The 57,671-nt window shown below is 36.2% G+C and carries 52 protein-coding genes, 1 tRNA gene, 1 pseudogene, 1 riboswitch and 1 other annotated feature (2 of these 56 cut by a window edge); of the genes and pseudogenes, 14 read left to right on the top strand and 40 right to left on the bottom strand.

From position 1 onward, the window contains the following. Both IEU51_RS01250 and brnQ (IEU51_RS01245) read left to right on the top strand, forming a co-directional pair. Positions 1-12, top strand: the 3' end of a protein-coding gene (locus IEU51_RS01250; protein ID WP_186088006.1) for a DUF6501 family protein. The gene continues 189 nt to the left of window position 1, outside the view; 12 of the gene's 201 nt are visible here — the last part of the coding sequence; its start codon lies beyond the left edge, outside the window; its stop codon occupies positions 10-12. Positions 13-121: 109 nt separating this feature from the next. Beyond that, positions 122-1,444 carry a branched-chain amino acid transport system II carrier protein gene (gene brnQ / locus IEU51_RS01245; RefSeq protein WP_186088008.1) on the top strand — a complete coding sequence of 441 codons (1,323 nt, stop codon included), beginning with the start codon at positions 122-124 and terminating at the stop codon, positions 1,442-1,444. A 27-nt stretch (positions 1,445-1,471) separates the two neighbouring features. Here the strand turns inward: brnQ (IEU51_RS01245) and IEU51_RS01240 are convergent, their stop codons facing one another. Both IEU51_RS01240 and IEU51_RS01235 read right to left on the bottom strand, forming a co-directional pair. Next, entirely contained in the window at positions 1,472-2,665 is a 1,194-nt protein-coding gene (locus IEU51_RS01240) for a toxic anion resistance protein (RefSeq protein WP_186088010.1), read from the bottom strand. Beyond that, positions 2,640-3,347 (bottom strand): 5-bromo-4-chloroindolyl phosphate hydrolysis family protein, encoded by a 708-nt coding sequence (locus tag IEU51_RS01235; protein WP_186088012.1) that lies wholly within the window; start codon positions 3,345-3,347, stop codon positions 2,640-2,642. The genes IEU51_RS01240 and IEU51_RS01235 overlap by 26 nt, the downstream gene beginning before the upstream one ends. A 111-nt stretch (positions 3,348-3,458) precedes the next feature. Here IEU51_RS01235 and IEU51_RS01230 point away from each other — a divergent pair, with 111 nt between their 5' ends. Continuing rightward, positions 3,459-3,779, top strand: coding sequence for a DUF1033 family protein (locus tag IEU51_RS01230; RefSeq protein WP_186088013.1), 321 nt, complete (start codon positions 3,459-3,461; stop codon positions 3,777-3,779). A gap of 81 nt (positions 3,780-3,860) precedes the next feature. Continuing rightward, positions 3,861-4,061 (top strand): cold-shock protein, encoded by a 201-nt coding sequence (locus IEU51_RS01225; RefSeq protein ID WP_186088015.1) that lies wholly within the window; start codon positions 3,861-3,863, stop codon positions 4,059-4,061. Between the two features lie 88 nt (positions 4,062-4,149). On the opposite strand, the gene IEU51_RS01220 is transcribed toward IEU51_RS01225, so the two are convergent. Beyond that, on the bottom strand, positions 4,150-5,133 hold the full coding sequence (locus tag IEU51_RS01220) for an aspartate-semialdehyde dehydrogenase (RefSeq protein ID WP_186088024.1): 984 nt from the start codon (positions 5,131-5,133) through the stop codon (positions 4,150-4,152). A 75-nt stretch (positions 5,134-5,208) separates the two neighbouring features. Next, entirely contained in the window at positions 5,209-6,813 is a 1,605-nt protein-coding gene (locus IEU51_RS01215) for an ABC-F family ATP-binding cassette domain-containing protein (RefSeq protein ID WP_186088032.1), read from the bottom strand. A gap of 89 nt (positions 6,814-6,902) precedes the next feature. Here IEU51_RS01215 and IEU51_RS01210 point away from each other — a divergent pair, with 89 nt between their 5' ends. Next, positions 6,903-7,796, top strand: coding sequence for a CvfB family protein (locus tag IEU51_RS01210; RefSeq protein WP_186088034.1), 894 nt, complete (start codon positions 6,903-6,905; stop codon positions 7,794-7,796). Positions 7,797-7,809: 13 nt separating this feature from the next. On the opposite strand, the gene IEU51_RS01205 is transcribed toward IEU51_RS01210, so the two are convergent. After that, a complete protein-coding gene (locus IEU51_RS01205; RefSeq protein ID WP_186088036.1) occupies positions 7,810-8,751 on the bottom strand; it encodes a MarR family winged helix-turn-helix transcriptional regulator in 942 nt (313 codons plus the stop codon). 152 nt (positions 8,752-8,903) lie between these two features. Between IEU51_RS01205 and IEU51_RS09250 the strand changes: the two are divergent. Beyond that, positions 8,904-9,118, top strand: a pseudogene (locus IEU51_RS09250) (ABC transporter ATP-binding protein); the annotation flags it as partial. Positions 9,119-9,174: 56 nt separating this feature from the next. Here the strand turns inward: IEU51_RS09250 and IEU51_RS01200 are convergent. After that, positions 9,175-9,618 carry an SACOL1771 family peroxiredoxin gene (locus IEU51_RS01200; RefSeq protein WP_186088038.1) on the bottom strand — a complete coding sequence of 148 codons (444 nt, stop codon included), beginning with the start codon at positions 9,616-9,618 and terminating at the stop codon, positions 9,175-9,177. Between the two features lie 50 nt (positions 9,619-9,668). Next, the gene (pepF, locus tag IEU51_RS01195) at positions 9,669-11,471 is read right to left on the bottom strand and encodes an oligoendopeptidase F (RefSeq protein ID WP_186088040.1); all 1,803 of its coding nucleotides are present in this window, start codon (positions 11,469-11,471) and stop codon (positions 9,669-9,671) included. Between the two features lie 122 nt (positions 11,472-11,593). On the opposite strand from pepF, the gene IEU51_RS01190 reads away from it, so the two are divergent. The 3 genes from IEU51_RS01190 (at position 11,594) to rarD (ending at position 13,334) form a co-directional block, all read left to right on the top strand. Continuing rightward, positions 11,594-12,145 carry a DNA-3-methyladenine glycosylase I gene (locus IEU51_RS01190; protein ID WP_186088042.1) on the top strand — a complete coding sequence of 184 codons (552 nt, stop codon included), beginning with the start codon at positions 11,594-11,596 and terminating at the stop codon, positions 12,143-12,145. Between the two features lie 44 nt (positions 12,146-12,189). After that, a complete protein-coding gene (locus IEU51_RS01185) occupies positions 12,190-12,366 on the top strand; it encodes a hypothetical protein (protein ID WP_186088044.1) in 177 nt (58 codons plus the stop codon). Positions 12,367-12,431: 65 nt separating this feature from the next. After that, entirely contained in the window at positions 12,432-13,334 is a 903-nt protein-coding gene (gene rarD / locus IEU51_RS01180) for an EamA family transporter RarD (protein WP_186088045.1), read from the top strand. A gap of 145 nt (positions 13,335-13,479) precedes the next feature. On the opposite strand, the gene trpB is transcribed toward rarD, so the two are convergent. From trpB to IEU51_RS01145, 7 genes are all read right to left on the bottom strand, one after another. Further along, positions 13,480-14,706, bottom strand: coding sequence for a tryptophan synthase subunit beta (trpB, locus tag IEU51_RS01175; protein WP_186088047.1), 1,227 nt, complete (start codon positions 14,704-14,706; stop codon positions 13,480-13,482). Positions 14,707-15,277: 571 nt separating this feature from the next. Continuing rightward, positions 15,278-15,661 carry a MarR family winged helix-turn-helix transcriptional regulator gene (locus IEU51_RS01170; RefSeq protein ID WP_268234184.1) on the bottom strand — a complete coding sequence of 128 codons (384 nt, stop codon included), beginning with the start codon at positions 15,659-15,661 and terminating at the stop codon, positions 15,278-15,280. Between the two features lie 129 nt (positions 15,662-15,790). Further along, positions 15,791-16,525 carry an SDR family NAD(P)-dependent oxidoreductase gene (locus IEU51_RS01165; RefSeq protein WP_186088051.1) on the bottom strand — a complete coding sequence of 245 codons (735 nt, stop codon included), beginning with the start codon at positions 16,523-16,525 and terminating at the stop codon, positions 15,791-15,793. Positions 16,526-16,828: 303 nt separating this feature from the next. Next, on the bottom strand, positions 16,829-18,076 hold the full coding sequence (locus tag IEU51_RS01160) for a peptidoglycan bridge formation glycyltransferase FemA/FemB family protein (RefSeq protein WP_186088053.1): 1,248 nt from the start codon (positions 18,074-18,076) through the stop codon (positions 16,829-16,831). 58 nt (positions 18,077-18,134) lie between these two features. After that, positions 18,135-19,412 carry a peptidoglycan bridge formation glycyltransferase FemA/FemB family protein gene (locus tag IEU51_RS01155; protein WP_186088055.1) on the bottom strand — a complete coding sequence of 426 codons (1,278 nt, stop codon included), beginning with the start codon at positions 19,410-19,412 and terminating at the stop codon, positions 18,135-18,137. 15 nt (positions 19,413-19,427) lie between these two features. Next, positions 19,428-20,666, bottom strand: a complete 1,239-nt coding sequence (locus tag IEU51_RS01150) for an aminoacyltransferase (protein ID WP_186088057.1) — start codon at positions 20,664-20,666, stop codon at positions 19,428-19,430. A gap of 121 nt (positions 20,667-20,787) precedes the next feature. After that, positions 20,788-22,050, bottom strand: a complete 1,263-nt coding sequence (locus IEU51_RS01145; protein ID WP_186088059.1) for a Y-family DNA polymerase — start codon at positions 22,048-22,050, stop codon at positions 20,788-20,790. A gap of 146 nt (positions 22,051-22,196) precedes the next feature. On the opposite strand from IEU51_RS01145, the gene IEU51_RS01140 reads away from it, so the two are divergent. Continuing rightward, the gene (locus tag IEU51_RS01140; RefSeq protein WP_186088061.1) at positions 22,197-23,174 is read left to right on the top strand and encodes a DUF1002 domain-containing protein; all 978 of its coding nucleotides are present in this window, start codon (positions 22,197-22,199) and stop codon (positions 23,172-23,174) included. 44 nt (positions 23,175-23,218) lie between these two features. On the opposite strand, the gene brnQ (IEU51_RS01135) is transcribed toward IEU51_RS01140, so the two are convergent. From brnQ (IEU51_RS01135) to parE, 4 genes are all read right to left on the bottom strand, one after another. Then, positions 23,219-24,538 (bottom strand): branched-chain amino acid transport system II carrier protein, encoded by a 1,320-nt coding sequence (gene brnQ, locus IEU51_RS01135; protein ID WP_186088063.1) that lies wholly within the window; start codon positions 24,536-24,538, stop codon positions 23,219-23,221. Between the two features lie 470 nt (positions 24,539-25,008). Further along, on the bottom strand, positions 25,009-25,920 hold the full coding sequence (locus IEU51_RS01130) for an alanine:cation symporter family protein (protein ID WP_268234182.1): 912 nt from the start codon (positions 25,918-25,920) through the stop codon (positions 25,009-25,011). A gap of 14 nt (positions 25,921-25,934) precedes the next feature. Beyond that, a complete protein-coding gene (gene parC / locus IEU51_RS01125; RefSeq protein WP_186088394.1) occupies positions 25,935-28,349 on the bottom strand; it encodes a DNA topoisomerase IV subunit A in 2,415 nt (804 codons plus the stop codon). Further along, positions 28,342-30,324: a DNA topoisomerase IV subunit B gene (parE, locus tag IEU51_RS01120; RefSeq protein ID WP_229713779.1), complete on the bottom strand. Its 1,983-nt coding sequence runs from the start codon at positions 30,322-30,324 to the stop codon at positions 28,342-28,344. Before parE ends, parC begins: the two co-directional genes overlap by 8 nt. Positions 30,325-30,519: 195 nt before the next feature. Here parE and plsY point away from each other — a divergent pair, with 195 nt between their 5' ends. Then, entirely contained in the window at positions 30,520-31,128 is a 609-nt protein-coding gene (plsY, locus tag IEU51_RS01115) for a glycerol-3-phosphate 1-O-acyltransferase PlsY (RefSeq protein ID WP_229713777.1), read from the top strand. 199 nt (positions 31,129-31,327) lie between these two features. Here plsY and IEU51_RS01110 read toward each other — a convergent pair whose 3' ends face one another. Beyond that, positions 31,328-32,314 carry a nuclease-related domain-containing protein gene (locus IEU51_RS01110; RefSeq protein ID WP_188349254.1) on the bottom strand — a complete coding sequence of 329 codons (987 nt, stop codon included), beginning with the start codon at positions 32,312-32,314 and terminating at the stop codon, positions 31,328-31,330. Between the two features lie 115 nt (positions 32,315-32,429). Further along, on the bottom strand, positions 32,430-35,123 hold the full coding sequence (gene acnA / locus IEU51_RS01105; protein WP_186088072.1) for an aconitate hydratase AcnA: 2,694 nt from the start codon (positions 35,121-35,123) through the stop codon (positions 32,430-32,432). Positions 35,124-35,346: 223 nt separating this feature from the next. Here acnA and mscL point away from each other — a divergent pair, with 223 nt between their 5' ends. Next, on the top strand, positions 35,347-35,724 hold the full coding sequence (gene mscL, locus IEU51_RS01100) for a large conductance mechanosensitive channel protein MscL (RefSeq protein WP_186088074.1): 378 nt from the start codon (positions 35,347-35,349) through the stop codon (positions 35,722-35,724). A gap of 36 nt (positions 35,725-35,760) precedes the next feature. Here the strand turns inward: mscL and IEU51_RS01095 are convergent, their stop codons facing one another. The 13 genes from IEU51_RS01095 to IEU51_RS01035 all read right to left on the bottom strand — a co-directional run bounded on the left by IEU51_RS01095 (position 35,761) and on the right by IEU51_RS01035 (position 51,593). Next, positions 35,761-37,026 (bottom strand): bifunctional folylpolyglutamate synthase/dihydrofolate synthase, encoded by a 1,266-nt coding sequence (locus IEU51_RS01095; RefSeq protein ID WP_186088076.1) that lies wholly within the window; start codon positions 37,024-37,026, stop codon positions 35,761-35,763. Beyond that, positions 37,027-39,657, bottom strand: coding sequence for a valine--tRNA ligase (locus IEU51_RS01090; protein ID WP_229713775.1), 2,631 nt, complete (start codon positions 39,655-39,657; stop codon positions 37,027-37,029). It lies immediately after the preceding gene. A gap of 44 nt (positions 39,658-39,701) precedes the next feature. Then, positions 39,702-39,916 (bottom strand) — a binding site (T-box leader). A gap of 33 nt (positions 39,917-39,949) precedes the next feature. After that, on the bottom strand, positions 39,950-41,005 hold the full coding sequence (locus IEU51_RS01085) for an AbrB family transcriptional regulator (RefSeq protein ID WP_186088078.1): 1,056 nt from the start codon (positions 41,003-41,005) through the stop codon (positions 39,950-39,952). Between the two features lie 225 nt (positions 41,006-41,230). After that, on the bottom strand, positions 41,231-42,520 hold the full coding sequence (hemL, locus tag IEU51_RS01080) for a glutamate-1-semialdehyde 2,1-aminomutase (RefSeq protein WP_186088080.1): 1,290 nt from the start codon (positions 42,518-42,520) through the stop codon (positions 41,231-41,233). Beyond that, the gene (hemB, locus tag IEU51_RS01075) at positions 42,520-43,500 is read right to left on the bottom strand and encodes a porphobilinogen synthase (protein ID WP_186088082.1); all 981 of its coding nucleotides are present in this window, start codon (positions 43,498-43,500) and stop codon (positions 42,520-42,522) included. Before hemB ends, hemL begins: the two co-directional genes overlap by 1 nt. Then, positions 43,497-44,192 carry a uroporphyrinogen-III synthase gene (locus tag IEU51_RS01070; RefSeq protein ID WP_186088084.1) on the bottom strand — a complete coding sequence of 232 codons (696 nt, stop codon included), beginning with the start codon at positions 44,190-44,192 and terminating at the stop codon, positions 43,497-43,499. The genes hemB and IEU51_RS01070 overlap by 4 nt, the downstream gene beginning before the upstream one ends. Beyond that, positions 44,170-45,102, bottom strand: a complete 933-nt coding sequence (hemC, locus tag IEU51_RS01065) for a hydroxymethylbilane synthase (protein ID WP_186088086.1) — start codon at positions 45,100-45,102, stop codon at positions 44,170-44,172. The genes IEU51_RS01070 and hemC overlap by 23 nt, the downstream gene beginning before the upstream one ends. Positions 45,103-45,162: 60 nt before the next feature. After that, complete coding sequence (gene hemA / locus IEU51_RS01060; RefSeq protein WP_186088088.1) at positions 45,163-46,506, bottom strand: glutamyl-tRNA reductase; 1,344 nt, start codon at positions 46,504-46,506, stop codon at positions 45,163-45,165. A 91-nt stretch (positions 46,507-46,597) separates the two neighbouring features. Next, positions 46,598-47,185 carry a ribosome biogenesis GTP-binding protein YihA/YsxC gene (gene yihA, locus IEU51_RS01055; protein WP_186088090.1) on the bottom strand — a complete coding sequence of 196 codons (588 nt, stop codon included), beginning with the start codon at positions 47,183-47,185 and terminating at the stop codon, positions 46,598-46,600. A gap of 52 nt (positions 47,186-47,237) precedes the next feature. Then, positions 47,238-48,494, bottom strand: a complete 1,257-nt coding sequence (clpX, locus tag IEU51_RS01050) for an ATP-dependent Clp protease ATP-binding subunit ClpX (RefSeq protein WP_186088092.1) — start codon at positions 48,492-48,494, stop codon at positions 47,238-47,240. A gap of 129 nt (positions 48,495-48,623) precedes the next feature. Further along, on the bottom strand, positions 48,624-49,913 hold the full coding sequence (tig, locus tag IEU51_RS01045; RefSeq protein ID WP_186088094.1) for a trigger factor: 1,290 nt from the start codon (positions 49,911-49,913) through the stop codon (positions 48,624-48,626). Between the two features lie 89 nt (positions 49,914-50,002). Next, the gene (locus IEU51_RS01040; RefSeq protein WP_188349253.1) at positions 50,003-50,989 is read right to left on the bottom strand and encodes a hypothetical protein; all 987 of its coding nucleotides are present in this window, start codon (positions 50,987-50,989) and stop codon (positions 50,003-50,005) included. Beyond that, complete coding sequence (locus IEU51_RS01035) at positions 50,982-51,593, bottom strand: NUDIX domain-containing protein (protein ID WP_186088098.1); 612 nt, start codon at positions 51,591-51,593, stop codon at positions 50,982-50,984. Before IEU51_RS01035 ends, IEU51_RS01040 begins: the two co-directional genes overlap by 8 nt. Before the next feature lie 113 nt (positions 51,594-51,706). After that, positions 51,707-51,751: riboswitch (PreQ1 riboswitch) on the top strand. Between the two features lie 6 nt (positions 51,752-51,757). Here IEU51_RS01035 and IEU51_RS01030 point away from each other — a divergent pair. Continuing rightward, a complete protein-coding gene (locus IEU51_RS01030; protein ID WP_229713773.1) occupies positions 51,758-52,228 on the top strand; it encodes a QueT transporter family protein in 471 nt (156 codons plus the stop codon). A 46-nt stretch (positions 52,229-52,274) separates the two neighbouring features. Here the strand turns inward: IEU51_RS01030 and IEU51_RS01025 are convergent, their stop codons facing one another. From IEU51_RS01025 to IEU51_RS01015, 3 genes are all read right to left on the bottom strand, one after another. Next, a complete protein-coding gene (locus IEU51_RS01025) occupies positions 52,275-53,054 on the bottom strand; it encodes a hypothetical protein (RefSeq protein WP_186088099.1) in 780 nt (259 codons plus the stop codon). Continuing rightward, entirely contained in the window at positions 53,055-53,921 is an 867-nt protein-coding gene (locus IEU51_RS01020) for an ABC transporter ATP-binding protein (protein WP_186088101.1), read from the bottom strand. 114 nt (positions 53,922-54,035) lie between these two features. Continuing rightward, positions 54,036-54,287: a hypothetical protein gene (locus IEU51_RS01015; protein ID WP_186088103.1), complete on the bottom strand. Its 252-nt coding sequence runs from the start codon at positions 54,285-54,287 to the stop codon at positions 54,036-54,038. Between the two features lie 137 nt (positions 54,288-54,424). Between IEU51_RS01015 and merA the strand changes: the two genes are divergently transcribed. After that, the gene (gene merA / locus IEU51_RS01010; RefSeq protein ID WP_186088105.1) at positions 54,425-55,753 is read left to right on the top strand and encodes a hypothiocyanous acid reductase MerA; all 1,329 of its coding nucleotides are present in this window, start codon (positions 54,425-54,427) and stop codon (positions 55,751-55,753) included. A 320-nt stretch (positions 55,754-56,073) separates the two neighbouring features. Here merA and IEU51_RS01005 read toward each other — a convergent pair. The 4 genes from IEU51_RS01005 to rdgB form a co-directional block, all read right to left on the bottom strand. After that, a tRNA-Arg gene (locus IEU51_RS01005) sits at positions 56,074-56,147 on the bottom strand. 102 nt (positions 56,148-56,249) lie between these two features. Further along, positions 56,250-56,804: a GNAT family N-acetyltransferase gene (locus IEU51_RS01000; protein WP_186088107.1), complete on the bottom strand. Its 555-nt coding sequence runs from the start codon at positions 56,802-56,804 to the stop codon at positions 56,250-56,252. After that, entirely contained in the window at positions 56,804-57,286 is a 483-nt protein-coding gene (locus tag IEU51_RS00995) for a YfcE family phosphodiesterase (RefSeq protein WP_186088109.1), read from the bottom strand. The genes IEU51_RS01000 and IEU51_RS00995 overlap by 1 nt, the downstream gene beginning before the upstream one ends. 8 nt (positions 57,287-57,294) lie before the next feature. Then, positions 57,295-57,671, bottom strand: partial view of an RdgB/HAM1 family non-canonical purine NTP pyrophosphatase gene (gene rdgB, locus IEU51_RS00990; protein ID WP_186088111.1) — the 3' portion only. 214 nt of this gene lie beyond the right edge of the window; 377 of the gene's 591 nt are visible here — the last part of the coding sequence; its start codon lies beyond the right edge, outside the window; it ends in the stop codon at positions 57,295-57,297.

The following is a 57,671-nucleotide window of genomic DNA, read 5'->3' as shown; positions in this document are numbered from 1 at the left end:
GAAAAAATATAGATTATCTGTGTTTTCTGATAATTTTAAAAATTGAGTAGACTATTGGTTCCATTTCGTGTATTATATTGAATATGTTTAATTTATAATACATACATATGGAGGAGTCTTTATGAAAACGAAGCATATATTTGTGGTAGGATTCATGCTATTTGCAATGTTCTTTGGGGCTGGTAACCTAATTTTTCCACCAGCACTTGGATTCGCATCAGGTGAATACTTTCCACTCGCAATAATTGGATTTGTAATTACAGGGGTTGGCCTTCCGTTAATTGGAGTGATTACCGGAGCGATTTCTAAAGATGGGTATAGTGAATCACTAAAAAATATCAGTCCATGGTTTTCTGTAGTTTTTTTAGTAGCTATTTTCTTAACGATTGGACCGTTTTTTGCGATTCCAAGAACCGCTACGACAGCTTATGAAATGGGAGTTATACCTTTCATTAATGGACCAAGTACAATTTCTTTACTTATATTTAGTGTTGTATATTTTGTAATTGTATTTTTCTTAAGCATTAGACCAGGTAAAATTATTGATAGTGTAGGTAAAATTTTAACACCGATATTACTTATTACTATGTTACTTCTAATTTTTGTTGGTATTATCGCTTACTTCAGTAATCCAATCAATCCAGTTGCAGATACCTTTAATAATGTAGCGCCATTTTCAACAGGATTCACTGAAGGATATCTCACAATGGATGCGATCGCTGCGATTGTATTCAGTGTCGTTGTATTAAATGCTATCCGTGGTCTTGGTATTACGAATAGACGTGAGTTGCTATTTGGTACAATTAAGTCAGCCGGTCTAGCAGCAGCTTTACTTGCAGTAATCTATGTTGCACTTGGTATCTTAGGTAATAGAGTAGACCTTGGCGGTCAATCATTTGGAGATCAAAACCCGGGAGCATTCTTACTGACATTTATCGCAAATGATACACTCGGAGGATTCGGCGGATACTTACTTGGAATCATCGTATTCTTAGCATGTCTGACAACAGGTGTAGGTCTTATAGTTGCTGTTTCTGAACACTTTTCAAAACTTATTCCTAAAGTAAATTACGGTGTATGGGCATTTATTTTTACATTCGTATCGTTCATTCTTGCTAACCAAGGATTAAGTACAATTATCAAAGGTTCAGTACCCGTACTCTTAATTCTTTACCCGATTGCAATGACAGTTCTTGTATTACTCATCGTTACTTACTTTGTAAAGAGTCCAAGACTTTCGTTACAAATTCCAGTGTATGTAGTAGCTGTCATTTCTATTCTTACAGTTATTGAACGTAATGGATATATTGGAAGCAGTGCATTATCATTCTTACAAAATCTGCCACTATATTCGGCACAATTTGAATGGATTCCGATTATGATTATCGGATATGCACTCGGATATATTATCGGCCTTAAAGGTGAAAAAATATCATACACATAAAAAAGAAGACTCCTATGAGTCTTCTTTTTATTTGTTATATCTGGCTTTTAAGTTAAGTAATTTATCTTTAAGTTCTGCTTCCATTGTAATAAGCTCAGCTTCCGCTTGTTTACGTTTAGTAGACCCTTCTGCTTGAATTCTAAGCGTCTCTTCAATCGTTAGCACTAAATTCTCTTGCGTGAGTTTTAAAGTTTCAATATCAACAATACCACGTTCGTTTTCTTCAGCTGTACGTAAAGAGTTTTGTTTTAGCATCTCACTGTTTTTTGTGAGTAACTCATTCGTTGTGTTTGTTACCGCTTGTTGTGCTTTAGATGCAGATTCTTGACGGAGTAGGGTAAGTGCAATTGCCATTTGGTTCTTCCATAATGGTATCGATGTTAAAATCGAGCTTTGAATCTTTTCTGCTAATGTCTGGTTGATGCTCTGAATCATTCTAATCTGCGGTGCTGATTGTAGCGTGATTTGTCTAGAAAGTTTTAAATCATGGATGCGTTTCTCTAGACGATTCACATATTGCATCATATCGTTAACGTCTTGAGTCGCCATTTGATTGTTGCTGTTTTCAGCTGTTTTTCTTAAATCTGGAAGGACAACATTTTCTATTTCTTCTTTTTTCATTTCAGCTGCTGCGATATAGATATTCAAAGCTTCGAAGTAGTCTTTGTTTTCATCATATAGACCGTCTAAAAGCCTCACATCTCTTACGAGTACTTCTTTCGCATGCTCGAGTTGTATACTGATTCTATCGACCTGAGAAGCCACTCCTTGGTGTTTGGCAACGAGTTCATTCACTGAACGCTGAACTTTCCCAAATAATCTTGAGAATACATTCTTGTTTTGTTTTGTAAGTTCGTCAGGGTCAATCTCTTTAAGCTTCTTCATGAGCGATGTTAAAGTGTCTCCAATTGGACCAACATCTTTTGACTGTACTTCATTAAGCATTTGATGTGAAAACTTAGATAATGCAAGCTGAGCGTTAGATCCATAGGCAATTAACGCATCATTATCTAAAGGCTTAATTTGTTCTTTGATTGAACGGATTTTTTCTAAATCTTCGTCATTAAATTCATTTTCATAAGTTGATAATACAGATTCTGTTTTTGCTGATGGTATACGTTGTAATTCTTGTTCTGGTTCTGATTCATTAATTTCTTTAAAAGGATCACTAAGTAGTTGATCTTTAATATTATTTTTATCTGTCAATAGTCTCACCTTCATGTTCTTTTACTTTAATTCGACCGATCTTTTCAGATTCCGTTTTATTATCAAGTCTCATCGTTCTCTTACGTCTTTCTACGGTCTCTTTTAAGACTTTTCCTTCAAATCTAAGATTGTCATAATCTCTCTTATTGATTTCTGACAAGTCTAACTCAAGACTACGCTTTAAATCAACGAGTCTCAGTCGAGTCGTGTGGAGTTCAATCTTTTCTTCTTTTGACTTACCAGGTAGTTTGAATAAATGCAGATACATCTCTGTCATATTAACTGCAGAATCAAGATTTGAATGGAAAAACTGTAATCCTTGATAGAATAATTTCGGTTCGTTTTCTACACGTTTTATGATTGCTTTAATGACTCTATTAATTTCAAATAACAGCTTGATATCGCTAAATGAACGAATATTTTTGTAACTGTTAATTAATCTTTTCTGCTTCTCTCTGGCCGCTTTTAATTCACTGCTTATATACTTATGCTCACTTCTAGAAATACCATATTTGTTTAATATCGATTGGTACGAGATTTGCTGAGTTGGGATATAAGAAATAAAGAATGCAATTACTGCCGCACCAATAGAAAGTAAAGTTGTTAAATCGAAGACTCCCATAGAAACAATCCATGTTATGATACTTACAGGACCTGCAATTAATGTACCGTATAAATGGGATATTTTATCTTTCATAAGAATGCTCCATTCTAATTTCATTATCTTTATTATAAATCTTTATACTTGATATTAAAAGCAATGCGAGTCTATAATAATTCCAATAGTAACAGGGAATGGGGCTTTTAAATGTATAAAGTGGTCTTATTAACTGCTGACTACGAAGGTTGGTGGTTCTTTTCAGATTGGCGAGATCATGTAGTAGAAAGCATTGATTGCGAATCATATGAAGAGATGGAACAACGATATATAGAAATGTGTAAAATGTTAGATAAAAAATATAAGCTAAATCAAACGGGAAAATACGGTATTACGTGTTTTTATAACACATGTGATATTAGATACTGTGATGACTGTGACGATGATGTTCAGATTTATCACACACCCTTAATGCTTATAAATGATAAATTATGTGAAGAACATGTAAAGTATTTAAATTTTCTAAAATAATTTTGCAAAACCGTTTTCATTGTTTTATAATAAGGATATCAATAAGTTTTATTGAATTATAGATTTTTGGAGGATTCACTAATGAAACAAGGTACAGTTAAATGGTTTAACGCAGAAAAAGGGTTTGGATTTATTGAAATCGAAGGTGAAAATGACGTATTCGTACACTTTTCAGCAATCAATCAAGAAGGTTACAAATCTCTTGAAGAAGGTCAAGAAGTAGAGTTCGAAATTGTTGAAGGCGACCGTGGCCCACAAGCTACAAACGTTGTTAAACTATAATTTAAAAATGTAAATTAAGATTTAACTATATATGTTAAACCAAAAAAGCAGATCATACGATCTGCTTTTTTGATTTTTATTTTATTTATTATTTATTCATTTCTTGTAACTGTTTTAAAATCTGCACTGAATTCTGTGCTGCACCTTTTAGTAGGTTGTCTGATACACACCAAATATGGAATGTGTTTACAAGCGTTTCGTCTTTTCTGATACGTCCTACGAATACTTCACTTTTTCCACTTGCATCTAATGGAGTAGGGTAGACTAAATTTTTAACGTCATCCATTAAAACGATATGATCGTGCCCTCTTAAAGATGCTCTAATTTCATCAACTGTTGTCTCATTTTTTAATGTCACATTCATTTCTACACTATGTGAGTTTTCTACAGGAACTCTGACACATGTCGCTGTAACCTTAATTTCATCGTCATTTAAAATCTTCTTCGTTTCATCGACCATTTTTTGTTCTTCTCTTGTAAAGCCATTATCTAAAAAGTCATCAATATGTGGTAATACGTTGTTATAGATTGGATATGGATAGTTTGTAGGTTCTAATCCTTTTTCTCCATTTTTTAAATCATCAATTCCAGCGACACCACTACCTGAAACCGCTTGATATGTTACATAAGCAACACGGTCGATACCAAAATCGTCATACAGTGGTTTTAAAGCTACAACAGCTTGTGTCGTTGAACAGTTTGGATTCGCAATAATTTTGCGGTTAAGGGTCGGTGTATTAATTTCTGGGATGATTAAATCAATATCTTCGTGCATTCTAAAATGACTCGAGTTATCTACAACTATAGATCCTGCCGCTTCAAAGAGTGGGGCATATATACTTGCTAATTTACCACCTGCAGCCATAATCACATAATCATATTTTTCATCTGAAGCATTTTCTGTCAGTTCTTTTATAGTGATTTCTTCACCATTTACAGTTACTTTTTTACCGGCAGATCGTGCTGACGCATATAGATCAATCTCATCATATTCGATATTATATTTTTCAATCATCTTAATGATTGTCTCACCAACCATTCCAGATGCACCAATTACTGCTAATTTACTCATCCTGCTTCCTCCTTAAAATAAAAAAGCCTGAAAAATATTCAGACTTTTTAGATTTTATACACATTATACAAGGTCTTATGCTTTAAGTACACCTTTATCGATCAGGTATTCTTCATATGAAATTTCTTTTGTCATTGCACCAGTCTCACGGAGTTCTAATACTCTGTTCGCAATTGTGTTGATAAACTCAAAGTCGTGTGAAGTAAAGATAATTGAACCTTTAAACTTCTTTAGACCATCGTTTACTGACTGGATACTTTCTAAGTCTAGGTGGTTCGTTGGTTCGTCTAAGAGTAATACGTTAGATTTAGATAACATCATCTTAGAAAGCATCGCACGTACTTTTTCTCCCCCCGAGAGGACGTTTGCGTGTTTCTTAGCTTCTTCTCCACTAAATAGCATTCTACCTAAGAATCCTCGTAAGAATGTCTCTGTCTGCTCTTCTGGTGGGGCATATTGACGTAACCACTCAACAAGTGAGAGTTCTACGCCATCAAAGAATTCAGAGTTGTCTTTCGGCATATACGTTTGGCTTGTAGTTACTCCCCATCTCACTTCACCTTCATCTGGTTCAATCTCACCAGCTAAGATGCGTAGTAGAGTCGTCTTTTGAATCTCACTTTCACCAACAACAACCGTTTTATCGTTAGGATTTAATGTGAAGTTTACATTGTCTAATACTTTTTCACCATCGATAGAATGTGTAAGACCCACGACTTGTAATAATTCATTTCCGATTTCACGTTCTGGACTGAATCCAACGAATGGATAACGACGTGAAGATGGTTGTATATCATCTAACTCAATCTTATCTAACATCTTCTTACGTGATGTTGCTTGTTTAGATTTAGATGCGTTTGCTGAGAAGCGCGCAATAAAGTCTTTAAGCTCTTTAATACGTTCTTCCTTCTTCTTGTTCTGCTCACCCGCAAGCTGTAATGCAAGTTGACTTGATTGATACCAGAAGTCGTAGTTACCCACGTAGATTTTAATCTTACCAAAGTCTAAGTCTGCAATATGCGTACATACGTTGTTTAAGAAGTGTCTATCGTGTGATACAACGATTACTGTGTTCTCAAAGTTGATTAAGAACTCTTCTAACCATTGAATGGCTTCAATATCTAAACCGTTCGTAGGCTCATCTAGTAATAATACGTCTGGAGAACCAAAAAGACTTTGTGCGAGTAATACTTTAACTTTCTGAGTGTTTTCTAACTCGCTCATTTGTTTGTGGAGTAGGTCACTACCAATACCAAGTCCGCTGAGTAAGTTCTCTGCGTCTAGTTCTGAAGTATAACCGCCCATTTCACCGAATAATGCTTCTAATTCAGCAGCTTTAATACCATCTTCGTCACTGAAGTCCGGTTTCATATAAATTTCAGTTTTCTCTTTATTGATATTCCATAGTTCTTCATGTCCCATCAAAACAACATCGAGTACTGTTTCATCTTCATATTGGAAGTGGTCCTGTTTAAGGATAGCTAAGCGCTCATCTTTCCCCATAGATACGTGGCCTGATTGCGCATCTAGTTCACCTGATAAAATCTTTAAGAATGTAGATTTCCCCGCACCGTTAGCGCCAATTAAACCGTAACAGTTACCTGGTGTAAATTTTATATTAACATCTTCAAAAAGTTTACGATCACCAAAACGTAAACTCACGTCACTTACTTGTAACATGGTCATTTCTCCTCTAATTATATTCTTATCGATTATACCATTTTTTATGGTACTATTAACATAGAAACAAGATGGACTAAGGTGAAAATATGAATAATATATCAGGATCTACACAGTTCCTAACATTAAAAGAAATGGAAGGTTCAACATATATCTTCCAAACAGACGAAGGCGACATAATTAGAATGAACCGTTCCGTAGCTGACGACGAATATAAAGTAGGGACAGAAATCCCAGCATTTATATATCCAAACGTGCGTGGTGAACTATTTGCTACACCAATTATCCCACCAATTAACAGAGATAAATTTGGTTTTGCATTAGTTAGTGACGTAAATAGAGACGGTGCATATATCGATATTGGTGCACCCCGTGAATTCTTAATTCCATGGATTGATTTACCAAAATTAAAATCTGTATGGCCAAAAGTAGGGGATAAAGTATATGCGACTCTACGTGCAGAAAGTGATAACCAATTATTTGGTAAATTAGTTTCTGAAACAGAAGTAGAATCATTCACGGAAAAAGTAGATGAGGACACGTTTAAAAAGATTCGTAATACATGGCTCGTAGGTAGACCATACCGTTTACTTAAAGTAGGGACATTCTTACTCACTGAAGAAGGCTACAAAGTCTTTGTTCATGAATCAGAACGTACAGAAGAGCCCAGACTTGGTCAAGAAGTAAAATTCCGTGTGATTGGATTTAATGACAAAGGTGAGTTAAACGGGAGTTTCATTGAGAAGTCATATAAGAAACGTGGCGACGATGCTGACGAAATTTATGAGTATCTTTTATTAAACGGTGGAACAATGACATTCAATGATAAGTCATCCGCAGATGATATCCGTGAGACATTCAATATGTCTAAAGCATCATTTAAACGTGCTTTAGGTGGTTTAATGAAAAAAGGTTTAGTCACACAAGATAATAACGGAACGTATATCATAGAGAAGAAAGAAAAAGAAAGCACAGAAAATTAATTCTGTGCTTTCTTTATGCTTTTAAGTTTGTTTCATATCTCTTAATTGTTGAGCCTGTTTCTTTCCACTTTTTACTAAATTGTTCACTAGTGAGTGCAAAATTGTGTTCTACTAATAATGACTCTAGTTCCGGTGATTCAATGAGTAGAGTAGTGAAGATATGCTTTACATCGTTTTCTTCACAGTAGTTTAATGCGTGTTTTAATAGCATTCCTTTATTCTCTTTTGTATCAAATTCATCTTTTACAATAAACCAGCCAAGTTGAGCATTGTTGTATGAGTCAACAACTATAATTATTGAACCTATGCGCTTTTCTCCAGACATAAGTATAAATAGATCTGAGTTAAATCTACCTTTATTAAATTCCGAAATTTCTTCTAACAGACGGGATACAAATGAATCGTTAAAATCGTGTACATTTTGATAGTAATCACTGTGTGTTGTAAGTACAAACCCAGCATCTCCAGTTGTACCTTCACGTACGTATATTGTGTTATCTTCTATCTCTGTAACAGCATTATCTAAATCTGAATCCTCTACTTGGTTACCATTATATATATCCATGACTTGTTCTAACTTAGTGGATATTCTTTCCAGAGTATCATCGTTTATATGCGTATACTTCTCTTCCATATACTTGAGAAGTTCTCTTTCAATTTCTACTAATTTGGTTTTTCCATTCTTCGTAAGCTTGATATGATAGATACGCTTATCTTTTTTATCTTGAATTCGATCAATGAGCTTCTCTTGGCCTAGACGATTTAAGATTCTACTTAAGTAGCCTCGGTCAACTTTTAAATAAGACTCAATTTTACGAGCAATCAGTGACTCATGCTGATCGAGTAGTAGAAGAACATCAGTTTCTGCTTCAGTTAAAGACAACCCGCTCATATCTAGTGACAATTCTTCCTTATAAAATACATCAAATGCTAACAACGATTGTAACTTGTTCATATAATCACCTTTCTAAATGATTGACTAGCTCAATTATATATGTTTATGGTTGTTTTTATCAACTAATTCATTTAATAAAATGCAACTGATACGGAGAAATACTTTGACGGTGGAGCTTCATTTAACCATGTAGATTTTGTTTATGATGAATCAAAACAAAAATACTCATACAACGCGCGATGGATAAATTAATGGAAGGTCGTACGATCTTTGTGTTTGCTCATAGATGATCTACAATTAGAAACGCTGATGTGATACTAGTTATGGATAAAGGAGACATCGTAGAGCAGGGGGCACACGAGGAACTCATAGCATTAAACGGTTTCAATATGACCTATATAATAGTCAATTTGAAGAAGCAAGTTAATAAATTATAATAAGAGAAAAGCACTGACTCCTATATTTAGGAATCAGTGCTTTTCATTATTTCACGATAATCTCTGCATTAATTTCTATCTCAACATTTCCTCTTATCGCGTTTGAGATCATGCAATTACCATCTGCTATCTCTGTGATTCTATCCATTTGTTTCTCTAACTTTTCATATTCCGCTTCATTTACTGTAATTTTAGGGTGATGCGTAATCTTCACCATCTTAAATTTACCTGCATCTAGACTTGCTGTCCCAACGCTTTCTTGCTCAATCACAACGTCAGTGAAGCGTGAACGTTCTAGTGCTGCCGCTAAACTAATGATATAGCACCCACTTGCTGCGGATACAAGAAGCTCATCTGGATTTGAGGCATTTCCTATACCACCAAGCTCACTTGGAATTGAAATTTCACCCTTAAGGTGATCCGCTTCAAATGTTCCTTTTTCATTACGGCCACCTGACCAATGTGTTTTCACTTTAAAATCGTGTTCCATCTCATCCTCCTAAAAAACTCTGAAGTAAGTAGAGTAGCGATGAATTATTTTTATCCATCAATTTCTTCAGTTAATTTTTCTAAATCATCAACAAGAGAACCGATGTAGCTAATTGTGTCTTTTAATGGTTTGTCTGTAGTGATATCGATGCCTGCCATCTTAGATAATCCAACTGCATCACGCTTACCACCTTCACGAAGCACTTCTAACCAATCTTCTACTGCTGGTTGTCCTTCTTCTAATACACGGTTTGCCATTTGTGTCGCTATCGTTAAACCCGCACTATATGTGTAAGGATAAAGACCCATGTAGTAGTGTGGCTGTCTCATCCAAGTGAGTTCTGCACCTTCCGTAATTTCTACGTCATCTCCCCAGAACTCTTCAATCACTTTGCGTTTAAGTCTATTTAAATCGCTCGCTGTTACTGTTTCATAGTTATCTACCATTTTGTATACTTCACGTTGATACGCTGCTTCCAATAAGTGAGTCACAAAGTTGTGGTAGTACGTTCTTGAAATAATTGAGCTGATGACCCAACGCTTGAACTTAGGGTCTTCAGAGTTCTTAAGTAAATGATTCGCCATTAACATTTCGTTCATTGTTGATGGAGCTTCAATGAAGTACATTGATGGTCTTGTATCAAAAATATTGTTATTGGCATTCGCATTATAGAAGTGACCTGCATGTCCAAGTTCATGAGCAAGTACAAATACTTCTTCCATTAAGCTTGACCATGTAATTAAGATGTACGGATGGTCTCCATAAGGACTAGAACAGAATGCACCTGTTGATTTACCTTTGTTAGATACAAAGTCGATCCAACGCTCATCATATGCACGATTAATCATATCTACATAATCATCGCCTAAGATAGATAGTGCATCAACAATGTACTTTCTGGATTCTTCTACAGTGATTTCAGGTTCACTTGAAGGATCTAAAGGTATCTTTAAATCTTCATATTTCATTGTATCCAAGCCGTTCGCTTTTTGTAATAGTTTTGCGTAACGTCTCATGTGTGGTGCTAAGTCTTTCATGATTGTATCAATTTGGCGATCGTATAACTCACGACTCACATCTTGTTTATGAAGAAGATAATCAATCACTGAATCGAATCCTCTTAGGTCAGATTCCGTTTTCTCTTGTTTTAATTGAATATCATACGTCCCTGCAGTTGTGTTCTCATATTTTTTCAGTGTATCGTAGAACTGTCTGAATGCTTTACGTCTAATTTCAGTATTTGGATTAGACTCTAATCCACCTTCAAACGCCAGGTATGAAACAGGAATTTCTTCACCATCTACTTCAATTGAACCAAAGTCTAAGTCGAGTAGTTTTGTGATGTTATAAAGGCTATATGGTGCACTAAATACGTTGCTGAAGTTTGCCAATACTTTTTCAACTTTAGGATCTAATTGGTATGGCTTATTTCTAAGTAATTCATCAATATATCCTTTATATTCTGGCGCTTTATTTTTAACTTCATTTAAGAATGAATCCTCTTTTTCTAATAATTCACCTTCAAAAAAGCTTACGTTAGACGCATAGTTCGTTCTCGTGTTTCCAAGCACTGCAGATAACTTCTGTGCCTCTGGTTCACTTTGGTCACTAGATAATCTTAAGCTTGCATATGTACTAATAAGCACGAGCTCTTCTGATAATTTCTTTAGTCCGTTAATTCCTTCTATTGCAACTTCTGGTGTATCTAATTTACCTTCAAATGCTTCATTAAATTTAACAGCATCTTTAGTTAATTGCTCAGCACGCTGAACTGCATCCTGATCGTCACTTGCTAGACTTGTTAAGTCCCAAGTATAATTTACATCTACATCTTTTCTTGATAATAAAGCCATTTATGTCTCTCCCTTTCGGTTTCCGAAGTATATCGCTATTATACACTATATTCTGAAAACTTTATATCAAAAAAGCAAAACAGTATTTTTTCTGTATATAATAGTAGAAGGAGGCATCTATTATGATAAAACCAACATGGGCAAAGAGTCATCCATTACTTGAAGAATACTATGATAAAGAGTGGGGGAAGCCATCTAAAGATGATACACACCTATTTGAGATGCTTATTTTAGAAGGCTTTCAAGCTGGTTTATCTTGGCTAACGATTTTAAAAAAACGTGATGCATTTAAAGAAGCATTCGTAGATTTTGATAGTAAGAAGGTCGCTAATTTTGATGAATCTGATATAGAACGTATTTTGACTATTGATGACATGATTAAAAATAAGCTCAAAATTTCGTGTGCGATTAAAAATGCGATTCAGTTTAAACGTGTACAAGAAGAGTTCGGCAGTTTTTCTAATTATCTATGGTCATTTGTCGGTCATGAGCCTATTGTTACAAAATATGACTATGAAACAGATATTCCAGTAAAAAATAGTCTTTCTGTTTTAATCAGTAATGATTTAAAGAAACGTGGATTTAAATTTGTTGGACCAGTAATTATTTATTCGTATTTACAGGCAGTAGGTGTATTAGATGATCGTATTAGGTATGAGCAAAATAAAGTATAGTTTCAAAATTTTGTGATATAACTATGTGTGAAAGGATGATGAACATGTTACAGTATACACTTATTAATATTAAACCAAATATGAAACAGAATTCTTTAACACAACAAGTGATCGAAGCAATCAATAAAGAAGAACAAAAAGGGCGTTCATTTGTTCAAGTGGTTAAATTAACAGAACAAGAAACACCGCAAATTTTAATTATTTCTAAAACAAATTCATAAACGACTTTTCAAAAGACAAGCGTGTTAGAATAGAAATAATTATTAATTGAATATAGGTGTTCATTATGCAAGAAAACAAGACAAAAGAGGGCATACTATTCGCACTTGGATGTTACATCATATGGGGTATTTCACCACTTTATTGGGCGCTAGTTGATGACATTGGTGCCTTTGAGATACTCGCATACCGTATGATTTTTTCGTTAATCTTTATGGCCATGTTAGTACCTATTTTAAAGAACAAGGAAGCTCTCCGAAGAGACTGGTACTATATTAAATCGGACAGAAATCGACTATTTATGGTTCTTGCTTGTAGTGTGCTCATTACTATAAATTGGGGTACATTTATTTGGGGCGTAAACAATGGATATGTATTACAATCGAGTCTTGGATACTATATCATGCCACTCGTTAGTATTATTCTCGCATTGGTATTTGAAAAAGAAACGTTCAATAAAATGGAATGGACTGCAATTCTTATGTCATTTATTGGGATTCTTTTTATGATTGTAAGAATTGGAGAGGTACCAGTGATTTCACTGTTACTTGCATTTTCATTTGGGTTTTATGGACTCATAAAGAAACACCTCATTATTGACGCAACAAGTAGTATTTCGTTTGAAACAATAATAATTGCTCCGTTTGCAATCATTTATGCAATCTATTTGTTTATAGCCGGTCAGTCAGATGTTGGTCTGAATATATCATCATTTTGGTTATTATTTGCAGGTGCAATTACTGCAATACCACTGATACTATTCTCAAAAGGGGCAAAGTATATACCTGTATCATTGATGGGGTTTTTAATCTATATCAATCCAACCATTCAATTTTTACTCGGTGTATTTGTGTTTAAAGAACCATTTGATAGTACACAAGTTATTACTTTCATGTTTATTTGGATCGGAGTTATATTATATAGTACATCAAAATACAGAGATGCACAGAAGAGAAGAGCGAGTGTCTAGCTCTCTTCTTCTATATACATAACTTCCTATAATATATGTTATGTAAACTAATTAATAGAAAATATATCAATATATAATAACACATGCTTATATGAGCAAATAATAAACCACAAGACTAAGTATATTTAGTCTTGTGGTTCTTAAATTATTTTTTATTTAATAGATCCATAACTTGCTCCATATCTTTGTCACCACGACCTGATACGGTTACGACTAGAATTTCGTCTTTATTCATTTCTTTAGCAAGTTTTTCTACGTATGCAATTGCATGTGAACTTTCTAACGCAGGAATGATTCCTTCTGTTCTTGATAGTAATTGTAAAGCATCTAGTGCTTCTTCATCTGTTGCATATCCATATTTAACTCGTCCAATATCATGATAATAGCAATGCTCCGGACCTGCACCTGGATAATCCAGTCCTGCTGATATACTGTGTGCAACATCCACATTTCCATCTTCATCACTTAATACATACATCTGAGTACCATGTAAAACTTGAAGGTTTCCTTTGTTGATCGCCATCGAGTGTTCATTACTGTCGAAACCTTTTCCTGCAGCTTCTACACCGTACAGTTTTACATCTTCATCTAGGATAAACTCATGCATTGTACCAATTGCGTTAGATCCACCACCGATACAAGCAACAACGGCGTCTGGAAGTCTATTTTCTTTCTCTAAGATTTGTGCTTTAATCTCCTTACCAATGACGCTTTGGAAATCTCTCACAATTGTTGGGAATGGATCTGGTCCAAGCGCACTGCCAAGTAAGTAATGTGTGTCACCGACGTTCTCGATGTAATATTCGAGTGCTTTGTTCACAGCTTCTGTTAAAGTCTGTTTCCCCTCTTCAACACTGACTACTTTTGCACCAAGTAATTCCATTCTAAATACATTTAATTTTTGACGTCTCACATCTTCTGCACCCATAAACACGATGAGTTCCATTCCAAACATTGCTGCAACTGTTGCGCTTGCAACACCGTGTTGCCCTGCCCCAGTTTCAGCTACGAGTTTTTTCTTACCCATACGTTTAGCCAATAGTGCTTGCCCAATTGCATTATTGATTTTATGTGCACCGGTATGATTTAAGTCTTCTCTTTTTAAATAAATTTTAGGTCCACCAAGATGTTTTGTTAAGTTTTCTGCGAATGTTAACGGTGTTGTACGTCCACTATATTCTTTTAAATAATACGCAAGTTCTTCTTGGAATTTAGGATCATTTTTAGCTTCTATATACGTTTCCTTTAATTCATTCATTGCTGCTTTCAGTTCTTCAGGTATAAATGCACCCCCATGATTTCCAAAGAATCCTTGTTCATCAGCTTCTGTTTGAATTGTCGTTTTTGTATTTGTGTTAATTGTAAATGTCATTTAAATCTTCTCCCTTGATTTGTTTGTTTTTAATACGTGTAAAATAATGAATCGACTGCATAGATACAGTGACGCCATCGTTTCACAAGGGAAGTTAATTTATTTGTTTGTACATTCATAGCAATCACTCCTATATAAAAAAGCGCGTCTAAAATCCTTAATAAAAAAAGGACGCTAGACGCGCGGTACCACCTATATTAACAACAATCGTTGTTCACTCTAAATATTAAATTAATAGAGAAATAATCCCACTTCGTAACTGAATTGTGTTAGTTTTCATCAACCACTAACTTTCTGCTTTTACAAATTCAGTCACTACTACCATTATCTCTAGATAAAAAACACCACAATATAATCATCGTAAGGACGATTATACCGTGGTGCCACCTTAATTGCTTCTCAAAAAATATAAAATTTTAACGACAACTCAGATGCCCAATTCAAACTAACGATGTGCATGTTTTCATCACCCACATGCTTTCTATTTGCTACACAAGTTAGTTTTACTCTTTCATCAAGTTATATAACATCTTATATCCTATAAATTAAATTGTCAACATTTTTTAAAAGATTATTCAGAATTGTTTAATTTTCGGTATAAGCGTAAGAGTTCATCTCTCTCTTTCTCGTTAAGTTTCATGAACATTTCGCGCCGTAAAACTTGTCCAGATTCGTTCGCACGTTTTAATATTTCTCTACCAGAGTCTGTTATTTTTATATGGATGATTCTGCGATCGGTATCATCATAGAGGCGTTCTACAAAACCTTTTTTAACAAGTTTTTCAGTTAGAGTCGTCACTGTAGGTGGCTTTAAACCGAGTACATTTGCTATTTCAGAAGGTCTAGCATATTTAGTTTTACTCAAATAACCCAATGTGAGAACATGAGAGATGCCCAATCCTTCATTAAAATCTTTATTCCATTTTATAATTAACTGATTAGTGAATTTATCCATGTTATGTAATATTTGAAAGATAGTTTGTTCAGACTGATTATGTGTCATTTTTTATCTCTCCTAAAAAGTGTTAAAACAAAAAGTGTGTAGTATCTATTATAAGATACTACACATCATTATACTAACTATTTATTGTGCAGAGAATCCACCATCAATTATAATTTCCGCACCAGTAATATAGCTTGAATCATCTGATGCTAAGAATAATGCTGCTTTCGCGATATCTTCAGGTAAACCTAATCGTTGTAATGGAGTTGCTTTAATAAGTTGTTCAAGTAAAGCTTTGGAATCACTCAATGCTTCTGTCATAGGTGTTTGAATAACCCCAGGGAAGAGTGCATTTACACGGACACCATCTTTACCAAATTGTGTTGCCGCTGCTTTAGACAATGATCTTACAGCACCTTTAGAAGCTGTATAATGGTTAAATCCCTGACCAATTTGAGCAGTGTAAGATGAGATATTAACGATTGAACCGCTACCTTGTTCTGCCATGATAGGTGCAACGTGCTTCATACCAGCAAAAGCACCAAACCCATTGATTTTCATCATAAATTCCCAGTCATTTAAGTCGATATCTTTGTATCTTTTTTCAGAAGAGACGCCTGCATTATTTATAAGTACGTCAATTTTACCAAACTTCTCTTTTACTTCTTCAACAAGTGCTGTCCAAGCGTCGTCAGATGAAACATCTAGTTTCATTCCATACACATTTTCTTTTTCACTTGCAATTTTAAGCGCATCTTCATTGATATCTGCTGCAATAACTTTTGCTCCTTCTTCTACAAATACTTCAACCATTCCTGCACCAATACCTGATGCACCGCCAGTAATTATAACTACTTTGCCATCCATTTTACCCATTTGTAATCCTCCTATATAAATAATTATTTATCTTAATTTAATTGAACCACCATACTGTTCAATGACAACATCTACAATTTCCTGAACATTTTCTTCTATCGATATATCCTTAATGAATAAAATTCCTTTACTAAATAGCGTCAATCCCTTTATTAGTTAATTTATAATTAGATATCTAACTATATATGTATAAATATATCATCTTTTAAATGTAATCGCTAACTTTTAGTTTTTTATAATTTCTTATTAAAAATGATAAAAAAATGCAGTAGTTAAATTTAACTACTGCATATAATCTCTTTTTTATACTCTATTCAACAACTTACCAAGTTTATAAACAACCGGATGATATACTTTACTGAACGTACCTGGTAACTCTTCAATTTCCGCTCCAAATCCACGTTTAAATTGGAATACACCGTAGTCTGCAGCATCACTTTCAAAGTTTCCTGTAATCCCATACATGTTAAAGCGTTTAAGTCCTTTTTTCTGTGCATCTTCGATCATTTTAATCGTCACAAAGTTTGTTGCTAAAAACTTGCTGTGTTCTCTTAAGCTACCGCTATATAGATAAACCATTTCATTGTTGTTAAAATAATACATTGCCGAAGAAAGTGGAATTACCGTACCATATTTTTCAATGCGTTCTTCTGCATCCTTAATCTGGTTTTTAGTCTGTTCAATTTTAATTTCAGTATCTTTATGAACATTTCTCACTTTGCGTGATGCTTTTTCTAAATCATGTTCTTCTAAAAGTTTTTTATTTTGATCTTCTAGTTGTGACTTTTCTTTTTCTAACGTTTCTATGACCTCTTCTAAATTCAGTTCTGCTAGGACAACATAGATTTTTTTATCTAGAATTCTAAGTTGGTCTAGTATTCGTTCACTCGGTACTTTATCGAAGCCGAGTCGTTCTTCAGTATCCTTATAAATGTGTAAGAATTCGTCATATTCATCAGGCGTTAAATGTCTGATTTTAATCGGTTGTTTTAACGCACGTCTCGTATCAGAACGCGTTTTTGTCTCCATTCTCTTGAAAACATCTTCCATCGTGCCAGTGATATCGACGACTGACTGGAATCTGAGATGCTCACTAAATACAAGTTGTGTTGTAAAACCATGGTGCTTGAATCCAAGTTTCTCAAATACACCCATGATTTCTCTATTGTTTCTCTCGTCATCTTCGATCACATTTCCATCTCTATCTCTCACTTGATAGATTTGGTTAGGCGCAATCGTTACTTCTAGACCGTTATGCGCTTTAATAAACGCATCGATTTCTTTTAAGAAAAACTCAAAGTCTTCGTTATTAAACTCTGTTAATAACGGTCCAAAGTGTGTTGAGAACCCCCTGTATTTACGCATCATTGGGTAAGCACTTAAAAATGCAACACCTACAATTTTATCATCTTTAAAAAGACCTAATAAGAATGTTTCAAGTACAGTTTTCACATGGTCATAATAAATTTCATCGTGGATAAAGTGATAGAGACCATCATAGTGTTTCATGTAATCATAAAATTCTTGTTCTGTTATTTGTTTGACTAACACGTCTATACCTCCTGTGAAAAAAGGATCTAACTCTTTTAGAGCTAGATCCTAACTTCAATTATCTTTTTCCCAGCTTTTCTTCTACTTTAACTTTCACTTTAAACACGTTGTGTACAAATGGATTGATGACTTTCACAAAGTCTCCTACGAGTTCTTCAATTTCAGCATTAAATCCACGCTTGAATCTAAATACACCGTAATCTTCACCCTCTGGAGTAAAGTCTCCAGATACACCGTAGAAGTTGTATCGTGCTATATCATGTTCCATCGCATATTTCATCATTTCTAAGTGCATGATATATGGACCAACGAACATGTTGAACTCCTCAGATGATGCACCTGAGTTGTACACGAGTTCGTACGGTGTTTCGAAGTAAACTCCTGCGCCAAGATTTAACACATTACCATGTTTCTCTCTAAATGTTTTCGCATGGTTTAAATCCTCTTCTGTACCTTGAATATTTCTCTTGAGTTCAGCAATTTTGTTGATTGTTTTTTGGTTTTGATTTTCTTTACTTTCTTGCTGTTCAAGTTGTTTATTTAGTTTTTCAAGTTCTTTTTTTGTAGATGAAATAAATGGATCTAGTTCAACATACGCTAACGGTACAAGTACTTTATCTCCATATGTTTCTTTAAAATCTTTAAAGTATTGATGTGGATTCACCGTTATAAAGAAGTTCTGTCTTTCGGCAGTTTCTAAGAATAAATCAACAAAAATATCCATTTCATCGCTTTCTAAGAAACGAACCTTAACGCCAAACTTCTGTGCTTTTTTGATGTTTCTGCGGCGTAAGCTATCAAATGATTTTACAAGATCTTTTTCATCTTTAAATTTACTCACGTCTAATACACTCATCCAACGTGCTTGTGATGTTTTTGAATACCCTCTAGTAAACCCTTGGTGCACATACCCCATAGATTCTAATAAATCAATGACTTCTTGTCTTGGTTCGTAATCTGTATATTCTTCAACATCTTTGTTATATTTTTTGTAAATCCAGTTTGGATCCACTTTAACATAAGAACAGTTGTTTTCTTTTAAATATTCTGTAAGACCACTGAAATATGCACGAACAAGCTCGATGTCGTCATAATTGATTACAGGACCTCTGTTACTGTAGTAAAAATATTTACCTAGAACTGTCGGTTGTTTTGTAAATAATCCAGCCGCTCTTACTGTTCCATCATTTTCTTTTAAACCGAGTAGAACAACTTCCCACTCACCATGTAGTTCTCTATTTTTCTTGTTTCCGATCATTTGGAAGAAGGCACTTTCTTCTCCACTTGTCTCTATAAATTGTTGATATTCAGAATCCGTTAATTCTGTAAACTTCATAGTTTCCATCACTCTCTATTTCTTTAGTAATTGGTATGCTTTAAATGCGAGTTTATTCACCGGTTTTACAAAGTCACCAATATATTCGTTAACTGTTGCATTAAAGCCTTTCTTAAATTGAATGACGCCGTAATCTTCAGCATCTTCAGTGAACTTACCACTAATTCCGTAGAAGTTATAGATGTCCACGCCTTGTTCTAAAGCGTATTTAATCATTTCCCACTGAATCGCATAACTACCTGCAAAGTGTCTGAATTCATTTGCTGTTCCCCCTGCAAGGTACGCAACTTCATGATTTGTATTGATGTAATAGCTTGCTGCAACGGGCAACTCTTTACCGTGTTCAGCATTCAGTGCTTTACCTTCTTCATACTTCTTCGTAATGTTTTCTAATTGAACAGATAAGTTTTCAATCTTATTTTTTGTTTTTTGGTTTTCACTGTCACGCTCTAACTGTTTCTTTGCTTTTTCGATATCACGTTCGAGCTTGTTTTTATCTTTTTCAATCGCTTCTACGTACGCTTCAAGATCCACATATGCAAGTGGAATCATGACTTTGTCTTTGAAGTATTCTTTTCTTGATTTGTAGAATGGTGCACCACGGTCGAAGAATTCTTTCATTTCACTTGTGTCTTCCATGAAGTCTGTGAAAATACCGATATCTTCTAAATCAAGATATTTTACTTTGATTCCATCTTTTTCAGCACGTTTGATGTTTCTCTTTCTCAAGCTATCAAACGATTTAAAAATCTCGTCTTTTGTTTTATCTTTTAAATCTAGCGTAGAGTGCCATCTAATTTGAGTATCTGGGCTAAATCCTGTTGTATATCCATCATGAATATACCCTAATTCTTGGAACTTATCGATTAAGACCTTGTTACCTGTTTCTTCGATAATGTTGCCATCATGATCTCTCACGTTCAATACTTCATAAGGATCTACTCTAATGTATAATACTTTCTTTCCTTTTAGGAAATACTCTAACCCTTTAAAGAATGCTTGTACGACTGCTTCATCATTGTAATCCATTACTGGACCACGATTGGTATAAGCAACTTTAAAGACACGCATCACACGTCCGAGTGTAAGTAAGCACGCTGCTTTAACTTCCGCGTTATCTTTTACACCAACTAAATAGACCTCAGTTCCTTCATCCACTTTTAACCTATAGTTTTCAAGGGTCTGAGTAAAATGACTAAAATGTTCGTGTGTATAGTCGTAAAACTCTTCTTCAGTAAGTTGTACAAACTCCATTCAGGTCTCAATCCTTTTCTATTCACTGATTAGTTATTGACGGGTATGCATTATCTACCCATTATACAATTCCATTATCACATTATATCATTTTTTATATCAGCTTTCACTCTTCTGCCCGTTATCTTTTATGACCGGCAATTAAACCTTCACGAAGTTTCAGTGTTGAAGCTTCTGTCATGCTGAGTGCACGCATCACACTGAGCATGCCATATTTCACTTTTAAGTGATCAATGGTACGCATCAATGACTCTTCTTTTTCCAGTTTCTCATAATCATCAAAGAGTGAGTATTGATGTAATGTATCTGGGATAAAATTCGTGAGTCCCACACTGATTGTTCTATACAATTCATTTGGATCAGCAATTTCAACGAACCTTGTCCAAATTCCTTCCATCACTATGTTTTCGTTATGCGTGCCTGTATCGATTGTAAATTGTTTACGATACGTGTGACCATCTTTCGTACTGATCGAAAATTGGACGGTACGTGCGCGCTTATTCATCATACGGAGTCTATGAACAACCTCATCGACGTGTTCTAATATCACAACATAAATTTCTTTAAACGTGTAGTCTCTCATTAATATTTGGCTCTTACCGATAGACGGGCTCTGCACGTAATGTCTATCTCGAATCTTGCTGAAGTCAATACCGTTTGCGTGAAGATGCCAATCAATACCAATCACGCCAAAATCTCGTCTCAAATACTCTACTGGATAATGTGCGAGGTCACCGATTGTAAATATACCGCGCTGATTTAATTTTTTCTCACTTCTTTTATTAATACCCCAAAATTTGCTAAGAGGTGCGATATTCCACATTTTTTTCGGTACATCGTGATAGCGCCACTCTGAGATACCTTTTGGCATTTTTTTGGCTTCAATATCTAAAGACAGCTTACTTAAGAGCATATTATCCCCAATGCCAATCGTACACTCAATCTGCGTCTCTCTATAGATTTCCATTTTAACGATTTCCGCAAGTTCATACGGCGTACTTGCATGTAGATGATAGCTTTCTGTCACATCCATAAAAAATTCATCAATCGAATACTGATGAAAATCCTCAGGTGCCACATACTTTAATGCGATTTCTGATATTCGCTTAGAGTACGTCAAGTAAGTCTTCATAGTCGGATTAATGATCTTTATATCTGGTCTTTTAGGTATTTCAAAAAGTCTAGACCCTGTCTTAATGCCGAGCTTTTTTAATTCCGGTGTTGCAGCTAACACAACCGAACCTTTAGAATCAACGTCCCCTACTACAGCAAGCAATGTAGTTTTTGGATCCCAATGATTCAATATGCAAGACACACTCGCAAAAAAACTTTTTTGGTCCACACAAAAAATATCACGCTGTGGACAAAGGTGATAGTTATACATATTCATCCTCCTAAACACGAACATTTGTTCGTGTTTATCGTATCATAAATTCCTGTGATTTTCTATCTAGTCATTCCCTTTTCTTTTGTAAAGAAAAATTTTATGTAGTAAGCTAATGACACATAAGAGAGAAAGGAAAAACGCTTATGAAAAAATTATTATATGTGCTGATGGCTGTATTTACACTATCGTTATTTACGAATAATAAAACAGAAGCAGCAGCTGTATGGGACGAAGCCGTAACAATTTACGGTGCCGGACTAGAATACGATGAAGAAACAAGAAATTCAGTAGCAAAACTTTTAAACGCTACAGATAAAGACAAGACAGATTATGTATATGGACAAGATACAGAACGATATATCGGTGTGAGATACGATGACACCATCCTGTTCTCAAGTATTAGAATCATCGAGAAAACAAGTGGTGGTTTAAATATCAATATCAATGAAACTCAAGGAGAAATTACACAAATCTCTAAAGAAACATATCAAAACGCACTGCTTACTGCAGGAATCACAGATGCAGACGTAACTATTGCAGCACCACATGACGTTACTGGAGAATCCGCATTAACAGGTATTTATAAAGCATATGAAGTTCAAGGTGAGCCGATCCCTGAAGATAGAACACGAAATGCTCAAGATGAACTTCACACAATCACAGATATTACTGATGAGAACGCAAATAAAGAAGGATATTCGCAAGAACAGTTAAACAAAGCAATCACAGAAATTAAAATTACTGTCATCAACATCATAAACGAAGGTACAGACATCACTGAAGATGATGTACGCAAAATTGTCGATGAAAAACTTGCAGAAAACGGTCTTGAAGATGTTGTAACTGAAGACCAAAAGAATAGAATCATTATTCTGATCATGAACATTAAAGACTCTGGTGTATTCACAGGAGAAACTGCAGAAAAGATTTTAGATAGCGGTAAATCATTCATTGGAGACATCACTTCAAGCGATGCATATAAAGACGCGAAAGAAAAAGCAAAAGAACTTGGTAAAGATATCAAAGACTATGCTAACTCTGAAGAAGGACAAGGAATTTGGAACTCAATCAAATCATTCTTCCAAAAAATTGTGGATGCGATTGTAGGTTTGTTTAAATAAAATAATCCCGGTAGTGCACAAGTGCACTCCGGGATTTTTTATATTTATGGATTCTCCTCTATGTCATCAATTGGCTTGTTCTTAAGTATATCTATTCCATAACCAATCAAAGCGGCAAGAAAAGCGGGAAGCACCCAGCCGAGTCCTTGTTCGAAGAAAGGAGTGATATCGAGTAGACTGGTGAAGAATTCCAGTTCTAACCCGATGCTAGAGAGTGCCTCATACAGTGCATAAAAAGCGGTCACAGCTACCGCCAACTGGAACATTGTTTTGCTTTTTCTAGTCACATGCTCTAACAAACTAAGTACAATCAGAACAATCGCAATGGGATATATGAAACTCAATAAAGGCACTGCTACAAGCAGGATCATATTTAAACCTAAGTTAGATACGAGTAATCCGATGATGACAAAAATAGTAACATAGTTTGAATAAGACAACTTTGGATAAATTTCGTTAAAAAAACTTGAGCAGGCATTAATGAGTCCGACGCATGTCGTGAGACATGCGAGCATGACGATAAGACCAAACAAAATATTGCCGCTCGTAACGAATAAGATATCTGATGCATATGTTAATATTTCAGCTCCGTTTTTAAAGTTAGTCTCCCCTGGGATCACACGACCAATCCAACCTAATGAAAAATAAACCGCAACGAGACCTGTACCGGCTACAAGAGCAGAGACAAGTGTGCCCTTGACAAGCTCGCTTTTGGATACTGCATCTTTATCTTTCAATGCATTGATGATAACAATTCCGAATGCCAAGGCCGCGACCGCGTCCATTGTGAAATATCCTTCCAGGATTCCGGTAAAGAAAGGCGATGAGGCGTACTTTTCAGAAACTGGTGAAGAAACGTTCTCAAACGACAGAAATGATTGGATGACAAGCACAGCTAAAACAAGCAGTAAAAGAGGCGTCAGATATTGACCAATGCGATTCACAATTTTCTTTGGATTTAAACTAATTAAATATGTAATAGTGAAAAATATCAGTGAAAATACAAAGATACCCCAACTGTCATCAATATTAAACATTTGATTGAACCCTAATTCATAAGCGACGCTCGAAGCACGGGGAATGCCATAAAAAGCACCAATAGAAAGGTAGATTATGATTGCAAAGACAATACCAAAAAAGTAATGCACACGGCTTCCCATGGAGATTAAGCCATTATCTTCCAGTGCTACAGCCATAACGGCCATAAACGGTAACAGAACACCAGTGATGAGAAAACCAGTAATCGCAGGTCCAAAATTATCCCCGGATTCAGAGCCTAACAGAGGCGGGAAAATAAGATTACCAGCGCCGAAAAATAAAGAAAAAAGCATAAATCCTATAAATAAAACATTGAATCGTTTCACTATAAAGCCTCCAAAATGTTTTAAAATAATTACAGTATTCAATTTTTATAAATACTGTGAGTGTTGACACACTTAGAATCCGCCCTGTTTTTCACTCAAGACGTGAAAAAATATACTGTCCTCAGCAGACAAGACAAAGAAATTACTCATTTACAGGTACAGTACACAACGATATAAGACAAACACCGATTTTATTGCAACTTCTCGATTATAGTACAAATTATCGTCTAAAACAGCGCAAAATATCATATACTATGATTAAAAAAGTTAATTAATAAAAAAGGATGGGGTTAAAGTATTCCCCATCCCTTTCCATTTATTTCACTAGATTATTACAGTTATTTTAATATGTCTCATCATCCTTTTGTTTATTACTAAGTCCCTAATTATCAAATACTACACTCATTAAAAAACTGCCCCCGCTATGCGATTAAGGGCAGTTTTTAAATATCCTAAAATTCAAATCTACTTTACTTATCCTCTTTTGGACTATATTTACGATAATCCTCATCCCCCCACTCATTGTCTTCAGGCAATGGGTAAGTGATATTTTTCGTATAAAAAATCGGAGAGTCTCCTCTGTCTTTTTGTGCGTTATAATCTCTCATCAGCTCAAACACTAATGGACTCAGTGCGACAACCATCATTAAGTTGATAATCGCAAGGACGGCCATAAAGAGGTCGGCCAGCGTCCACACTAACTGAACACCGAGTATGGCACCGAAGCTTAAGTCTGTATACATCAATATCACAATCGCCGTTGCTGTACATACGATAATCGTATCGAAGTAGACACCTAGCGACTGGATCAGTCCTTGCTGAACTGGATGACGGACGGCAGCTGACGCTGCAGCGTTCGGCGCTGAGCCCATACCTGCTTCATTTGATAATAGTTCGCGTTGGAAGCCGTTTATAATGGCAGCACCAATCGCTCCTCCGGATGCTTCTTCAAATCCGAAGGCATTCATTACAATCGTCTGCAACATCGGCAGTATCATATCGTAGTTCATGACTAATACGACTATCACCAAGATTAAGTATAACGCTGCCATAACCGGAACGATGACTGTTGCTACCTTAGCTATTGATTTCGCGCCACCAAAAATGACTAGCCCGACAAGAATCGCAACAATAATACCGCTCACCGTCGTATTCACTCTGAAAGCTTCATCATAGGCATTGGCAATCGTGTTAGACTGCAACATCACAAAAACAATTCCAAACGTAATCGTCATCAGTACCGCAAATAGGTAGCCGATCCCTTTTTGATTGAGTCCTTTTGTCATATAGTAGGCAGGTCCGCCTCGGAAGCCAGATTCTTTATCGCGTACTTTATACACCTGGGCGAGCATTGCTTCAAAGAAAGCGGTCGCTGCATCTATCCTATATATATTGTTTATATGATGCTGAAGTGCACGCTTGTTATCACACCGAACGTGTCTTCATCGACGACAAAAGAGCCGTTGGCATATTTTCCGCTGAGTCGTACTTCATTGGCACGTAGGGTGTGAGTGTTTCTTTCCGACATCATTTCTACAACCGTGTCTTCTCCTAAAGCAATTACTGACACTGCAACAATTCTATGAGGTTTTGACTTAATATCTTTATATAGCATAGAACCAACTTGTGCTCTTGCGCCTGTTTCAAATATATCAAGGTTCGTGCGTTTGACCGCGCCTCTGTTCGATACAGTCACGAGATTGCCTTCTATAGGAATACGTTCCCCGAAGACTAATTTATCATCCGCTTTAAGATTAATTGCCTTAACGCCTTGTGACTTCAACCCTGTCTGTGATACTTCTCTTACCGGATACTTAAGGGTTAATCCTTTTTCTGTAACGAAGAGCAAAGTGTCATTGTCTGAATTTGACATAGAGATGCCGATGACTTCGTCATCATTTTTAAGTTTAATATTAACAATTGGTCGTGAAATACGTGTCGCTTCAAATCTGCTGAGAGCGGTCTGTTTCACTTGGCCATGTTTAGTTGCCATCACAACACGGATATTTTTATCGAATTTCTCGACTGTCGTTGCAAATATCGGTTCTTCTCCATGCTTTAAATTAAAACGGGACGATAAATGCTGCCCCACATCTTTCCATCTAATATCCTCAAGACTGTGAACCGGAATAATCATATAGTTTCCATAGTTCGTAAAGACGAGCAGTTGCTCTAATGTATGTGACATACCAATAAAGAGTGGATTATCCCCTTCGCGCATACCAAGCTCATGAGGACTTGATGCATTGTAACTCCGGAGACTCGTGCGTTTAACATATCCTTCCTTTGTCAGTGTCACTACTGTATCTTCTTTTGCGATCAGCATTTCTTTAGATACATCTAGTGATTCGATTTTGTCTTCGATATCTGTTCTACGTGCTGTAGTAAATTCTTTTTTTACATTTTTGAGTTCACGCTTGATGACAGACATCAGTTTTTTATCGTTTGATAAAATTTCTTTTAGCTGATTGATTTCATACTCGAGTTCGCTGTGTTCTGTTTCAAGCTCAACAATATCTGTATTCGTTAAACGATACAGTTGAAGCATAACAATCGCTTCAGCTTGAGCTTCAGTGAAGTCAAATGCAGCAATTAAGTTTTCTTTTGCATCTTTTTTGTTTTGTGATTCTCTGATGATGCGGATCACTTCATCGAGTACGGATAACGCACGAATCAAACCTTCGATGATATGCATGCGTTTTTCTGCGTGATTTAACATGTATTTAGAACGACGCGTGACCACATCTTTTTGATGAGCAACATAAGCGTTTAAAATTGCTTTTAGACCAAGAAGTTTTGGTGCACGCTCATCGATCGCAACCATGTTGAAGTTATAAGACACTTGCAGGTCCGTCTTCATGAGTAAGTACGACTGAATCGCATGGATGTTCGCATCTTTACGCACCTCAATCACTATGCGGAGACCTTCTCTATCTGTTTCGTCACGCACTTCAATCATACCGTCTACTTTTTTGTCGAAGATGATTTCATCGATTTTCTTAACGAGGTTTGCTTTGTTCACTTCGAATGGAATTTCTTCGATGATGATGAGCTGTTTATTTCCTCTCGCATCTTCGACACGCAATCTAGAACGGACAATGACACGCCCTTTTCCTGTCTCATACGCTTTTTTAAGCTCTTTTTTACCTTGGATAATACCTCCAGTTGGGAAATCTGGTCCAGGCATGATTTCTAGAAGTTCATCTAGAGACACGCTCGGTTTATCGATTAATTTTAATGTTGCTTCAATCACTTCACCAAGATTATGTGGGGGGATATCCGTTGCGTATCCAGCAGAAATCCCTGTCGTACCGTTAACAAGTAAGTTTGGGAATTTCGCTGGAAGCACCGTAGGCTCTACCTCTGTATCATCGAAGTTGTTGATAAAATCAACAGTCTCTTTGTTAATATCATCTAATAGAAGACCAGATAACTTAGAGAGTTTTGCTTCTGTATAACGCATCGCTGCTGCTGGGTCTCCGTCCACCGAACCTTTGTTACCATGAATTAAAATTAATTCTTCACGCATTTTCCAGTCCTGCCCGAGACGTACCATTGCGTCATAGATACTTGATTCACCATGTGGGTGGTAGTTACCAATTACGTTACCAACTGTTTTCGCAGACTTTCTGAAGTTTTTATCGAATGTATTTCCATCTTTATACATTGCAAATAAAATTCTGCGCTGTACTGGTTTTAATCCGTCACGTACGTCAGGAATCGCACGATCTTGGATGACGTATTTACTATATCTACCAAAGCGATCTCCAATTACATCTTCAAGTTTTAGTTGTTGAATTTGATCATGCATCATGTAACTCTTCCTCGCTTTCATCAATTACGTCCATATTTCTGTCTAGCATTGATTTTTCATCTTCTAGCGTGAAGCTCACGTTTGATTCAATCCAATTACGACGAATTTCAACGTTGTCACCCATTAAAGTTGTTACACGTTTAGATGACAGTGCATCGTCGTCAATTAAGACTTGAACAAGCGTACGTGTCTCTGGGTTCATCGTCGTATCCCAAAGTTGTCCTGCCATCATTTCCCCTAGACCTTTGTAGCGTTGAAGTTCTACACCTTTACCCAGTTTCTCGCGTTCAACTTCTAACTCTTCTTCCGTCCAGACATATTTTACAATGGTCTTTTTGTTTTGTTTCTTCTTTAACTGGAATAATGGAGGCATCGCGATGTAAATTTTTCCAGCTTCAAATAAAGGTCGCATGTAATTGAAAAAGAATGTGAGAAGTAAGACTTGAATGTGCGCACCATCGGTGTCGGCATCCGTCATGATGATGACCTTGTCATAGTTAACGTCTTCAATCTTAAATTCATTTCCAACACCCGCACCAATTGTGTGAATGATTGTGTTGATCTCTTCATTTTTAAATATGTCTTCAAAACGTGCACGCTCTGTATTGATGACTTTACCGCGTAGTGGCAAGATTGCTTGGAATTTACGGTCACGTCCGAGTTTTGCCGAACCACCTGCTGAGTCCCCTTCTACAAGGAATAACTCATTCTTTTTCGCATTTTTACTTTGAGCAGGTGTCAGCTTACCAGAAAGCAACGTACTCGCACGTTTATTCTTTTTACCTGTACGTGCCTCTTCACGTGCTTTTCGGGCAGCCTCTCTTACCTGACGTGCTTTCAGCGCCTTTTTAACGAGTTGTGAAGATAAAACCCCGTTCTCTTCTAGAATGTATGGCAAGTTTTCAGCTAAGACGCTGTCTAAAAGTTGTCTCGCTTCAGGGGTACCTAGTTTACTTTTAGTTTGACCCTCAAATTGTAAGAGATCCTCTGGGATTTTAACCGATATGATTGCTGTCAATCCTTCTCTGATGTCGTTTCCGTCGAGGTTCTTGTCTTTATCTTTTAATTCACCAATCTTACGTGCGTACTCATTAAAGATACGTGTGAATGATGTTTTGAATCCAACTTCATGTGTCCCACCGTCTTTTGTGCGGACATTGTTTACGAAACTCATAATCGTTTCAGAATATTGATCGTTGTACTGGAAGGCAACATCTAGTTTCATTTCATTGTACTCTCCAGAAAATGACACGATGTTACCAATCGCGTCTTTACCTTCGTTCAGAAACTTAATAAATGCACTGAGTCCTTCTTCATAATGGAACGTTTCAGTGTTGCCAGTACGCGCGTCATTAATAGTCACTTTCAGTACTTTTTCTAAGAACGCAGACTCTCGCATACGTTCTAGAATTGTTTCAAAATTAAAGAAAGTCCCTGATTTAAATATTTTAGGGTCAGGTTTAAACGTAACTTCAGTTCCTGATTGATTTGTATTACCAATAACTTTAAGTGGTTTATCGAGCTTGCCGCCATCTTTAAATGCTATCTCTAACTTTTTACCATCTCTGTAAATCGTTACTCTCAACCATTCAGAAAGTGCGTTAACAACTGAAGCACCCACACCATGAAGTCCTCCGGATGTTTTATAACCACCAGCACCAAACTTCCCACCTGCGTGCAACACAGTAAAGATAATTTCGGGCGTTGGTTTACCGCTCTTATGCATACCTGTTGGTAATCCACGCCCATTATCACGAATAGTAATACTTTCATCTTTATTGATTGTTATATTGATTTCGTTACCATATCCATTGATGATTTCATCTACAGCATTATCTGTAATCTCATAAACTAAATGATGAAGCCCACGAGAATCAGTAGACCCGATATACATACCGGGTCTTTTTCTAACTGCATCTAGACCTTCTAGAATTTGAATCGAATCATCAGAATAGCCTTCTACTTTAGTCAAAAAGGTTCCTCCTACAAACGTACGTTCGTTATTATTCATCTCTTATATATTTTATAGAAATCTTGAAAAAATGCAAATTGAAAATGGAAAAGCTAAGAGTTTACATAATTATATTACAGTTAACTTATAATAAATAAATGACAAACTCGGAATATATGGTAAAATATTAGTACCTACTACTAAATGAGGTGTCTCATGTTAATTACAAATATAGTACTGTTCGCGTTTAGCTACTTGATTGGTTCCATACCTTTCGCTCTCATTATAGGTAAATTGTTTTATAATACAGACATTCGAGCGCACGGTAGTGGTAACGTCGGTACATCTAACACGTTTAGAATACTCGGAAAAAAAGCAGGAATTATTGTTTTAATCTGTGACCTATTTAAAGGCGCAATTCCAGTTTGGATCGCCCTACTCTTAGGTTCAGATATCCCTGTTCTATTTTTCGGTTTAGTTGCAGCGATTGGACATGTATACTCAATCTTCCTTAAATTTAAAGGAGGAAAAGCAGTTGCAACAGGAGGCGGAGCAATACTCGCATACGCACCACTTGTTTTTATCATCCTGCTCGCAACTTTCCTCATCGTGCTGTACACATCTAAATACGTCAGCCTCGCATCAGTATCCGCATCAATCGTGTTTTTAATCGTATCACTGATAACGAGAGACGTACCATTGATCATTGTCGCAGTCGTACTCGCAGTAGTGATTAGTGTTAAACACATATCAAATATGAAACGCATAAAGCTTGGAACCGAGCCAAAAGTCAGTTTCCTAACCAAAAAACGAGAAGTTAAGTGATGCGCTTAACTTCTTTTTTGTTTAAGTTTTTATATGATTAGATCCAATATAACCTAAGCTATTGTGTGTTTTGGACAATCAAAGAACAATTAGAATGTGGTTGTCCGAATAGACACGCCATTTGGACAACCGCTCAACTTTATAAACACGGTTGACCAAATACGACTATTTCAATTTTTATTTAAATATCTACGGAGTACTACTCTTCATACAAGAAGTGCCTGCCTCTTGTCGTACCTTTTGAGTCAAAGTTTCTACCTAAGATTCGAGTGATGGTTCTTTTCGATATCTCCCCATCCACCCAATAATAAATCTCCGTAGCTGTGAGTGTTCTGTCTGGAAATACTGCAATGAAGTGTTCGGTCATTCTCATGATTGCGGATTCGTTGTTTTCATCTGCACCGCATGTTTCGCACATGACTTTCATTCGCGTTGTACTTTTCATCCATCCGCCACACTCGCAGGTGATTCCTTTTGCTAATGTGTCGTATTCCACAACAATCGGCTGCTCATACTTGGATTTCACTAATCTGCGCCGCATCAACTTCTCGAAAATGCCCTGATGATAATCGCCGAGCGTACATCGTTTCTGATTCAACTGCTTAATAAAATAAGGAAATGTTGTGTGGTAAACGCTAGGCATCGAAATTGTGTCTCCATACAAATAAAACTCTTCATTCGGGAATACAATTTTCTCACTAATCGACAGTCGAATCCCCTCTTCTTTAAAAAGTTGCGTCAACAACATCTTCGCCCGCTCCACCTGACTAAACGGCGACTTCACGAGTCGTTCTCCACTAGCCGCAAAGTACATCTCCTTGTTTTCTACACGATATAGACCCGCATAGTTTTTGACTTCAATTAGCACACATTCGTTCTGAAAGATGAGAAGTAAGTCAATTTGGCACTCCATGTCATTAGCCTCAAACAAATAATCTTGCACAATAATCGGTTCAACTTTTAAATTATTGAGAATTTTATTAAGAGCCAACTCTTCACCGTGATTACCGATAACTACTCGCTTAAATTCAAGAGCTAATTCTGTTTCATTTTTACATCTAATGTTCAGAGCTTCTAATGCAATTTTGTATCTGTTTTTTATCTTAAAAATCGCAAACTCCTCCTTGTCGACTAAAATATATCGAGGCCAAAAATTTAATGCAACTTTTAAGATAAAAACATACAACCTTTATAATAAGATTTCACTCGAAAAAAAGTAAACGAGTCATTTACACATATATATAGTAATAGACTAAAAAACCTTCCAAAACGTAAGTTTTGAAAGGTCTTATACGCGCTAATTATTCTGCTAATTTACCACGGAGTACCATTTGTAAGATACCACCGTTTCTGTAGTAATCAATTTCTACACCTGAGTCGAAACGTACTTTTGCTTCAAACTCTACTTTAGAACCGTCATCTTTAGTTGCTGTTACTGTTACAACACTACCAGGTTTTACTTTAGAATCTACTGGAATGTCGAATGATTCAGTTCCATCTAAACCATAGTCGTCAGCGCTCTTACCGTTTACGAATTGTAATGGTAACACACCCATCATAACTAGGTTTGAGCGGTGAATTCTTTCGTAAGATGCTGCAATAACTGCTTTAACACCTAATAGGTTTGTACCTTTAGCTGCCCAGTCGCGGCTTGATCCCATTCCATAGTCATCTCCAGCTAATACAACGAGTCCAGTGTTGTCCTCTTTGTATTTCATAGCTGCATCGTAGATGCTCATTACTTCACCCGTTGGCCAGTAAGTTGTGTAACCACCTTCAGTGCCAGGAGCAATTTGGTTACGAATACGGATGTTCGCGAATGTACCACGCACCATTACTTCGTGGTTACCACGGCGTGAACCGTATGAGTTAAAGTCACGTGGACTTACTCCTTGTTCGATTAACCATTTACCTGCTGGTGTATCTTTACCAATCGCACCTGCTGGTGAGATGTGGTCTGTTGTTACAGAGTCTCCAAATTTACCTAACACTCTTAGGCCGTTTAATGGCTCAACATCGTCAATCTCTTTAGATAAGTCTTCGAAGAATGTTGGGTTTTGGATGTACGTTGATTTCGGATCGAAATCGTAAAGTGGTGCATCTGTAACTTTGATGTTGTTCCAAGTTTCGTTTGAATCGAATACTGTTTCGTATTCTTTTCTGAATAACTCCGGAGTTACTGTTTCGTGTACAACGTCACGCACTTCTTGAATTGTTGGCCAGATGTCTTTCATATAAACATCGTTGCCGTCTTTATCTTTTCCAAGTGGTTCAGTTTTAAGATCAATATCCACAGTTCCAGCTAACGCATATGCAACAACTAATTGTGGTGATGCTAGGTAGTTTGCTTTCACTAATGGGTGGATACGTCCTTCGAAGTTACGGTTACCTGAAAGTACACTTGATACAAGCATATCGTTATCCACAATTGCTTTCGTTACTTCATCTCTAAGTGGACCTGAGTTACCAATACATGTTGTACAACCATAACCGACTAAGTTGAATCCAAGTTCATCAAGATACTTTTGAAGACCAGAATCTTCTAAGTAACCAGTTACTACTTTAGAACCTGGTGCAAGTGATGTTTTCACATACTCGGGAACTGTTAGTCCTTTTTCAACTGCTTTTTTAGCTACGAGTCCTGCACCTAACATTACGTATGGGTTAGATGTATTTGTACAAGATGTGATTGCAGCGATCACAAGGTCTCCTGTTTTAAGTTCACCTTTTTTACCGTCAACATATTTAACATCCACTTTTTTATCGAATTCAGAAGCATCTAATCCGTGACCATGGTTCCCACTCTCACGAGTTACTGACGCACGGTATTCTTCTTTCATGTTAGATAAAGTAATTAAATCCTGTGGACGCTTCGGACCTGCTAATGATGGTTCTACAGTTGATAAGTCAAGTTCTAGAACTTCAGTATATGTTGGTTCAACGTCTGGATTAAAGAACATGTCGTTTGCTTTTAGATATTCTCTCACGCGGCTAACATGATCTTCACTTCTACCAGTCAATGTCATGTATGATAATGTTTCTTCATCTACTGGGAAGAATCCACAAGTTGCACCGTATTCAGGTGCCATGTTCGCGATAGTCGCTCTATCTGCGAGTGGTAATTCTGTTACACCTTTACCGAAGAATTCTACGAATTTACCAACTACACCGTGTGAACGTAACATTTCAGTTACACGTAGTGCTAAGTCAGTTGCTGTCGCTCCTTCTGGTAATGAGTTCTTTAATCTAACACCGATAACGTCTGGTACTGGGAAGTATGATGGTTGTCCGAGCATGCCTGCTTCCGCTTCGATACCCCCTACACCCCAACCGAGTACTCCTAAACCGTTAATCATTGTAGTATGTGAGTCTGTACCTACTAATGAGTCTGGGAAAAGAATGTCATCTCTATCATGTACAACGCTCGCAAGGTACTCTAAGTTAACTTGGTGCACGATACCAGTTGCTGGTGGCACTGCTTGATAGTTATCAAATGCTTTTGTCGCCCATCTTAAGAATTCGTAACGTTCGTTGTTACGTGCAAATTCTAAGTCCATGTTTTTTTGTAGTGCAGCGTGGTTACCGTATGCATCTACTTGTACTGAGTGGTCAATTACTAAGTCCACTGGTACTTCTGGGTTAATCTTTTGAACGTCACCGTTTTGAGCGTCCATTGCTTTACGAAGTGATGCTAAGTCCACTACTGCTGGTACACCGGTAAAATCTTGTAAAATTACGCGTGAAGGTTTAAAAGGAACTTCTTCTCCTGCATAATCTCCTTTGTCCCAATTTGCTAATGCCTCGATATGGCTGTCTTGTATTGCGTGTCCGTCATATTGACGAAGTACTGATTCTAGTAATACTCGAATAGAATATGGTAATTTTTCAGTTTTACTATATCCTTTTTCTTCTAAAGATTTTAAACTATAAAACTTCTTTTTCTGTCCATTAAGCTCTAAAGTGTCTTCAGATACTTTCTGTAAATTTTTAGCCAATTCTCTTCCCCCCATAATTCTCTTATATCCATTGTATCTGTTTTCATAGATTTTTAAAATATATCCAATTATACAAACTTCGTATAGTTAAACATAAGTAATTCTTAACCTCTATGAATATAGCGATAATTATTAGTTAATTAAGACATAAATATTACAAAATTGTAATCATATGCTTACTCATGTAGTATAATTAGGTAACTTTAGGAAGGGAGAAAATATCATGATTAAAGAATTCAAAGAATTTATTATGCGTGGGAACGTCCTTGACTTAGCTGTAGCAGTAGTTATTGGTGCTGCTTTCGGTAAAATCGTGGATAGTTTAGTTGCGAACATCATCATGCCAGGGATTGCTCTAATTTTTGGCGATACAGATTTCGCTTCAAACTGGGCGTACAAAGGCATTACGTATGGTGTATTCATCCAATCAATTATCGACTTCATAATTATCGGTTTTGCTGTATTTATGTTTGTTAAAATTGTGAACAAAGTGACTCGTGGCGCATTTGTTGAAAAAGAAGAAGAAGAAATTGATGAAGCACTTGAAACGCTTAAAGAAATCCGTGATCAATTAAAACTCCAAAATAATAGAGAGCTATAATTGAAAAAAGATCATCCAACGATGGATGATCTTTTTTTATTTTTTATTAAAATGTTGTTTTACATTGCTGATAAAATACAGACTACCCGTTACGAGTAGTACATCCCCATCAAATTCATCGATGTACTTGATGTAATCATCTACTACATGACTGTTTGGATGAGCGACTGCACTTTTAATCTCTTCAATCTTTCGCGCACGGTAAAAATCAAATTCTGTGATATTAAACTCATTCGCGATCGATTCTAGTTTTCTAACCATATTTTCAATAGGTTTTCCAGAAACACATGAGAATAGTACTGTGATGTCACGACCTTTAAAGTTATTCTCCATCGTCTCAACTAATACATCAACAGCTTCTCTATTATGTGCGCCATCAATGATAATCGTTGGATTTTCACTTAACACTTCTATTCGTCCAACCCATGTCGCTTCTTCAACACCAGAAACCATCTTATTCATATCGAGCTCAACGAGACCTAGCTCATTCATTTCAACGAGTGCTGCCATTGCAAGAGATGCATTTTTCTTCTGATGAAGCCCGAGCATTTTTAATTTAATATCTTGGAAATCATAATTTCCATATTGGAACGCAAATTCTCCATCTTTTCGTAATAAAAGAATTTCTCTACTAAGCTCAATGCCTTTAGAATTATTTGCCTCTAACACTTGATAGATATAGTTTTTGCTTTCCTCATCCTCCACATTGAATACAAGTGGAACACCTGGTTTTATCACACCTGATTTGTCTTTAGTGATTTCTAAAAGCGTGTCTCCTAAAATGTCTGTATGATCGAGACCTATGCTTGTTAGGACTGTCATGATTGGTTTGAAAACATTTGTAGAATCATGAGTGGCTCCGAGTCCTGCTTCAACGATTACAAAATCTACTGGATGGATACTACCAAAGTAAACGAACATCATCATAGTGATAATCTCAAATTCAGTAGCCTGTCCAAGATCTGTCTCTTCAATCATTCTTTCTGAAACTGGGCGTACGATGTTTGCAACGTGAGTAAGATCTTCGTCACTAATCGGATTCCCATCAACTGAAATACGCTCATTAAATACAACGATATAAGGTGAGGTAAACGTCCCCACCGTATAATCGTTATAGTTTAACGCACTTCTCATATATGCGACTGTCGATCCTTTCCCGTTCGTTCCAACCACATGAACACCACGGATTTTATCTTGTGGATTTCCGAGTTCGTTTAACATCCAAGTCATTCTCTTAACGCCTGGTTTAATTCCAAACTTGCCTCTGTTATGAATCCAATCTAATGTCTCTTTATAGTCCATTTATTTACCTCTTAGTTCTTCCAAACGCGCTGTGACGTCATCATATTGCGCTTGATATGATGCTTGTTTTTCTTTTTCTGATTTAACTACAGCTTCCGGCGCATTTAGAACGAATTTTTCATTAGAAAGCTTACCATTTACACGTTTAAGCTCTCCAGTTAAACGGTTTTGTTCTTTCTCAAGTCTATTGATTTCATCTTCAATGTTAATGAGTCCTGATAAAGGAAGTACCACTTTCGCACCACTCACAACACTTGTCTTAGAATCGTCATCTGCGACAATCGTTTCGCTGATTTCTAATGTTTTTGGGTTTGTGAAACGTTCAATGTAGTGCTTATTTTCTTCGATTAACCCTCGTTTTGTTTCATTTTTAACCTCAACTTTAATATCAATTGGCTTAGAAAGTGGCGTATTTACTTCATTTCTTGTTTGACGTACTGATTTAATAATATCTACAAGCAATGCCATTGTTTCTTTACTATCATTGTCAGTTAATTCTTCTTTTACTGTTGGCCATTCACTCACAACAATCGAACGGTCTCCCTCAATTGTTTGGTAAATTTCTTCTGTTACAAACGGCATGAATGGGTGTAGCATTTTAAGAATTTTATCAAGGGTATATAGTAATACTGAACGTGTCATGTTTTTCTCTTCGTCTGTACCTTCAGTCATCGGAAGTTTCGCCATTTCAATGTACCAGTCACAGAAATCGTCCCAGATGAAATGATAGAGAATTCGTCCGACTTCACCGAACTCATAAATTTCTGAAAGACGTGTCACTTCACTAATCGTTTCATTCAAGCGTGTCAAAATCCATTTATCCGCTAATGATTTTTCTTTAGTTAAATCAATATCCGTCATTTTGAAATCCGATCCGATGTTCATGAGTGCGAATCTGGATGCATTCCAAATTTTGTTAATAAAGTTCCATACAGACTCAACTTTCTTATCGCTATAGCGTAAGTCTTGTCCTGGTGTTGTACCCGTTGATAAGAAGTAACGCATTGCGTCTGCACCATACGAATCAATAACATCCATAGGGTCTACACCATTATCCAGTGATTTAGACATTTTTCTATTTTGTTCATCACGTACAAGTCCGTGTAATAAAACATCATCAAATGGACGTTTACCAGTATGTTCTAATCCAGAGAATATCATACGTGCAACCCAGAAGAAGATGATGTCATATCCAGTAACAAGTACACTTGTTGGGTAGTACTTTTCGAGTTCTTTTGTTTCATCTGGCCAACCCATTGTAGAGAACGGCCATAACGCGCTTGAGAACCATGTATCTAAAACATCCGAATCTTGTGTCCAGTTTTCAATGTCTTCTGGTGCATCCATACCCACATACATTTCACCAGTCTCGTTATGGTACCAAGCTGGAATTTGGTGACCCCACCATAACTGTCTAGAAATAACCCAGTCATGTACGTTTTCCATCCATCTGTTAAATGTGCCTTCAAAACGGTTTGGTACAAAGTTAATTTTGTTATCCGTATTTTGGTTATTTAAAGTCATTTCAGCAATTGGATCCATTTTTACAAACCACTGAGTTGAAAGAAATGGCTCAACAATTGCATTTGAACGCTCAGAGTGTCCTACTGAATGCACGTGTTTTTTAATGTCGATTAAGAACCCTTCTGCTTTTAAATCTTCGACAAGTGCTTTACGACACTCAAATCGGTCCATACCAACGTATTTCCCACCGAGTTCATTGATAGAACCATCTTCGTTTAATACGTTAATACGTTCTAAATCGTGTGTATTCCCAAGGTCAAAGTCGTTTGGATCGTGGGCAGGTGTAACTTTCATGGCACCTGTACCAAACTCCATATCTACATAATCGTCTGCGATGATTGGTAATTTACGTCCGACAATTGGAAGTATTACGTTTTTACCGATTAAGTGCTTATATCTCTCATCATCTGGATGAACAACAACCGCAGTGTCCCCAAGCATTGTCTCAGGACGCGTCGTTGCGATTTCTAAGAATTCTGAACCATCTTCTACCTCATACTTGATGTGATAGAAGTTACCTTCAATTTCTTTGTGAATCACTTCAATATCACTGAGTGCTGTTTTAGTTTCTGGATCCCAGTTGATGATGTACTCACCACGATAGATTAGTCCTTTGTTGTATAAGTCAACAAACACTTTTCTTACGGCTTTAGATAATCCATCATCGAGTGTGAAACGCTCGTGAGTGTAGTCTAGTCCAAGACCAACTTTTGCCCATTGGTCGCGAATGTGACTCGCGTATTCTTCTTTCCAGTTCCATGCATGATTTAAGAATTCTTTACGAGTTAGATCAGATAGTTTAATTCCTTCTTCACGTAAACGAGCAGCTACACGTGCTTGAGTTGCGATACCTGCGTGGTCCATACCAGGCAAGTAGAGCACATCATATCCTTGCATGCGTTTCATACGTGTGATGATATCTTGTAACGTAGTGTCCCAGGCGTGACCTAAGTGCAGTTTACCTGTTACATTTGGTGGTGGAATTACAATTGAAAACGGTGGTTTATGTGAATCTACATCTGCTTCAAAATATCCCTTCTCTACCCATTCTTTATACTTTCCGCGTTCTACTTCTTGCGGATTATACTTCGTTGACATTTCCTTCATATAATCATCTCCTTAACATTAAAAAACAAAAAACTTCCATCCTAAAATAGGACGGAAGTTCCGTGGTACCACCTAAATTTAGCGTGAAAATTTCACACTACACTTAATTATGATTAACGCTCATCAAACGTCTAACTCTACTCGTTTCAAGTTAAATTACTTAGACTACTTCACACAAGTGTTTCACGTGTTTACACCAAACACACGCTCTCTAGAGAAACTAAATCCTTGTGTTACTCCTTCTAAACTCAATATTAATATGTTAATAGATTACTCGAAAAAGACTGTTATGTCAAGCTTTGGACGCACGACGTCTGAGATAAAAGTCTATAAGTGGAACAATAAATAGAATAATGAAAAATATTCTAAAAATGTGATAGCTTGAGATAATCGATATGTCTCCACCTGTTTCTAATGCAATGACAATAATCTGAGCAAGTCCACCAGGAGCAGCTGCTAAAAATAGAGTATTAAAACTGTGTGTTGTGAAGAATTGATAGATCAGTACAATCACCAAAGTACCCGTTATTAGTAAGATGTTCTGCATCAAAATAATAAAAATCAATCGTTTCGCAAGCTGAGATAGTAATGTTGAGATCTGAAGACCGATACGAATACCAAAGAGAATTTGCGCAAAGTTAATGAGCGCGATGTCTAGAGTAAATGTAATCCCAGTCGTCAAGTTCCAAATAATCATCACTAAAACTGGTCCTAACATAATCGCAGCTGGAAACTTTATTTTCTTTAAGAATACGTACATCAAAATTCCACCGAGTGGAATTAAAATCATAAGTGGTGTTAATACTTCTGTTAAATGTGGTACAACTTCGGCAATACCCGTCTTCCCTTCTGATGGAAAGAACTGCGCAATAAACGGTACGATTAAAACAATAAGCACAATACGAGACATCTGTGTGAGAGACACAAGCATAATGTCTGCATTTTTATTTTCTTCAGCCATGATGAGCATCTGACTCAACGCACCGGGCACACTGGCAAGAATCGCAGTTTCAAGGCTCGATCGTGTTAATTTCATAAACATGCGTGACAATGATAAACTCATGAGCAAGACTAAAAATGAAATGATGACTATATTTAATAGATCCGCAAGCATCGCAAAGAGTGCGACTGCAGTAAGAGATGATCCAATCTGGAACCCCATAAGGAATACACCTGAATCACCAAACCATCTTGGATACCAAAATTTAGTTCCAAAATATCGAATAAATAATAGAGTACCGATCAAACTACCGAATAGCCATGCAAGAGGCAAATGAGTAAAACCAATTAAAATAGAGAGTACACTACAGATAATAAACAGTAGTATCGTTTTTAAGTAACGCATCATTTACACTCCTCTCTTAAAATACGAAAAAAAAGCGCACATTTGTGCGCTTATCTTTTACAGGTGGAATATGAGTAGTGGTAATAAGAGTAGTACCACAATTGTAGGCATTAACCAATAAAGGATATTTGCCGGATCTTTTTTCTTTTTAACAATAGCCAAGAGTCTCGACCCCTTTTTATTAATCTTACTTTAAATTATGAAAGATTTGCCGAGTAAAATCAACAATTATTTACTTTTGATACGGCTCAGTGCATTATCAAACGCTTTTAACGTTGTTTCAATATGGTCTTTTGTATGAGAAGTCGATAAAAACATCCCTTCAAATTGTGAAGGTGGTAAATAAACGCCTTCTTTAAGTAATTCTTGGAAAAGTGATGCAAATAAATCTAAGTCTGAGCGGTTTGCATCATCAAAGTTTACTACTGGTCCTTCTGTTAAGAAGAATCCAATCATAGAACCAGCACGGTTAATTGTAATTTTTTCGCCGTGTTTTAGAAAGATTTTTGGCAATTCACTCTCAATGATATCTCCGAGTGTATTAAAATGCTCATATGATTCTTCAGTCAATTGAGATAGTGTTTCAATTCCTGCAGTCATAGCGAGCGGGTTTCCTGATAACGTACCTGCTTGGTAAATTGTTCCAACAGGTGCAACATGCTCCATGATTTCACGTTTACCGCCGTAAGCACCAACTGGTAATCCACCACCAATTACTTTACCTAGGCACGTAAGGTCAGGAGTTACACCAAAGTAACCTTGAGCTGAATGATATGACACACGGAATCCTGTCATTACTTCATCTAAGATGAGTAACGTACCATTCTCTTCAGTGATTTCTCTTACGAAATGTAGGAAATCATTTACTGGAGGTACAACCCCCATGTTACCTGCAACAGGCTCCATAATTACAGCTGCGATATCATCACCGAATTTTTCAAACGCTTGTTTTAGTGATTCTTTATCATTGTAAGGGACTGTAATTGTGTTACTTGCTACACCCTCTGGAACACCTGGAGAATCCGGGAGTCCAAGGGTTGCGACACCACTACCCGCTTTAATTAAAAGTGAATCTGAGTGACCGTGATAGCAGCCTTCAAATTTTAAAATTTTGTTACGCCCTGTATATCCTCGTGCAAGTCTTAGTGCAGATAGTGTAGCTTCAGTACCAGAAGATACAAATCTAACCATCTCGATTGATGGCACACGGTCAATCACGATTTCTGCTAATTGGTTCTCAAGCTCTGTAGGTGCACCAAATGATGTCCCTTTTGTCGCTTGGTCTTGAATCGCTTTCACGACGCGGTCATTACTATGCCCTAAAATAAGTGGTCCCCAACTTAATACGTAGTCAATATATTCATTTCCATCTACGTCTTTAACCATGACACCTTTTGCACTGTCGATAAATACTGGGTTCATCTTTACAGATTTAAAGGCTCTAACCGGTGAACTTACCCCACCTGGCATTAGGTCAACTGCATCTTTAAATAATGATTTTGAAGTTTCGAAATTCATTAGTTTTCTCCTTTATCGATCATTTTACATAAGTCTTTTGCGAAGTATGTGATGATTAAATCAGCACCTGCACGCTTCATAGAAAGCATTTGTTCCATGATAACTTCTTCATCTAATAATCCCTGGTCAACGGCATTACGCGTCATTGAGTACTCACCACTTACATTATATGCAACAATTGGTAAGTTTGAACTATTTCTAACGTCCCGAATAATATCAAGGTAAGATAATGCTGGTTTTACAATCATCATGTCCGCACCTTCACGCTCATCACTTTCGAGTTCACGCAGAGCATCTCGTCTATTCGCTGGATCCATTTGATACGTGCGACGGTCACCAAATGATGGCGTGCTTTCTGCAGCATCTCTAAATGGACCATAGAATTTAGAAGCATATTTAATTCCATAACTCATGATAGGAATATGTTCAAACCCATTTTCATCTAATCCTTTACGGATTTCAGCTACAAAACCATCCATCATGTTTGATGGCGCAATAATGTCTGCTCCAGCTTTCGCTTGAGATACGGCAGTTTTTACAAGTAAAGGGAGTGATTTATCGTTATCCACATCTTGAGTCTCTTCGTTAATTACACCACAGTGTCCGTGATCCGTATATTCACACATACACGTATCTAAAATAACAAGTAACTCTGGATATAACTTTTTCGATAATTTACATGCTTCTTGCACAATTCCGTTTTCATCATATGCACCCGTACCTAATGCATCTTTTTCATTTGGAACACCAAAGAAAATAACAGACTTAATTCCAAGTTTTACAACTTCATGAATTTCTTCTTCAAGTCTGTTCAATGAAATTTGGAATACGCCTTTCATTGATGGAACTTCTTTTTTAATATCTGGTTCTTCGACCACAAATATTGGGTAAATTAAATCATTTTTAGATAAAGAATTCTCTCTCACAATATCTCTCATAAATTGTGAACTTCTTAGTCTACGGTGTCTATCAAATTTCATTCATATAACTCCTTTTCTAACATCTCTATCATTGAATTTAATGTCGCTTCTTTTGGCATAATTGATGAAATCCCGTACTCTTTAAGCGTACGCTCTGTGACATGACCGATTGAGGCTACCGTAATTTTATCTAGTACCTCTTTTTCAAAATTCGACATGAACACATGAACACCAGACGGACTTGAAAATGTGATTGCATCAGAACTTAAAAGGTTATTTTTAATTTTATTTATTGAATCTTTGTTACCGACTGGATGATACAATTCAATTTCAACGACTTCAGCATCATGATCTTTCATAAAGTCTCGCATCAAAGGACGTTTTTCGTTGCTTGCAGGATAAAGAATACGCATATCAGAATTAACCTTAAACTCTTCCATAAACCCTTCTTGAGTAAATGTACTCGGTTCAAAATCTACTTTAAACCCTGCATCTAAAAGTGCTTTTGTCGTTGTTTTTCCAATAGAAGCAATATGCTTATACTCTATATTTTTAAGATATTCTTTAAAGAATGTCACTGTATTTTTACTCGTAATGACAACCCAATCAAACGTACCAATTAGTTTCGTCTTTTCAAAAGAGAGTTGTTCAAACGAGATAATTGGAAGGTGCAATACCTCTAGATTCGTTTCTTTATGATTACAGTGGCTTTGCGTCACTATAATTCGTTTAAGATTCTCGATTGTTTTCATTGATTCGCTCAATGATTTCTTTCGCACCAATTTTTTCCATTTCATCCGCAACTAAGTTTCCTAGTTCGATTGGATCATCTGCAGATTTTTTCACTAGGAATTTCTCAGTACCTTCTTCATTCATGATGAGTCCAGTTAGGTATAATTCGCCATCTACAAACTCTGCATATCCACCAATGGGTACTTGGCAGCTCCCATCCATACGTTTTAAGAATGCGCGTTCTGCTGAAGTTGTTGTTGAAGTTTCTTCGTCATGAATGGTGCTTAAGATTTCTTTCATTTCAGTGTCACCTTCACGAATTTCAACACCTAGCGCACCTTGAGCAATCGCAGGAATAAATTCAACTGGATCGAAATACTCAGTAACAACTGTGTCTCCCCATCCCATGCGTTTTAATCCGGCAGCCGCTAAGATAATGGCATCATATTCACCTGATTCCATTTTTTTAATTCTTGTATCGATATTTCCGCGCACCCAATTTACAGTGATGTCATCACGTAGTTCTTTGAGTTGTGCTGAACGTCTTAAGCTCGATGTACCCACGATACTGCCTGGTGGTAAGTCTTTGAATGAAACGTTATTATTAGAAAGGAACGCGTCTCTCTTATCTTCTCGAGCTGGCACAGCAGCAAGTTCAAAACCTGGAGGTAATTCACTTGGAACATCTTTAAGTGAGTGAACAGCCATGTCTATTTCACCATTTCGCAATGCTTCTTCAATCTCTTTTACGAATAGTCCTTTTCCGCCTACTTTTGACAGTTGGACATTTACGATCTGATCGCCTTTAGTTACAATTTCTACTGTTTCGAATTTAACTTCGGGATTTCTTTTTTCTAACTCATTAATGAGTTGTAATGTTTGAGTTTTTGCGAGTCCACTACGTCTCGTACCGACTTTAACTATTTTCATTATTTACCTCACCTATATATTTATTTATAGAGAAACCTTTCAATGCAGAGCATAGAAAGGTTAATTCAACTGTTTTTCTTTTATTAATTCATTCTTTTCGAGCGCTTTTTTTGTTTCTTCTTCAGAAATCTCTTGTACGATATCTTCGATACCAAAGAGTTTCTCAAGTTCAGTAAGCTGAATGCCACCCTTTTTATCTCCTGCGAGTTCTTTTGTATAGGTAATTGGATCTCTAAGCATTTGATTGATGATACTCTTCATATGTTTAGAAATAACTGTTTGTTCGCGTTTAGATAAATCTGGCATTTTGTTTAAGACACTTTGAAACGTTGTTTCATGTATATCTAAAGCTTTTTTTCTCATCGCTTGAATGACAGGACGCACCCCTTGCATGTCTACCCAACCATTAAACGCATCCACAGATTCATCGATCATCTCTTCGATTTTTTCTGCTTCTTTTAAGCGTGACTCTAAGTTAGAATCGACAAGTCCGTTTAAATCATCCACGTTATACATATAAACGTTTGGAATATTTGTGACTTCCGGCTCAATGTCACGTGGCAGAGCAATATCTATTAGAAGTAATGACTCATCTGGACGACTTCTCATTGCTTCATTTACCATGTCAGACGTAATGACAAAATCAGTTGCTCGTGTAGATGAAATCACGATGTCCGTTTCTTTTAGACACTCCGTTAATTCGTTCATCGGTCTATAATCGCCACCGTATTTTTCAGCTAACTGTCTACCACTTGGCTCACTTCTATTGATTACCGTAACATCAGAAATTCCATTTGAAGTTAAGTTGAGTAATGACTCTTCAGCCATTTCACCGGCACCAACGACTAATATTCGCTTCTCTTTAATGTTTTTAAATACATTTTTTGCAAGTTCAACTGCAGCGTAAGAAATACTTACCGCATTTTTTGATATCTCTGTTTCAGTATGTCCTCTTTTGGCTACAGCCATCGCATCTTGAAACAGTCGGTTGAGTAATTTACCTGTCGTATGTTCTTCTTGTGCTTCTATAAATGCATCTCTCATTTGTCCAAGAATTTGTGTTTCACCAACAACCATTGAATCGAGACCTGCTGTGACTCTATATAGGTGGTTTATGGCATCATCACCTTCCCGAACTTCTGTGATGGTTTTTATTTCATCAAAGTCTAATCCAAAATAATCTGCTAAGAATTTTTGTGTGTAATAAACTCCAGTGTGAACTTGATCACTGACTACATATAATTCTGTTCTGTTACAAGTCGATAATAGGACACTTTCTAAGATACTCTTTTGTCCGCGAATTTTATGCAACGCGTCTTTAAGATCTTCTTCTTCGAATGTCACTTTTTCACGATCTTCGACATCTAGATTTCTATAGTTTAGACTGAGTGCAACTACATGCATGTGTGTGCCCCCTTAAATTCATTCATATGTTATTTATAATAACAGAAAACTTTTGTAAAATGTGAGGAATGAGCGGACTGTCACAAATTGTTTAGATTCTGTCAGCGATCTCCTTATAAACGCGGTCTAAATTGTGTTTAGTTACACTAGAAAACGGAATTATCACATCTTCTGGTTCTACTTGTAAGTTCTTTTGAATCACTCCGACATGTTTTTCTATCTTGCTTTTTGCAATTTTGTCGCTTTTTGTCGCAATAATAATTACTGGAATTTCATAGTATTTTAAGAAATCATACATCTGAATGTCATCTTGTGTTGGTGGATGTCTAAGATCGATTAACTGAATACATGCCTTCATTTCCTTACGTCCAGTTAAATAACTTTCAATCATTGCTCCCCATTTTTCACGTTCTTTTTTTGATTGTTTTGCATATCCATATCCGGGAACGTCAACAAAAACAAATTGGTTATCTACATCATAGAAATTTAATGTGATTGTCTTCCCTGGTTTACTTGAAATTCTGGCAACACCTTTTCTACCACAAACAGCGTTGATAAAACTAGATTTACCAACGTTAGAACGACCTGCAAGTGAGATTTCGCTGAGACCAGTTTCTGGGTATTGTTCTTTTGATACTGCTGAAATAATAATATCTACTTTATTTGGGTTTATTTTCATAATCCTCACCTTTAAAAAAAGGCTGTCGAACGCGACAGCCATTATTTATAATTTATGCACTTTTTTTGTTTAAATCGAGCTCTTTGCCGTCTTCATCAAAAACTTGTGGCTCTGTTTCATTTATGATTGTATCACGAGTAATGAGTACTTTCTTAATGTCTTCATTAGATGGTACATCAAACATGATATCAACCATGCGCTCTTCGATTATAGAACGAAGTCCACGTGCACCAGTTTTTCTTTCAATTGCAAGTTCTGCAACTGCATCAAGTGCATCTTCATCGAATTCTAATTCAACATCGTCAAGTTCTAACATGCGTGTATATTGTTTTACTAATGCGTTCTTAGGTTCAGTAAGAATTGCTTTTAATGCATCCACATCTAATTCCTCTAAATTAGCAATAATTGGCACACGACCAATAAATTCTGGAATTAAGCCATAGCTCTGAAGGTCTTCTGGACGTACAAGTGCCATTAACTCTTCATTTGTTTCAGCTGTTTCAGACTGTCCACCGAAGCCGATCACTTTGTGACCGATTCTACGTTTAATGATTTCTTCCATTCCAGCAAATGCTCCACCTAGAATGAATAGAATATTTTTCGTATTAATTTGGATAGACTCTTGGTTTGGGTGCTTTCTACCACCTTGTGGTGGTACACTTGCAACTGTACCTTCTAAGATTTTAAGAAGGGCTTGTTGTACACCTTCACCAGAAACGTCTCTAGTGATTGAAGTGTTTTCACCTTTTCTAGCAATCTTATCGATTTCATCGACATAAATAATGCCCTGTTCAGCGCGTTCAACATCATAATCTGCTGCTTGAATGAGACGTAATAGAATATTTTCTACATCATCTCCAACATAACCTGCTTCAGTAAGACTTGTAGCATCTGCGATTGCAAACGGAACATGTAACGTGCGTGCAAGCGTTTGTGCAAGTAATGTTTTACCTGACCCTGTTGGGCCAATTAATGCAATGTTACTCTTAGAGAGTTCTACTTCGTCGTCCCCACGTTGATTGATGCGTTTATAGTGGTTGTAGACTGCAACACTTAATGCACGCTTCGCTTTATCTTGTCCGATTACGTACTCATCAAGGGCTTCTAAGATTTCTCTAGGCTTTGGAATTTCTGTTAGAAATTCTGTTTCTGTATCTTTTAATTCTTCTTCAATAATTTCATAGCATAGCTCGATACATTCGTTACAAATGTAAACACCGCTACCTGCAATTAATTTCTGTACTTGGTCTTGGTTTTTACCACAGAAACTACATGTGAGATTTGACTCATCTTCATTAAACTTAAACATGTATTGCACCGACCTTTCATTCTTTAGTATCTTACAACAGAATACTCACTATTTCAATTAAACTGATTAAATCAATTGAATAAGCTCCACACTTTAGTGCAGAGCTTAATGTTAGAATGATTCATTCAATTATTTTTGGTTTTCAACTAAGAAATCAATTGCTTTTTGGTTCATCACGTCTGCTTTCAGAACTGATAAGTCACCAAGTACTTTTTTGACATCTTCAGTTGGCATGTTGAATTGTTCAGCAAGTTTGCTTAATTCGTTGTCAACATCGCTGTCGTCAACTGTGATGCCTTCTGCTTCAGCAATTGCGCCTAAAGTTAAGCCTGTGCGTACACGTTTAAGTGCATCTTCTTTCATTTGCTCGCGCATAGCATCAGCACCTTGACCAGTTAATTGCTCGTAAAGTTCTAAGTTAAGTCCTTGTTGAGATAGACGTTGTTCGAATTCTTGAAGCATTCTGTCTTGTTCATTACGAACCATAGCTTCAGGTACATCGATTTCAGCGTTGTCTGACGCTTGAGATACGAGTGATTCTTTCATTTTGAAGTCTGCTTCTTCTTCTTTAGCAGCTACTAAATCTTTTTTGATTGATTCTTTAACACCTTCAGCAGTGTCTGCATCGAAACCTTCTAATTCTTCTTTAACGAACGCGTCGTTAAATTCTGGAGTTTCTTTTTGTTTGATTTCATTGATTTTCACTTTGAATACAACTGGTTTACCAGCAAGCTCTTCAGCGTGGTATTCTTCTGGGAAAGTGATGTCTAAGTCTTTTTCGTCTCCAGATTTAAGACCAACTAATTGTTCTTCAAATCCTGGGATGAATTGACCAGAACCAATTTCAAGTTCGTGACCTTCTGCTTTACCACCTTCGAATGGCTCGTCGTTTAAGAATCCTTCAAAATCAAGGTTAACGATGTCGCCTTGAGCAACTTCGCCTTCTTCTTTAACAACTAAGTCAGCGTATTGTGCAAGCATTGCTTCGATTTGTTCATCAACCTCAGCGTCAGTGACTTCAGCTTCAACTTTTTCAGCTTCTAAGCCTTTGTATTCACCGAGTTTAACTTCTGGTTCTACAGTTACTGTCATTTTAAGAACTAAATCTTTACCTTTTTCGATTTCTTCTACTTCTACTTCAGGTTGATCAACTGGGCTAATTCCAGTTTCTTCTACTGCATGACCATATGCATGTGGTAAAACCATATCTAAAGCGTCTTGGTAAAGTGATTCTACACCAAAACGTTGTTCGAACATTTGACGTGGAATTTTTCCTTTTCTGAATCCTGGAACTTGAACTTCCTTAGATACTTTTTTGAAAGCTTCGTCTAAAGCTTTCTCAAATTCTTTTGCAGGTACTGTAATTGTTAATGTACCTTCGTTACCTTCTAGTTTTTCCCAAGTTTGTGTTTGAGACATAAATAATTTCCTCCGTTGTAATACATGATTTCACTTGTTTATTTAACCTATATATTATAGCAATAAACATATAAGTGTTCAAATGATTGTTATTGGTTTAATCTTTCAATTTCATCTTGAATTAAAAATACCCAATCTGCCAGCTCACCATGGAAGTTTTTCTCGTCTAACTCATTATGCAATACTCTTATATAGTTTATGAAGATATTGGCAATTTTTTGTGGTGTGAACGGCACATGGTAAGGATACCATAAAATAGAGAAGTTCATAAACATTTCCAATGTTTGACGGATTTTTTCGTCGTTACCTTCAAATTTTCTAGCACCAATATCATCGATCCACTCGATCGTTTTAACTACTTTTGCTTCTTTGTCGAATGTCTTAAATTCAGAGGTGTATTTCTTGAACTTCTTACCAAATTTATTCAATTCAATTGGTTCATCATTGTAATCCATCGCCTTTAAATATCCAACCATCAGGCTCTGAATCATGAGTATCTCTTCATTTTTATATAAGCGACTGATGAGATCAACATAACCTTCTACTTTTTTATTAAAAATAAATTCAACAGCTGAAAGTCTCGCTTCTACAGATCCTTCAGTAATTGTTTTTTCAATATTACCATCAAATTCTGGTTGGATCATGTGTTCATCTTTGGAAGAATCTGTAATGTCAGATTGAAGAATCATCTCTAGCTTTTCTAAAACAGATGGGTCTAAATCCCCTAAATAGGGATTTTTAGCCATAGCCACCAACCAGTTTTCAACCTCTTCGTAACGTTCTAAATTTTTTAATGCTCTTATGATCATGATCATGTGTAGCGCATTATCTTCGTGGTCATCATCTAGCATTTGAAAAAAAGTCTCGCCAAAAAATAATGCTTTTTCATTTTGCCCTGTGTGAAATAATGATTCATAGTACATCTCAAAGTACTCAGATGAAGGAAAATCTAGTTCTTGAAGTGCTTTAAACTGTTGAATGTACGTGTAATAATCCTCGTCATAATAGTATTGTTTTAAATCACGTTGTAACTTTTGAATGAAGCGAGGATGGCTTCTGATGTTCTTTTTACGCATAGGCGTCACGAATGATGAGTTCACTCCAAGACTCATATGGAGATAATGAATTCAACTCACTGTCATTCGTCCAAATAAGTTCAATTGTATCTTCCTCGTTGCTGAAGATATCTTCTTTATTTACTTCAACTTTGAATACAAGGCCGATGTGCACTTGTCCTACTTCATTTGTGTCATCGTTAATGAGACCTACGATTTCAAATGATTTTAACTTGTCTTCAGTGATTCCAACTTCTTCTTCAAGTTCTCTTGCTGCGTTTATCATCATTTTTTCTTTGATGTCTGTAACGTCTTCAATATCGTTCATGTGACCTCCGACTCCGATAGATAAAAGACCATGTAAACGTGACTCACCGCCACCTTCTAATCTTTTATATACAAGAGTTTCGTCACCTGACGCAATGATTGCATAGCTGATCAATTGTTTATATGAAGGATCTTCTTCCATATCACCACGACGTTTTACTTCGAACTGTGGTAGTGTCTGAACAATTTCATCAAACTTTGGATCTTTGTTATCAATAAATCCATTAAATGCGTTCTGTTTTTCATTTAGTAAAGTATCTGTTTTTACTACTAAAATCTGTTCGTCAAATTTACTCATAGATATACTCCTAAAAATAGTCTTATATAACAAGGATACACTATCTAACTTAATTTCTAAACCGAAGACTATAGAATAAAAGTAATCCATTTGGTATACTATTATAGGTTAAATATTAACAGGTTCGTAACCATCCCTGTATAAAAAACTAAGGAGAATTGAATATGAAAATGTCAACGCGCGATTTAGCAATTAACGCGATTTTAGCAGCGCTGTATGTTGTCTTCACGACAATCAACCCGATTGGGACTGGAGCAATCCAACTACGTGTGAGTGAAATGCTTGCAATGGTACCTTTCTTTAATAGAAAGTACATTCCTGGACTACTGATTGGTGTAGTTATTGCGAATGCATTCTCATCACTTGGACCAATTGATGTTGCGGTAGGATTATCGATCTCAGTTATCGCCTACACAATTAGTTATTTTGTGAAAAATGTATGGGTTAACGCAGTACAATACTCACTATTATGTGCAATCATTGTGCCATTAATGCTTTGGCAAGTATTAGGAATTCCATACTGGCCAACATTCGTTGCGATCTTTATCTCAAATTTAATTGTGACACTAATCGGTACATTCTTAATTTCTAGATTCGGAGACCGTATGATGCTGACTAGAAGTATAGAGCAGTAAATAAATATATCCTGGTAACAGTATGTTGTTACCAGGATTTTTAATTCTAATAATCTGTTTTTCTGATTTTGATAATTGTGAGTACCAAGAATACTACAAAGTAAATACCCATCATTAAGAATTGTGGGTTTGTGATTGAGATTCCCGATACTCCTGATGTTGCTGCACTGAATGGGAAGTACTTTTGTAAGAAATCTATGAATATATTCGCGTCTTTTTCGAATAATGCACTAAATGCTAAACTTCCAAGTGATTCAATAATTGGATAGAATAACGTCACAATTACTGCGATCACGAAGACGAATACTGATCTTCTTATAAATAGACTTAAGAACAGATAAATAGTACCAAACACTAGTGCTACAACTACATAACCAAGTAACGCTTCACTAAGTAAATGCCCTACCGATTCGTGTTCTGCTGGAGAAATAAATGGAGCGGGTTCTAAAAGATCTGTGCCTAATGCCTTCCCAATTAGTAATACAATCACAAGAATTGCACCATAGATAAAACCAACAAATCCCATGCTGATTATTTTTCCGATTGCATAGATTGTACGATTAGATTTACTATTCATAAATAACATATTCGTGTTTTCAGTAATATCTTTTGTGAACACACGTACTGCGGATACAATAACAAATATAATAGCAAATGAACCAAACGCATACGCTAAAAAGTATCCATTTATTGAAAGATCATCGATTAATTGTGCAGACACAATCATACCAATTGCAGGTGCAACAGAGAAAAATAGGAATAGATATGTTAACCAACTCGCAAAGAAATCTCTGATATCATATCCAACGACTTTAAGTATATTCATCTATTTCACCTCTCCTTGGTCAATCATTTTGAAGTAATAATCTTTCAGTGATGTTGTCTTCTTGTTCATATCTACTGGGAATAATCCAGATTTAGCAATGCGTTCTAAATACATTGAGAAGTCACCATTATAAGACATGCGTACCACATTACCCTTTAACTCCAGATCCTGTACGCTTTCACTTAAAATTTCAAACGCTTGTCTTGCTTCATCTTCATCAAAAATAAACTCAATATAAGTACCAGATTTTAATTCATTGATGAGTACTTTTTCAGATAAACGTCCCTTTTCAATGAAAAGAATGTCATCCGCGATCATTTCAATATCTTCTAATTTATGACTTGAGATAAGAACTGAAATGTCGAATTTTCTTGAGAACTCTTGAATGATTTTTAATACATCGATCGAACCATCTGGGTCCATACCGTTAGTAGGTTCATCTAAAATTAAGTATTTGGGTTTATTTAACATCGCAATCACAAGACCAAGTTTTTGCCTCATCCCCATTGAATACTTTCCAACTTTACGTTTTAAGTATCCACGCATGTCTAAAGCATCTACAAGATAATCAATATATGCTTTATCAGCAGCTGATTTATAGACACTAGAGAAGTACTTGATATTATACCAACCAGATTTATGACGGTATAACTTTGGCTCTTCGATTAAGTAACCTACTGTAAAGTTTTCACCACGATTTACTCGCCCTTCATGCTTTTGTATAATTTCACAAATAATTTTCATTACAGTTGTTTTACCTGCACCGTTTCTTCCAATTAATCCAGTTACACCTGGATTAAGATCAAACGTCGCATTTTCTAATACATAGTTGCCACCGTATTTTTTCGATACGTTTAATAGTTCCATCTTGCCCCTCTTTTCTATCTGTACTATCTAAGATAATATAGTTATGATACGTATATGTCAACCTGTTTAAAAGAAAAACCTGAAGTTATATATATTACTTCAGGTTATTCGTTATTATTTAGACTTTTTCTTTTTATCTTTTTTCTTCTTCTTTTTCTTGGCTTTTTTATTTTTCTTCTCTTCTGCCATTGCAGCAATGTACAATTTTTTAACAGTTGAGAACTGTGCGTTATCTAGAGATGTATCTTCTTCACGTAAACGTTCAACTGTTGATACACTCACACCTGCTGCATCTGCAATATCTTTTGATTCAATATCTTTTAAAAGATACTTTGTAATTTTCTTTTCAACCTTATAAACTCTCATGGTTATCACTACTTTCTTTTTAACTGTTTAATATCTTTTACCCGAATTTTATCGAATGTACTCAAAACGCATTTCTTGAATTTAATTTTATTTCGTCTTAATGTAAATATGAGATAAATATTTAGGAGGAAAAGAACTTGAAACAATTTGACTTAGTAATTATCGGATTCGGTAAAGCAGGTAAAACACTTGCGAAGACAGCCGCAAGACAAGGAAAAAAAGTTGCCGTAATTGAACAGTCCAACAAGATGTATGGTGGGACATGTATCAATATTGGCTGCATACCTTCTAAAGTATTAGTACATGATGGTGAGTTAAACAAATCATTTGTTGATGCTTTTGAAAGAAAATCAGAAGTTGTCGGTGCGTTAAACAAAAAGAACTATAACACTCTTGCGACAGATGAAAACATTGAAGTCGTTGATGGAAAAGCAAAATTTAAATCAAATTATGAAGTAGAAGTATTTGATGACAATGACAAATTGTTAGACACTTACACATCAAAAAACATTGTAATTAACACAGGTGCCTCTCCAGTTATCCCCGACATTGAAGGTGTGAAAACTTCAAAAAGACTCTATGACTCAACGGGTATCATGAATTTATCAGAGCAACCAAAACGACTAGTTATCATTGGTGGCGGATATATTGCTTTAGAATTCGCAAGCATGTTTAATAATTTAGGAACAGACGTGACTGTGTTAGAACGTAGTGATATACTCATGCCTAAAGAAGATGAAGAAATTAGAAATGCTGCAATTAACGATTTAACTGAAGCAGGCATTAACTTTGTAACAGAAGCAGAATCAGAAAAATTTGAGGATACAGAAGATCACACGATTGTTCATACAAATAAAGGAACATTCGAAGCAGACGCAGTGTTACTTGCGATAGGACGTAAACCAAATGTGGATTTAGGATTAGAAAACACGGACATCGAACTCACTGACCGTAAAGAAATTAAAGTAGATGAACACCTTAGAACAACTAGAGAAGGAATCTATGCCGTTGGTGACGTAAAAGGTGGCATGCAGTTCACGTACATCTCACTCGATGACTTTAGAATTGTGAAAGATGATTTATATGGTGATAAAGAACGTACAACAGAAAACCGTGGAGCAGTACCATATACAGTATTCATAGACCCACCACTATCACGCGTTGGGATGACAGCGAAAGAAGCAAAAGAAGCTAGTAAAGAAATTAAAGAAGGAAAACTACCAGTAAATAGTATCCCTAGACACAAAATCAATAACGATCCAAGAGGATTATTCAAAGCAGTAGTCGATGCAGAAACAAACGAAGTACTCGGAGCAACACTCTACGGAAAAGAATCCGAAGAAATGATCAACATAGTGAAACTAGCAATCGATCAAAAAATTTCATATGAAGTGTTGAGAGACAACATATATACACACCCTACGATGACAGAATCATTAAATGACCTGTTTAATGTGAAGGAATGACTGAAGAACAGACACCGTAAGGTGTCTGTTTTATTGTTTATAGTGTTGAGTAGAATTTACTAGCCAAAATAAAGTAGAAATGTTTGAAAACAACGTCAGAAATGAATACTCATATAGTCAAATCATAATCTTGTGTTTAACATTTTGAGCGACAAACTTTTGTGATTTCGTCAGACTTTGACGCTTAAATTCAGTTTGAGCGCCAAACTATCGATAAAAACACTTTTTTAAGCTGAATTTGTCGTACAAATTTTCCATTGAATTTCAACCACAAAAAAACACCACAACCGCTTGGCTGTGGTGTTTCTCTTATTAATTAGCGTCCCAGAAGGGATTCGAACCCCTGACCGATGGCTTAGAAGGCCATTGCTCTATCCTGCTGAGCTACTGAGACATCTCTCTTGAACACAAGTATTATTATATCCAATATCGTTCCTTATTGTCAACAGAATTTAGCATAGATTTTTACAAAATTTACATATTTATGAAAATCTCTTTATTTCTTTAACGCTTCCCATTCTAACTTCGTCATTCTGTACAAATATCCGTCGTAGAATCTTTCATTACGATAAAAATAATCTTTCATTCTAACTTCACGTACAAATCCTAATCGTTCGGGTATTTTAATGCTGGATACATTTTCTACATCTACAATAATAGCGATTCTATTCAGACCTAATATATTATATCCATATTCAACGAGCTTCGTCACACAGTCCGTCATAATTCCCTTACCTGTATGTGATTCTGCTAGCCAATATCCAATCTCCGTGCTTCTATTCATACGGTTGATTGTGTTAAACCCACATAATCCTACTAAATGATTATCATGATAAACACCAAGTGTCATCATCCCAGTTTCGCCATTTCCTTTTTTCCATTCTTCTAAAGTCTCAATATAATCTTCTGGTTCTGTATCAAAAGCTGCCCATGGTAAAAATTCACTTAGATATGCTTTGTTTTTTGTAACAAGTTTATGGATGGTCTTATATTCATGAACCTCTATTTCACGCATTATAAGACCATCTCTAACTTCTATCCTGTTCTTCATTATAAATTCTCAAGCTGAATTGTATCCATCAATTCATTCTTTCTGTTGTAGTACTGAACAACATCTTTAACCGTATCTAAAATTGCATAGCTTTCCGGATATTCATTACGTGAAAAACTAATTGAACCAGGATTAATACAATACACATCATTAATTCTCTCGACTTTAGCGACATGGCTATGACCATAAAGCGCATATTTCGCATCGAGGCCAGCTGCTTTTTCAGCTAATGTCGTTCGGTCATGTTTTATTCCAAACAAATGTCCATGTGTGAAAAAAATATCCTTGAGTTTTCCATGTCTTTGATACGAACGATCAAAATCCACATTCCCAAGCACAGTTAAATAAGCATCTAATTCTGGATCATCACTGATAAACTCACTGTCGCCTAGATGAATATAATAATCTGCTGGAATTGTTTTACTCAAATTTTCAATGATATTCTTTTCTCTATGGTTGTCACTTACAATTAAAACTTTCATACATCCACCTACTTTAGCAGTTTGTTAAACAAAGCTTTATCTTGTAGCATTTTCTTAATGGCGTTTCCTCTATGAGAAATTTTACCTTTCTCTTCTGTATTTAAGTTCGCTAATGGCGTACCATCAAGCGTCTTAAATAATGGGTCATATCCAAACCCATGAGTGCCTACAGGTGCTTCCATAATTTCACCAGGCAGTGTTCCAGTATATGTGACAGTCTCTTCTCCTGGAATTGAAACTGCAATCACACACGTGAAGTACGCTGCACGATTTTCTTTTCCTTCAAGGTTTTTTAGAAGTAATGCGTTGTTCTTCTCATCTGTTGCATTTTCTCCTGAGTAACGTGCTGAATATATGCCAGGCGCACCGTCTAATACCTCTACAG

It is taken from the genome of Phocicoccus schoeneichii, from assembly GCF_014635565.1.
Lineage (GTDB): Bacteria > Bacillota > Bacilli > Staphylococcales > Salinicoccaceae > Phocicoccus > Phocicoccus schoeneichii.
Note: the sequence above shows the minus strand (reverse complement) of the source record. Positions and strands in the feature narration are given on the sequence as shown.

Excerpts from the sequence above, each read along its gene's own strand:
- IEU51_RS00995 (WP_186088109.1), bottom strand. The coding sequence starts at position 57,286 with ATGAAAGTTTTAATTGTAAGTGACAACCATAGAGAAAAGAATATCATT.
- IEU51_RS01145 (WP_186088059.1), bottom strand. The coding sequence starts at position 22,050 with ATGTATAACTATCACCTTTGTCCACAGCGTGATATTTTTTGTGTGGAC.
- IEU51_RS01235 (WP_186088012.1), bottom strand. The coding sequence starts at position 3,347 with ATGAAAGATAAAATATCCCATTTATACGGTACATTAATTGCAGGTCCT.
- IEU51_RS01190 (WP_186088042.1), top strand. The coding sequence starts at position 11,594 with ATGATAAAACCAACATGGGCAAAGAGTCATCCATTACTTGAAGAATAC.
- IEU51_RS01215 (WP_186088032.1), bottom strand. The coding sequence starts at position 6,813 with ATGTTACAAGTAAGTGACGTGAGTTTACGTTTTGGTGATCGTAAACTT.
- hemL (WP_186088080.1), bottom strand. The coding sequence starts at position 42,520 with ATGAATTTCGAAACTTCAAAATCATTATTTAAAGATGCAGTTGACCTA.
- pepF (WP_186088040.1), bottom strand. The coding sequence starts at position 11,471 with ATGGCTTTATTATCAAGAAAAGATGTAGATGTAAATTATACTTGGGAC.
- IEU51_RS01210 (WP_186088034.1), top strand. The coding sequence starts at position 6,903 with ATGAATAATATATCAGGATCTACACAGTTCCTAACATTAAAAGAAATG.
- IEU51_RS01000 (WP_186088107.1), bottom strand. The coding sequence starts at position 56,804 with ATGAAGAACAGGATAGAAGTTAGAGATGGTCTTATAATGCGTGAAATA.
- IEU51_RS01085 (WP_186088078.1), bottom strand. The coding sequence starts at position 41,005 with ATGATGCGTTACTTAAAAACGATACTACTGTTTATTATCTGTAGTGTA.
- IEU51_RS01090 (WP_229713775.1), bottom strand. The coding sequence starts at position 39,657 with ATGAAGGAAATGTCAACGAAGTATAATCCGCAAGAAGTAGAACGCGGA.
- IEU51_RS01225 (WP_186088015.1), top strand. The coding sequence starts at position 3,861 with ATGAAACAAGGTACAGTTAAATGGTTTAACGCAGAAAAAGGGTTTGGA.
- IEU51_RS01240 (WP_186088010.1), bottom strand. The coding sequence starts at position 2,665 with ATGAAGGTGAGACTATTGACAGATAAAAATAATATTAAAGATCAACTA.
- brnQ (WP_186088008.1), top strand. The coding sequence starts at position 122 with ATGAAAACGAAGCATATATTTGTGGTAGGATTCATGCTATTTGCAATG.
- IEU51_RS01140 (WP_186088061.1), top strand. The coding sequence starts at position 22,197 with ATGAAAAAATTATTATATGTGCTGATGGCTGTATTTACACTATCGTTA.
- hemB (WP_186088082.1), bottom strand. The coding sequence starts at position 43,500 with ATGAAATTTGATAGACACCGTAGACTAAGAAGTTCACAATTTATGAGA.
- parC (WP_186088394.1), bottom strand. The coding sequence starts at position 28,349 with ATGCATGATCAAATTCAACAACTAAAACTTGAAGATGTAATTGGAGAT.
- tig (WP_186088094.1), bottom strand. The coding sequence starts at position 49,913 with ATGTCTCAAACACAAACTTGGGAAAAACTAGAAGGTAACGAAGGTACA.
- IEU51_RS01205 (WP_186088036.1), bottom strand. The coding sequence starts at position 8,751 with ATGAACAAGTTACAATCGTTGTTAGCATTTGATGTATTTTATAAGGAA.
- clpX (WP_186088092.1), bottom strand. The coding sequence starts at position 48,494 with ATGTTTAAGTTTAATGAAGATGAGTCAAATCTCACATGTAGTTTCTGT.
- IEU51_RS01040 (WP_188349253.1), bottom strand. The coding sequence starts at position 50,989 with ATGCGTAAAAAGAACATCAGAAGCCATCCTCGCTTCATTCAAAAGTTA.
- IEU51_RS01030 (WP_229713773.1), top strand. The coding sequence starts at position 51,758 with ATGAAAATGTCAACGCGCGATTTAGCAATTAACGCGATTTTAGCAGCG.
- IEU51_RS01220 (WP_186088024.1), bottom strand. The coding sequence starts at position 5,133 with ATGAGTAAATTAGCAGTAATTGGTGCATCTGGAATGGTTGGTGAGACA.
- IEU51_RS01020 (WP_186088101.1), bottom strand. The coding sequence starts at position 53,921 with ATGGAACTATTAAACGTATCGAAAAAATACGGTGGCAACTATGTATTA.
- IEU51_RS01070 (WP_186088084.1), bottom strand. The coding sequence starts at position 44,192 with ATGAAAACAATCGAGAATCTTAAACGAATTATAGTGACGCAAAGCCAC.
- trpB (WP_186088047.1), bottom strand. The coding sequence starts at position 14,706 with ATGACATTTACAATTAACACAAATACAAAAACGACAATTCAAACAGAA.
- IEU51_RS01035 (WP_186088098.1), bottom strand. The coding sequence starts at position 51,593 with ATGAGTAAATTTGACGAACAGATTTTAGTAGTAAAAACAGATACTTTA.
- IEU51_RS01155 (WP_186088055.1), bottom strand. The coding sequence starts at position 19,412 with ATGAAGTTTACAGAATTAACGGATTCTGAATATCAACAATTTATAGAG.
- IEU51_RS01025 (WP_186088099.1), bottom strand. The coding sequence starts at position 53,054 with ATGAATATACTTAAAGTCGTTGGATATGATATCAGAGATTTCTTTGCG.
- IEU51_RS01095 (WP_186088076.1), bottom strand. The coding sequence starts at position 37,026 with ATGGACTATAAAGAGACATTAGATTGGATTCATAACAGAGGCAAGTTT.
- yihA (WP_186088090.1), bottom strand. The coding sequence starts at position 47,185 with ATGAAAATAAACCCAAATAAAGTAGATATTATTATTTCAGCAGTATCA.
- IEU51_RS01185 (WP_186088044.1), top strand. The coding sequence starts at position 12,190 with ATGTTACAGTATACACTTATTAATATTAAACCAAATATGAAACAGAAT.
- IEU51_RS01170 (WP_268234184.1), bottom strand. The coding sequence starts at position 15,661 with ATGGATAAATTCACTAATCAGTTAATTATAAAATGGAATAAAGATTTT.
- mscL (WP_186088074.1), top strand. The coding sequence starts at position 35,347 with ATGATTAAAGAATTCAAAGAATTTATTATGCGTGGGAACGTCCTTGAC.
- plsY (WP_229713777.1), top strand. The coding sequence starts at position 30,520 with ATGTTAATTACAAATATAGTACTGTTCGCGTTTAGCTACTTGATTGGT.
- IEU51_RS01015 (WP_186088103.1), bottom strand. The coding sequence starts at position 54,287 with ATGAGAGTTTATAAGGTTGAAAAGAAAATTACAAAGTATCTTTTAAAA.
- IEU51_RS01230 (WP_186088013.1), top strand. The coding sequence starts at position 3,459 with ATGTATAAAGTGGTCTTATTAACTGCTGACTACGAAGGTTGGTGGTTC.
- IEU51_RS01150 (WP_186088057.1), bottom strand. The coding sequence starts at position 20,666 with ATGGAGTTTGTACAACTTACTGAAGAAGAGTTTTACGACTATACACAC.
- hemA (WP_186088088.1), bottom strand. The coding sequence starts at position 46,506 with ATGCATGTAGTTGCACTCAGTCTAAACTATAGAAATCTAGATGTCGAA.
- rarD (WP_186088045.1), top strand. The coding sequence starts at position 12,432 with ATGCAAGAAAACAAGACAAAAGAGGGCATACTATTCGCACTTGGATGT.
- IEU51_RS01165 (WP_186088051.1), bottom strand. The coding sequence starts at position 16,525 with ATGGGTAAAATGGATGGCAAAGTAGTTATAATTACTGGCGGTGCATCA.
- IEU51_RS01200 (WP_186088038.1), bottom strand. The coding sequence starts at position 9,618 with ATGGAACACGATTTTAAAGTGAAAACACATTGGTCAGGTGGCCGTAAT.
- hemC (WP_186088086.1), bottom strand. The coding sequence starts at position 45,102 with ATGAAAATAGTTAAAGTCGGTACGAGACGTAGTGGACTCGCAAAAACT.